Source organism: Pseudomonas citrullilanati, assembly GCF_030580855.1.
In the GTDB taxonomy this organism is placed as follows: domain Bacteria; phylum Pseudomonadota; class Gammaproteobacteria; order Pseudomonadales; family Pseudomonadaceae; genus Aquipseudomonas; species Aquipseudomonas citrulli.
On the sequence record NZ_JAUQOP010000009.1, the window covers coordinates 1 to 55944 of the forward strand.

Genomic DNA, 55944 nt, shown 5'->3' on the forward strand with positions numbered 1-55944 from the left:
GGGGGGCTGTGCAGCCCAACGGGAGCAAGCTCCCTCGCCACGGCGTGAGTCCTATGGATCGCTACACCCATTGTGGCGAGGGGATTCATCCCCGCTGGGGCGCGCAGCGGCCCTGAAACCAGGCACTGCGGTTTGGCCGTTGGAACTCGATCAGCTTTGGATGGGGCTGCTGCGCAGCCCAACGGGGATAAATCCCCTCGCCACAGGGTCGGGGGGTGGCGTGACAGGTCAATATCCACAGTCCCGTGGCGAGGGAGCTTGCTCCCGCTGGGGCGCGCAGCGGCCCTGAAACCAGGCACCGTGGTTTGGCCGTTGGAATTCGGTCAGCTTGGATGGGGGTTGCTTGAACAGGAGGAATCGCCTGTGGGCTGATCTCCCCACCCTTCTGGGCCATCAGCCATGAAGCCCCTGGCGGGCCACTGCCGCGCCGGCTTGCAGGGCTCGGCCGAGGTGTTCTTCGAAGCGGCTGTCGATCATCGATTGCAGCGCCGCAGCCGTGACGCCGCGATAGGCCACCAGGGCCTCGATCATCTCCTGGGCCTCGTGGTTCTGCAGGAGCTGGCTGCTGTTGACCACGACGTTTCTCGCAGCCAGATGCGCAATATCGGCGGGCAGGCCAGCGGCCATGGCCTGGTTGGCCAGCGCGGTCATCAGCAAGGCCGGAAAGGCCGGGCCGGTGCCCGACAGTGCAGACAGGTAGTCGATAAAGCCCTCCTCCTGAACCTGCGCCGCCGTGCCCACGGATTCGAACAGTCGCTGCACCAAATCCCGCGTCGGCGCATCCACCGCCCCCGAACAGAACCAGGGCGTAAAGGACTGCCGAATCTCCACCGCCGCATTGGGCATCGCCCGCACGACCGCCGAAGCCGAGGTTTGCGTGGCGATCGCCTGCGCCGTGACCCCAGCCATCAGCGAAACGATGACCTTGCCTGTGGCATCGATACCCAGGCCGGAGAACTGCTCGGGGCGCACGGCGATAATCACCACATCGCTGCGCGCCACCAGCGCCTGGTTGTCCGTGACCAGGCAAACACCCTGATCGGCCAGGGGATGGCTGCCCGAGCGGTTGGAAATCACCAGGTTCGCCGCCGGCACCAGTGCCGTGGCCAGCAGCGCATTGGCAATCGCCCCGCCCAGCCATCCCGTTCCGCCGATAATCCCCAGGGTTTCATTGATCATCGGCGGTGCCCTCCTCGAACGTGTCCGTCAACGGAACGAAAACCCCGGGCTCTTTCTCGGCATAGCCGAATTTCCCATAGAAACGGTCCAGCTCGCGCTGCTTGGGCACCTTGCCGGTGAAAATGCTCACGTAGTGTGGAATACGTTCGAAGCGCGTGGTGATCAGTTCCGTGGTGTTCATGCTGATGTAGCCGATCTGGGTCAGGTAGATCGTCCGGGCCCGGGTATCGGCGCCCTGGCTGTCATAGCCAAAACGCCTGAACATGCTCGCCAGCGCGCCGATGCGCTGCTCATCCACGGTGGCGACCTCCTGGGCCACCTCCGCCGACTGCAGCGCCCAGCTGCGCACCGCGAACTCGAATTGCGAGTCGAACAGGTGCGGGTTGAGCCAGCACTCGAACACATTCAGGATCGCTTCGGAAATGCTCTCCGCGTAACTTTCGGTCTGGCGTATCAGCCCTCCGGTGTTGGTCTCCCGCCAACGGGACAGCAACGCTGCCAACAGCTGTTCACGATCCTCGAAAAACCAATAGAAGCTGGTTCGCGACAACCCAAGGCGCTTGGCGAGTGGCATGACGCGAACGGCATCGATCCCCGATTCCTTCAAGGCATCGTAGGCGGCCTCCAGCCAACCTTCCGGCGACCCGCGCCAACCGCTGTCCTGGGCCTTGCCACGCGCCTTTCCCAACTGGGACATCTCGTTTCACCTTGTTCAAAAACGTGAATCGAATGTACCTTGCTGAATGAAGAATGTACATGTGAGTACATTTTATTGACCGGGATAGAGGAAAATGGACAGGCTCGAACCGGATTGCTGCCGAAGAGAATCCCTGGTTCCCCGGTTTTTACTTTGATCGCCAAGGGCTGGTGGTTTTGTGCAAGTTTTGCGCGGGTTTTGCGCAGGCACAAAAAAGCCGATCCATCTGATCGGCTTAAGTGTCTGATTTTACTCAGGAATAATGGTCGGGACGGAGTGATTCGAACACTCGACCCCTAGCACCCCATGCTAGTGCGCTACCGGACTGCGCTACGCCCCGACTAGGCGTGAATCTTGTTTCGCTTCTCAGCGGAACGATCAGGAATATATCGCAAGCTTTTGAAAACTGGAAGTATTTAAAACAGAAATTTATTTCTTGAGCACCACCAGCACATCTTCAAGCTCGGCGATCATCTGGCGGATCATCTGTTTGTACTGGGTCGTGTCGTCCTTGGCCTCGTCACCCGACAGGCGCAGGCGCGCGCCGCCGATGGTGAACCCCTGGTCGTAGAGCAGCGCGCGGATCTGCCGGATCATCAGCACGTCTTGTCGCTGATAGTACCGGCGGTTTCCGCGGCGCTTGACCGGGTTGAGTTGAGGAAACTCCTGCTCCCAATAGCGCAGCACGTGCGGTTTTACCGCACACAGCTCGCTGACTTCACCAATGGTGAAGTAGCGTTTGCCGGGGATGACGGGTAGTTCGTCGTTATGACTTGGTTCCAGCATAAGCCTCAACTCGGGCCTTCAACTTCTGCCCTGGACGAAAGGTGACCACACGGCGAGCCGTGATCGGGATTTCTTCTCCCGTTTTTGGATTGCGGCCAGGCCGCTGGCGTTTGTCCCGCAGGTCGAAATTGCCGAAACCGGACAACTTGACCTGTTCGTTGTCTTCCAGAGCGTGCCTGATTTCTTCGAAAAACAGTTCGACCAATTCTTTGGCTTCCCGTTTATTCAGGCCCAGCTCCTCATACAGACGTTCCGCCATCTCAGCTTTCGTCAGAGCCCCCATACGTCACTTCCTTAACGTGGCGTTCAACCTGGTTTCGAGCGAGGTGAGGATGTTCTGCGTTGCGGTATTCACCTCATCGTCATTAAGAGTGCGCGATGGATGCTGCCAGGTCAAGCCGACTGCAAGGCTTTTTCTATGCGGATCAATGCCTTTACCCTGATACACGTCAAATAGCCTGAGGTCCGTCAGCCACTCGCCTGCATTTTCACGGATTACGTCCAGTACGGCACTGGCCGCCACTTCGCGATCGGCCAGCAACGCCAGGTCACGACGCACTTCAGGAAAGCGCGATAACTCCTCGAATTTCGGCATTTTTCCCAGCGCCACTTCGGCCAGGATCAGCTCGAAGACGAACACCGGACGATCAAGCCCCAGGGTTTTCGACAGTTCAGGGTGAATGGCGCCGACATAGCCGACTTCACGTCCGTCACGCTCGATGCGTGCGGTCTGCCCCGGATGCAGGGCGGGATGCTTGCCCGGCACGAAGGTGAACGCGTCGAGCGCACCGGCGAAGCCGAGCACCGCTTCCACGTCGGCCTTGATGTCGAAGAAGTCGACGACGTCGCGCCCTTGCGCCCAGCCTTCCGGCAGGCGGCTGCCGCAGACGACACCGGCCAGCATCGGTTCCTGCTTCAGGCCGTCCAGCTGGCCGACAAAACGCAGGCCGCTTTCGAACAGGCGCACGCGGTCCTGCTGGCGATTGAGGTTGTGTTGCAGCGACTTGACCAGGCCCGGCCACAGGGACGAGCGCATGGCCGCCATGTCGTTGGAGATCGGGTTGGCCAGCAACAGCGGCTCGACGCCCGGGCTGAACAGCTCGAACTGGCGCGGATCGATGAAGCTGTAGGTGATCGCTTCCTGGTACCCACGGGCCACCAGCAGGCGACGCAGCTCCGGCAGGTCGCTGCGGGCTTCTGCCTTGGCCTGTGGGGCCAGGCGGGCTTGCGGGTAGCGAACCGGCAGGCGGTTGTAGCCGTACAGGCGGGCCAGCTCTTCGATCAGGTCGACTTCCAGGCTGATATCGAAGCGATGGCTTGGCACGTCGACACGCCACTGCCCCGCTCCATCGGCACGGATGCCCAGGCCGAGGCCGGTGAGCAGGCGCTCGACTTCGCCGGCGTCCATCTCCATCCCCAGCATCTGGGCGATGCGCTGGGCACGCAGGGTGACCGGGGCGATCTTGGGCAGGTGCTGTTCGCTGACGGTTTCGACGATCGGGCCGGCTTCGCCGCCGGTGATCTCCAGCAACAGGCCAGTGGCGCGCTCCATCGCTTCACGGGCCAGTTGCCAGTCCACGCCACGCTCGTAACGGTGCGAGGCGTCGGTGTGCAAGCCGTAGGAACGCGCCTTGCCAGCGACCGCGATCTGGTCGAAGAACGCGCTTTCGAGGAACACATCGCGGGTCGTCGTGGAGACGCCGCTGTGCTCGCCACCCATCACGCCGGCAATCGCCAGGGCGCGGGAGTGATCGGCAATCACCAGGGTATCGCTGCGCAGGGACACTTCCTGGCCGTCGAGCAGGACCAGCTTCTCGCCTTCCTCGGCCATGCGCACGCGGATCCCGCCATTGATTTCGGCGAGGTCGAACGCATGCAGCGGTTGACCCAGTTCCAGCATCACGTAGTTGGTGATGTCGACGGCGGCGTCGATGCTACGCACGTCGGCACGGCGCAGGCGCTCGACCATCCACAGCGGCGTGGGCTTGGACAGGTCGACGTTACGGATCACACGACCCAGGTAACGCGGGCACGCCGAGGGTGCCAATACTTCGATCGAACGCACCTCGTCATGCACCGCCGGCACGGCCGCGACCACTGGACGCGTCACGGGCGCGGCATACAACGCGCCAACTTCGCGAGCCAGGCCGGCCAGGGACAGGCAGTCGCCACGGTTGGGCGTGAGGTCGACCTCGATGCTTGCATCGTCCAGGCTCAGGTATTCACGGATGTCCTGGCCGACCGGCGCATCGGCCGCCAGCTCCATCAGGCCATCGTTGCCTTCGCCGATCTGCAGTTCGGCCTGGGAGCACAACATGCCGTTGGACTCGACGCCGCGCAGCTTGGCTTTCTTGATCTTGAAGTCGCCCGGCAGTTCGGCACCGATCATGGCGAACGGGATCTTCAGGCCCGGGCGCACATTTGGCGCGCCGCAGACGACCTGGAAGGTCTCCGTGCCATTGCTGACCTGGCACACTCGCAATTTGTCCGCGTCCGGGTGCTGCTCGGTGCCCAGCACCTCGCCCACCACCACGCCACTGAACGCGCCAGCGACCGGCGCCACGCTATCGACCTCAAGGCCGGCCATCGACAGGCGAGCAACCAGCTCGTCCCGGCTTACCTGCGGGCTTACCCAGCCGCGCAGCCATTGTTCACTGAATTTCATCCTGCTCTCCTAATAGATTCGTTACGGGCCGGCGACCTAGCGAAATTGCGCAAGGAACCGCAAATCGTTGTCGAAGAACAGGCGCAAGTCATTCACACCGTAACGCAGCATGGCCAGGCGCTCGACGCCCATGCCGAAAGCAAAACCCGAGAATTCTTCCGGATCGATCCCGGACATGCGCAGCACGTTCGGATGAACCATGCCGCAGCCCATCACTTCCAGCCAGCCGGTCTGCTTGCAGACACGGCAACCTTTGCCGCTGCACATCACGCATTCCATATCGACTTCGGCGGATGGCTCGGTGAACGGGAAGTACGAAGGACGGAAACGCACCGCCAGCTCTTTTTCGAAGAACACCCGCAGGAACTCTTCGATGGTGCCTTTGAGGTCGGCGAAATTGATGTCGCGATCGACCAGCAGGCCTTCGACCTGGTGGAACATCGGCGAGTGAGTGATATCGGAGTCGCTGCGGTACACACGGCCTGGGCAGACGATGCGGATCGGCGGCTGCTGCGATTCCATGGTGCGGACCTGTACCGGCGAGGTATGGGTGCGCAACAGCATGTTCGCATTGAAATAGAAAGTGTCATGCATCGACCGGGCCGGGTGGTGGCCTGGGATGTTGAGCGCTTCGAAGTTGTGGTAGTCGTCTTCGACCTCGGGGCCTTCGGCGATGCCGTAGCCGATGCGGGTGAAGAACTGCTCGATGCGTTCCAGGGTCCGGGTCACCGGGTGCAGGCCGCCGGAGGTCTGGCCACGGCCAGGCAGCGTCACGTCGATGGACTCGGCGGCGAGCTTGGCGGCCAGGTCCGCTTCTTCGAACAACGCCTTGCGCGCATTGAGGACTTCTGTGACACGTTCCTTGGCGACGTTGATCAGCGCACCGACTTGCGGACGCTCTTCGGCCGGCAGGTTCCCCAGGGTCTTCATCACCTGGGTCAACTCGCCCTTCTTGCCAAGGTAGTGAACCCGGATTTGCTCCAGGGCATTGATATCTTCAGCGCTTTGCACAGCCTCTAGTGCTTGAGAGACCAGCGCATCCAGGTTTTCCATGTACAGACTCCAGATACAAAATAGGGGAAGAGCTTTAAGGCTCTTCCCCTATTTATGACGTTTAACACCCGGGCCCACAGAGGTGGACCCCGGTGACTGCCGGGGGTACTTAAGCCAAGGTGGCTTTAGCTTTCTCGACAATCGCAGCAAACGCCGCTTTTTCGTTCACTGCCAGATCAGCCAGAACCTTACGGTCGATCTCGATGGACGCCTTTTTCAGGCCAGCGATCAAACGGCTGTAGGACAGACCGTTGGTACGAGCACCAGCGTTGATACGAGCGATCCACAGAGCGCGGAACTGACGTTTTTTCTGACGACGGTCACGGTAGGCGTATTGGCCTGCCTTGATTACGGCTTGCTTGGCAACACGGAATACGCGGGAACGCGCACCGTAGTAGCCTTTAGCAAGTTTCATAATTTTCTTGTGACGCTTACGGGCAATGACGCCACGCTTTACACGAGCCATGAGTTACTTCCTCTATTCTTGATCCAAAAATTAACGAAGGCGCAGCATGCGCTCGACTTTTGCCACGTCAGACGGATGCAGCAAGCTGCTACCGCGCAGTTGACGCTTACGCTTGGTCGACATTTTGGTCAGGATGTGGCTCTTGAAAGCGTGCTTGTGCTTGATACCGTTAGCAGTTTTCAGAAACCGCTTAGCAGCACCACTTTTGGTCTTCATCTTTGGCATGTTCGGATACTCCGCATTCAGTTGATAAACATAATCGCAAGGCCTGCCGTGCCCTGGTGATTACTTCTTCTTTTTCGGGGCGATGACCATGATCAGCTGGCGTCCTTCCATCTTAGGATGCTGTTCGACCGAACCGTACTCGAGCAGGTCTTGTTCAACCCGCTTGAGGAGTTCCATCCCCAGCTCCTGGTGGGCCATCTCACGGCCGCGGAATCGCAAGGATACCTTGGCCCTGTCCCCGTCACTCAGGAAACGTACCAGGTTGCGCAGTTTTACCTGGTAATCCCCTTCCTCCGTCCCTGGACGAAACTTGATTTCTTTTACCTGAATCTGCTTCTGGTTCTTCTTCGCCGCGGCAATCTGCTTCTTCTTCTCGAAGATCGACTTGCCGTAGTCCATCACCCGGCATACGGGCGGGACTGCGTCTGCGGAGATTTCTACCAGATCAAGCTTGGCTTCTTCAGCAATTCGAAGCGCTTCATCAATCGAGACGATGCCAATCTGCTCGCCGTCAGCGCCAATTAACCGAACCTCGCGTGCCGAGATATTCTCGTTGATCGGGGCTTTCGGTGCAGCTCGTTTATCTTGTCTCATATCACGCTTAATAATAATTACTCCGAATCTGGGCGACCACGCCGGGAAACCGCTTGCGCGAGAAACTCGGCGAATTGGGCGACGGGCATCGAGCCCAGGTCAGCACCTTCACGAGTACGCACAGCGACAGTCTGCATCTCGACCTCCCGATCTCCGATAACCAAGAGAAAGGGAACCTTGAGCAAAGTATGCTCGCGGATTTTAAAGCCGATCTTTTCATTTCTCAAGTCGGACTTGGCACGAAATCCGCTTTGGTTGAGAGTTTTTTCGACCTCGGCGGCAAAATCTGCCTGTTTATCAGTGATATTCATGATCACTGCCTGGGTCGGCGCCAGCCACGCGGGGAACGCGCCCTCGTAATGCTCGATCAGGATCCCGACGAAACGCTCGAAGGAACCGAGGATCGCGCGGTGAAGCATGACCGGGTGCTTGCGGCTGTTGTCTTCGGACACGTATTCGGCGCCCAGACGGATCGGCAGGTTGAAATCGAGCTGCAAGGTACCACATTGCCAGACGCGACCTAAGCAATCTTTCAGCGAGAATTCGATCTTGGGGCCATAGAAAGCGCCCTCGCCTGGCTGCAGGTCGTACGCCAGGCCCGCGCTGTCGAGGGCGGCAGCCAGGGCGGCCTCGGCGCGATCCCACAGCTCGTCGGAACCGACGCGTTTTTCCGGACGAGTGGACAGCTTCATCTCGACTTCGGTAAAGCCGAAGTCACGGTAGACATCCATGGTCAGCTTGATGAACGCGGCGGATTCGGCCTGCATCTGCTCTTCGGTGCAGAAGATGTGCGCATCGTCCTGGGTGAAGGCGCGCACGCGCATGATGCCGTGCAACGCACCCGACGGCTCGTTGCGGTGGCAGGCACCGAACTCGGCCAGGCGCATCGGCAGCTCGCGGTAGCTTTTCAGCCCCTGGTTGAACACCTGCACGTGGCACGGGCAGTTCATCGGCTTGATCGCGTAGTCGCGGTTTTCCGACTGGGTGGTGAACATGTTGTCGGCGTAGTTGGCCCAGTGCCCGGATTTCTCCCACAGGCTGCGGTCCACCACTTGCGGCGTCTTGATCTCCAGGTAGCCGTTTTCACGCTGGACCTGGCGCATGTACTGCTCCAGCACCTGGTACAGGGTCCAACCGTTCGGGTGCCAGAACACCATGCCCGGCGATTCTTCCTGGGTGTGGAACAGGCCCAGGCGCTTGCCGATCTTGCGGTGATCGCGCTTCTCGGCTTCCTCGATGCGCTGGATGTAGGCCGCCAGTTGCTTCTTGTCGGCCCAGGCCGTGCCATAGACGCGCTGCAACTGCTCGTTCTTCGCATCGCCACGCCAGTAGGCGCCGGACAGCTTGGTCAGCTTGAAGGACTTCAGGAACCGGGTATTCGGCACGTGCGGGCCACGGCACATGTCGACGTATTCTTCGTGGTAGTAAAGGCCCATGGCCTGCTCGTCCGGCATGTCTTCCACCAGGCGCAGCTTGTAGTCCTCGCCACGGGCCTTGAACACCTCGATGACTTCGGCGCGCGGGGTGACTTTCTTGATGACGTCGTAGTCCTTCTCGATCAGCTGTTGCATGCGCTGTTCGATGGCAGCCAGGTCTTCCGGCGTGAAGGGGCGCTCGAAGGCGATGTCGTAATAGAAGCCTTCGTCGATGACCGGCCCGATGACCATCTTCGCGCTCGGGTACAGTTGCTTGACCGCATGGCCGACCAGGTGCGCGCAAGAGTGGCGAATGATCTCCAGCCCCTCTTCATCCTTGGGCGTGATGATTTGCAGCGTCGCGTCGCTGTCGATGACGTCACTGGCGTCGACCAGCTTGCCGTTGACCTTGCCGGCCAGGGTGGCCTTGGCCAGGCCCGCGCCGATGGATGCGGCGACCTCGGCTACGGAAACCGGGTGGTCGAATGAACGTTGACTGCCGTCGGGAAGAGTAATAGTTGGCATGGCGCCTCCTCTCCTAGTGGTGACCCCTACCAAAGGTCACGTGGGTTGGGATGAGCCAGTACAAGATCCAGTCCAGGCCATTCAATGACGAACGCCTGCCTTACAGCGGCAGGAGCCTTGCGGCCAACCGTGGAAACCGAACCAGAGTGACTGGGATTCAAATCAGGGTTAAGTCGGACATTTGCCGCCGCCGGGACCTGTTGTCATCCGAGGCCTGAAAATACCCGAGCCCGGCATGCTAGCACAGATGAACGGTCATCGCCGCGCTCGTATCGCCGCAGGCGTAAATCCAGCGTTTTTGTGCCAGAGTGCTGAACTGAAACGAGCGCAACGCCTCAGATAACAAGACATTGACCCGAAAGGAGCATCTTCGCATGCGTCTGAATACACTGTTCGCAGTCGTCGCCCCCCTCGCCCTGTTGCTGCCGCTGTCCGCCCACGCCGATTGGCCCAAGGGCGAGCGCGACAAATACATGGCCCAGTGCACGCAAGCGGCCACGCCACAGATCGGCGCGGCGGCGGCCAAATCCCACTGCGCGTGCGGCGCCGATGCGATCAAGTCCTACCCGGCCGCCGATATCCAGGCGCTGATGGACAACAAGGCACCCGAGGCACTGCAACGCAAAGCCCTCGGGGAAATCGCCAAATGCAAGGCCCAGGCACCGGCGAAAAAGTGAGCGAAGCAGGCGTCCGAGAGGGTTCTGAATCGATGAAATCCGCCGATCAGGGCCTTTTTCCGACGATTTATGCAGGTTTTACAGCTTTTTTTATCGCCTTTACTTTCGGCTGAAAGCCTTTGAAACCGGGGCTTTCAGCCTGTTTTGACGGTAAAGAAAACACGACTGATTGGCAAACAGCGCCTGCGGGGGGCTCCCAAATCGAACATTTCGACTATGATACCCGGGTGTGCCCAGTTGGCCTGAGCAGCACAGTACACTGAAAATATATGTTTCTTGGAGATACACCATGTCTAATCGCCAAACCGGCACCGTTAAATGGTTCAACGATGAAAAAGGCTTCGGCTTCATCACTCCTCAAGGTGGCGGTGACGACCTGTTCGTACACTTCAAAGCTATCGAAAGCGACGGTTTCAAAAGCCTGAAAGAAGGCCAGACCGTTTCCTTCGTGGCTGAGAAAGGCCAAAAGGGTATGCAAGCTGCACAAGTTCGCCCAGAGTAATTTCTCGGCGCGCTAAAAAAACCCCGTCCATGTGACGGGGTTTTTTATGGGCGATGGTAAATCCGACGCTTAGCCGCAGTTCACCCGATTGACCACCAGCTTGGCATCGGTCGTGAGGTTCAAGCGGTCAGAGCGGTACTCGAGTGTCACCAGGTCATTGGGCTTGAGAATGCGGGCGTTCTGCGCGCCGGCACGGGTACGCGCCTGCTCAAGCAATTGCGGCGAGGCCTGCTTGCCAATGGCGAATTCAGCACCTTTTGCGTCACAGCGGCCATCACCGGCCTCGGCGGCCACCGGGTCGGGCGTCGACTCGGACGTGCTGCTGCAACCGCCCAAGAGTGCGACGACCAGCAAAGTACTCAATGACGCGAGCTTCCAAGGCATGAAGCCTCCTTTCTTGATAAATAAACAGAGAACGTGCGACAGCCTAAACGGCGCTTTGGTTTCAACACCGGCCCTATCGGCCTGCCCACCTTCGGAAAACCGGCAGTTTGCCTGAGCCGGACGCGCCGTTCAGCGCTCAATCGTGACTGAATATGAACGCAGCTCAATAAACGTCGATGTAGTCGTAGGGTGGATTCGGCCAGTTGTCTTTCAGCGCATTGTAGATCTGCATCACCCAGACCTCGTCACTGGCAGCGACCCGCCCGACGTACCCGGAGCCCTTCGCCCAGGTTTCGAGGCGAAACAGCAGGCCACCGATATCGGTGCCACCGACCACACCCGACGACAGGTAGGCAATGCCGGCCTTGGTCACCCGCAGTTGGGTATGTTCGTCGTCACTGGCTGACGCCAGCAATTGGCGGACCGCCTCCAAGGTCAGGCCACCCGGCGCGTTCAAATCGATCTGCACTGCGACTCTCCCTGAAAAAAATCAAAGCACGAGTGTCGCACAGCCCTGCCCTGATGCCTAAGTCGCAGTGCCAAACCCGGGGTAAAAATGCTTAACTCAGCCCATGACCGTCCAACGCGAGCCTCACCATGAGTACCCTCAGCATCGAAGCCACCATCAAGGCCAAATGGTCCGAGGGCCACAGCGCCTATAGCCCGAGCAGCCCGGAAGAACTGGCAATCATCGGCATAGAACTGCTGGTGAAGGAACTGGGCACGGAAGTCGCCCGTCATTTCATTCAACAGGCGTTCGAGCGGTACCCGAGCATTATTGACGCGGGGGATTGAGGCGGCCTGTGAGGGGCGAGCTTGTTTGCGACGGCGGTGGGTTAGCCAGTATGGGTTGGCTGGCATGGCCCTATCGCGAGCAGGCTCGCCCCCACAAGGGGATTGGAGTGGCGCAGGAGCTGGGTCGGCTGTCAGGCCGCTGTCGCGAGCAAGCTCGCTCCCGCAGCCCGCAGCCCGCAGCCCGCAGCCCGCAGCCCCACAATTCTGACGCCGGTTACTTGAGCCGCGCCAGGCGCTCGGTCAGCAGGTCGAAGAATCCTTGGGCGTCGCCGTTCTCCACCCAGAAGGCGTTCTTCGGCGCTTTCAGGCCGTCGTACCAATCGACGATGGTCTGGCCGAAAGTCGGCCCCTCGCGGCTGTCGACGACGACGTTGACCGAACGACCGGTGAACAACTGCGGCTTGAGCAGATAGGCAATCACCGTCGCATCGTGCACCGGGCCGCCGGTCAGGCCGTAATGCTCCATGTCGCCCTTGATGTATTCGTTGAGGATGTCGCCGACGAGTTTGCTGGCATGGTTGTTGACCGCCGCGATCTGCTTCAGGCGCGCTTCGCTGGTGAGCATCTTGTGGGTCACGTCCAGCGGCAGGTAGGTCAGTTTCACACCACTCTTGGCGACCACTTCGGCCGCCTGGGGATCGGCGAACAGATTGAATTCAGCCACCGGCGTGATGTTGCCGCCGTTGAAGTGCGCACCGCCCATGATCACCACTTCCTTGATGCCTTGCACAATCTCAGGCTCCTGGACCAGCGCCAGCGCCAGGTTGGTCTGCGGGCCGAGCATGGCGATGGTGATGCTGTGGGGCTTGGCGGCCTTGAGCGTGTCGATCAGGTAGTTGACGGCATTGCCCTTGGCCAGGCCTTTCTTCGGCTCGTGCACGGTGACACCCGACAGGCCTTCCTTGCCATGGATGTTCTCGGCGTAGATTGGCGTGCGCATCAGCGGCTTCGGCGCCCCGGCGTAGACCGGCACTTCTTCGCGCCCCGCCCATTCCCGGGCCAGGCGAGCGTTGCGCGAGGTCTTGTCCAGGCGCACGTTGCCGGCGACGGTGGTCAGGGCACGGATGTTCAGTTCCTCCGGCGACGCCAGGGCGAACAGCAGCGCCACCACGTCATCGGCCCCGGGGTCGGTGTCGATGATCAGGTCGATTTTTTCCGCCGCATGGGCGCTCGTAGCGGTGATCAGGGACAAAAGCAGCAGGCTCCGGAACAGTTGATGCATTTTCTGGGCATAGCGGTGCATGGCGCACTCCTTGTGCAGGGTTGGGAGAACTCGATAACGACAGCTTAGAACGTGACCCCGGCGACCAGCACAATGTTGCAGTACGGCGAACATTCTCCTGTGCGGATGATCGCCCGGGCCTGCCGGCTAAGGACCTTGAACTGTTCATGACTGACCAGCGCCCTGGCACCCAGCGCCCCATCGGCTTGCAGGGCATCCAGCGTCGCCAGGGCCGATGGGCGCTTCTCGAGGATTTCCTCGGCCAGGACATGGCTTTCCACCTGCATTTCGCTGAGCACCACGTTCAGGGTGCTGGCGAAATCCGGAGTGCCATGGGTCAGGGCCAGGTCGATCAACTCGACGCCCGGCGGCACCGGCAGGCCCGCATCACCGATGACCACTTTGTCGCCATGGCCAAGCGAGGCAATCAATCGTGACAGTGCCACATTCAACAACGGAGTCTTTTTCATGCCTTGAACGCCTGTACTTCCTGCAAGGTGGGGATGGAGGGTTGTGCGCCCGGGCGAGTGACCGACAGGGCCGCGGCAACCTGGCCGAAACGAATCGCCTCGACCTCGCTCTGGCCGTTCGCCAGGGCGGCGGCGAACCCGCCGACAAAGGTGTCGCCCGCCGCCGTGGTATCCACCGCCTTGACCCGTGGCGCCGGGAAATGCTCGAAGCTGCTGCCGTTGGCGAACATCAAGCCCTGGGCGCCGAGCGTCACGATCACTTTGCCGGCCCCCGCGCCCATCAACTGCGTCGCGGCGGCTTCGGCAGTGTCCAGGGAGTCCACCGCCAGCCCGCTGAGGACCGCGGCTTCGCTTTCGTTGGGGATCAGGTAATCGACGTAGGCGTACCAGTGCGCCGGCAGCGCATGGGAGGCCGGTGCCGGGTTGAGAATGACGATCTTGCCCAACTCGCGGCCACGCTTGAGGGCATGCCCCACGGTGGCGTCCGGCACTTCCAGCTGGCAGACGATCACGTCGGCGCCTTGCAGCACCTCATCGAGCCCGTCCAGGACCGCCGGGGTCAGCGCGCCGTTGGCACCGGCCACGATCACGATCGCATTCTGGCTGCTGTCGTCGACGACGATCAGGGCCACGCCACTGGAGCCGTCGACCACGCCGACCGCCCGGCAATCGATCCCTTCGTCCAGCAGCGCCCCGCGCAATTGCTCGCCGTAGGCATCGCTGCCGACGCAGCCGACCATGGCCACCTGCGCGCCCAAGCGCGCGGCAGCCACCGCCTGGTTGGCGCCCTTGCCACCGGGGATGGTGGCAAACGACTCGCCGATCAGCGTTTCACCGCCACGGGGCAAGCGCGGCGCCCGGGTCACCAGGTCCATGTTCAGGCTGCCTATTACCACTACTTTTGCTGGCATACATCATTACTCATCAATTCGGTTCAGCGGTATTGGGCGAATGCACCGGACAACGGCGCAGTCGACTCTCGCAGGACAATGCTGGGCGTCACGATCCGCTGGTCGGTGGCAAGGCCTGGCGTCGCAATGCGGCGCAGCAGCACCTCGGCGGCCATTTCGCCCAGTTGCAGGATCGACTGCCCGACAGTGGTCAATGCCGGGTAGACGTAGCGACTCATCTGGATGTCATCGAAACCGATCACCGACAGTTCACTGGGCACGCGCACATTGCGTTCGGCGGCGGCGCGCAATACGCCGATGCCGATCATGTCGTTGGCCGCAAAGATCGCGCTGGGCGGTTGCCGGTCCAGCAACTCGGCCGCCGCACGGTAGCCGCCAGTGCTGGTGAAATCGCTTTCAAGCATGCGCTCGACGGGCCGTTCGATCCCCGCCTCTTCCAGCGCCCGGCAGTAACCCGCCAGGCGCATCTGCGCCACGCTGGTGTCGGCCGGCCCACCGATGAAGGCGATGTCGCGGTGACCCAGGTCGAGCAGGTGGCGGGTCGCCAGGTAGGCGCCGTGCTCGTGATCGATGCGCACCAGGTCGGCATCGATGCCATCGAGCCCGCGGTCGACGATCACCATGGGCGTGCGCACCCCGGTCAGGCCCTCGACCAGGCCGACATCGCCGCCGGCCGAGGCGACGATCAGGCCGTCGATGCGTTTCTCCAGCAGCACCCGCAGGTAGCTGCGCTGCTTGTCCGGGTTGTCGTCGGAATTGCACAGGATCACGCAATAGCCATTGCGCTCGCAGTAATCCTCGATACCCCTGGCCAGTTCGGCGAAATAAGGGTTGAGGCTGTTGGGCACCAGCAGGCCGATGGTCGCCGTGGTCTTGGCCTTGAGCGAACGGGCCACCGCGCTGGGCACGTAGTCCAGGCGCTCGATGGCCGCCTCGACCTTGCGCCGCACCTCGTCACTGACCGGCCGCGTCTTGTTCACCACGTGGGACACGGTCGTGTAGGAAATCCCCGCGAGCGCCGCCACATCCTTGATCGTCGCCATGCTTCAGCCCCGCCGACTGGCGCGATGGCTGCGATAGGTGTCGAGCACGACCGCCACCACGATCACCGCACCGGTGATGATGCGTTTGGTCGGCTCGGTGGCGCCGATCTGCGCCAGGCCCGCCGCAAGCACGGAGATGATCAGCACGCCAAAGAACGTGCTGATCACCGAGCCACGCCCGCCCATCAGGCTGGTGCCGCCAATCACCACGGCCGCGATCACCTGCAGTTCGAGCCCCGATCCGGCGTTCGGGTCGGCGGCCTCCAGGCGCGAAATCTGGAACAGCGCGGCGACACCCGCCAGCAGGCCCATGAGGCTGAACACCAGGATCTTGTAGGGCTTCGGATTGATGCCCGCCAGGCGCACGGCTTCTTCATTGGTGCCGATCCCAATCAAGTAGCGACCGAACACCGTGCGGGTCAGCACGGCCTGGGCCATGAAGATCACCAGCAAGGCGATGATGAACGAAGGCGAAATGCCGAAGGCGATCGGGTTGGACAACCAGGCGAAGGAATCGCCGATGTAGGCGGTCCGTGAGCCGGTCATCTGGTACGCCAGGCCGCGGGCCATTTCCAGCACGCCGAGGGAGACGATGAACGACGGGATCCGCCACGCCACGGTGATCGAGCCGGTGACCGTGCCCGCCAGCGCCGCCACGGCCATGCCGAGGAGGGCCGATGGCCAGACGCTCCAGCCCCAGCCGAGGACGGCCACGCTGACCGTCGAGGCCGCCAGCGCCAGCACCGACCCTACCGACAGGTCGATGCCGCCGATGATCAGGATGAACGTCATGCCCACCGCCAGCACCATGAGGTCCGGGATCTGGTTCGCCAGTGTGCTGAAGGTGTCATAGGACAGGAAATGGCTGCTGAGGGTCGAGAACAGCGCGACCATTGCCAGCAACGCGCCGGCCAGGCCCAGGTAGGTGCCCAGGCCATAGAAATTGCCACTCGATTTACCGACGGCGGATACGGTTTTCATGAGAGATCCCTAGGCGCTGCCTCGTTGAGCAACGCATCACGTTTCTGGTAGCCGGCGAACGCGGCCGCCAGCAAGTCATCCTGGGTCCAGCTGTCGCGCTCGAAGGTGTCGATCAGGCGTCCGGCGGAGAGCACGCCGATCCGGTCACAGATCAGCATCAACTCGCGCAGGTCACTGGACACCACGACCAGCGCCTTGCCCTGGCGAGTCAGCTCGCCGAGCAGCGCATAAATGTCGAACTTGGCGCCGACGTCGATGCCACGGGTCGGCTCGTCGAACAGCAGCACCGAACAATCGCGTTCCAGCCAGCGGCCGATCACGACCTTCTGCTGGTTGCCGCCCGACAGCTCGGACACCAGCTGCGTCGGGCTGGAACTGCGGATGCGCATGGCATCGATCTGCCGCTGCGCCAGGCCCAGTTCCTGATGGCCATTGACGATGCCGGCGCTGGAGATCTCCGGCATGTTGCCCAGGGCAATGTTGGCGGCGATGGATTGGGTCAGCAGCAGGCCTTCGCCCTTGCGGTCCTCGGTAATCAGCGCAATGCCATGGGCCACGGCATCGGCCGGGGAGCGAATGCTCGCGACCTTGGCCGGCGAACCCAGCGCCACGCTGCCGCTGTCGGCGGCATCGGCGCCGAAGATCAACCGCAACAGTTCGGTGCGCCCTGCCCCGATCAGGCCGGAGATGCCGAAGATCTCGCCGCTGCGCACTTCGAAGGACACATCGCGGACCTTGTCGGAACGGCTCAGCCCCTTGACCGTCAGCGCCGGCGCGCCGATCTGGCGTGGACCCAGGTCGATGTGTTCGCCCAGCTCCCGGCCGACCATCAGGGTCACCAGTTGCTCGCTGTTGTAGTTGGCCATCGGCTCGACGCAGACCAGGTTGCCGTCGCGCAATACCGCGATGCGCTGGGCCACCCGCGCCAGTTCTTCGAGGCGATGGGAAATGTAGATGATCGACACGCCCCGGGCCTGCAGTCGGGTGATCTGTTCGAACAGCATTTCGACTTCGCGGGCCGTCAGCATGGCGGTCGGCTCGTCGAGAATCAGAACGCGGCAATCGCCGATCAGGTTGCGGGCGATCTCCACCATCTGCTGGTGACCGATACCCAGCTCACCGACCGGCGTGTCGGGATCGATCGCATCGAGCCCCACCTGGGCCATGGCCTCGATGGCCGCCTTGCGCAATTGCTTGCGGCTGATCCAGCCACCGCAACTGGGCAAGTTGTCGAGGAACAGGTTCTCCGCCACCGAAAGGGTCGGCAGGAGGTTGAGCTCCTGCATCACCATGCGCACGCCCAGTTCTTCGGCCTGGGTACGGCTGCCGGGACGATAGTCCTGCCCCATGAATTGCATCTGCCCGGTCGTCGGCGTCACCAACCCACCGATGATCTTGGACAAGGTGCTTTTGCCGGCGCCATTTTCACCGGTCAGCGCCAACACTTCACCGCGCATCAACGTCAGGTCGATGCCAGTCAGTACCGGCTGGGCATAGGTTTTACCGATGCCGCTGACAGACAGCACAGCGTTCGGGTCAAAAACGGACATAAAGACTCTCCATGCGCTCGCCCGGACGGGCGAGCACCACTACATCGCCAGGATGATTACTTCGTAACCAGCTCGACCGGCGTTTCGATCACACCGTTGGCACCGCTGTCGACTTTCTCGCCCTTGAGCATCTTCAAGGCCGTCTCAATGCCGAACACCGCCTGCTTGGCGGCGAACTGGTCGGCCGTGGCCAGGACGCGACCGTCCTTGAGCATCGGCTTGATGGCATTGATGTTGTCGTAGCCGACCACCTGGACCTTGCCCGCCTTGCCTGCCGCGCGCACGGCCGACACCGCGCCGACCGCCATGCTGTCGTTACCGGCCAGCAGCGCCTTGAGGTTGGGGTATTCGCTGAGCATCGAAGCGGCGACCTGGTTGCCCTTGTTGATTTCCCAGTCGCCCGATTGCAGGGACACGACCTTGACCTGGGCCGCTTCCATCGCATCCTTGAAGCCGGCGGTGCGCGCCTGGGCGTTGGTGGTGGTGGAGACACCTTCGATGATGCCGACTTCGTCACCGGCCTTGAGCTGCTTGGCCAGGTATTCGCCGACCAGGCGCGCGCCCTTGCGGTTGTCCGGGCCTACGAACGGCACGTTGATGTTCTTGCTCTTGACCACGGCCGGATCGAGCTGGTTGTCGATGTTGATGACCGTGATGCCGGCGTCGACGGCTTTCTTGATCACCGGCACCATCGCCTTGGAATCGGCGGGCGCGATGACCAGCGCATCGACCTTGGAGACGATCATCTGCTCGACGATGCGAATCTGGTTGGCGGTGTCGGTTTCATCCTTGATCCCGTTGGAGATCAAGTCGAAATCGGCGGAGTGTTCCTTCTGATAAGCCTTGGCGCCGTCTTCCATGGTCAGGAAGAATTCGTTGGCCAGGGATTTCATGACCAGGGCGACCTTGGGTTTTTCAGCGGTCTGGGCGAATGCCGAGGAGAGAGGCAGCGTAGCGGATGCGGCCGCGAGCATGGCGACAGCGAGTAGGCGTCCAGCGAATGGCAACTTCATGGGTTCACTCCGATCTTATGATTATTGTGGGCAAATCATCGCACGGAACGCCGCGCAAACGTTTGCGTGAAGTGAACTATGGTAAGGCTTCGCCGATTTGTCAACGTCGCGGTCGCCGGCGATCACGCCGCTGTATCCAAGGCGCCCGTTGAAGGTACAGCGCCCAGCCTTTTCTGTCGCGACGGTAAATAAAGATTTTTTTCCTACATCAAAACACCAAAAGCGCTGTCAGACGATTTTCTTGAATTTTAAGTAGTTGCGTAAATGCCTACGGTTAAATACTGTATGCACGTACAGCTTAATAAGGATAATCCTGTGGCCCCGCCCTCCGCTGCAACTTCCCCTTTGGACGCCTACGCACGACTCGCCCTTCGCGTCTCGAAAATCATCAACGGCCCCACCGCACAGAAAGCCAAGGCCGCCCTGATCTTCCGCCTTCCCGATGAACCGATGGACGAGTGGGAGCGCCTGCTGGAAGAAATCGACGAGAACGACAACGTCACCCTCGCCTATCGCGACGATGGCGGTGTGCAGGTTTTCTGGGTTGTGCCGAAGGAAGATTGAGCGTGATGAGTGTTCGCTGTTTAGCTTTATTGCTGGCGTTTGCCGCCGTGGGCGCGCAGGCCGCTGCGCCGCGTACCTTCAACGAGGCCAAGAAGGTCGCCTGGAAACTCTATGCGCCGCAATCCACCGAGTTCTACTGCGGCTGCAAGTACACCGGCAACCGAGTGAACCTGGCGGCTTGCGGCTACGTGCCGCGCAAGAATGCCAGCCGCGCCGCACGCATCGAGTGGGAGCATATTGTCCCGGCATGGCAGATCGGCCATCAGCGCCAGTGCTGGCAGGAAGGCGGCCGCAAGCAATGCACCCGCTACGACCCGGTCTACCAGCGGGCCGAGGCCGACCTGCACAACCTGGTGCCGAGCATTGGCGAAGTGAATGGCGACCGGAACAATTTCAGTTTCGGCTGGCTGCCCGTGCAGAAGGGCCAGTACGGTTCATGCCTGACCCAGGTGGACTTCAAGGCCAAGAAGGTCATGCCCCGCCCGTCCATCCGCGGCATGATCGCACGCACTTATTTCTACATGAGCAAGCAGTACGGCCTGCGCCTTTCCAAGCAGGACCGACGCCTGTATGAAGCCTGGGACAAGACCTACCCGGTCGAAAGCTGGGAGCGCCAACGCAACCAGAGCGTGGCGTGCGTGATGGGCCACGGGAACGAATTCGTCGGGCCGGTGGACCTGAAGGCCTGCGGCTGACCCCATATTTGTGAACAGCACAAAACCCACAGTGGGAGCGGGCTTGCTCGCGAAGGCGGTGTGTCAGGTGACATCATCTTGGCAGATACACCGCTATCGCGAGCAGGCTCGCTCCCACAGGTTTTGTGGCTTGACTGACTTGTTTGCGCTACCCGATCACTGGGCCGCCGGGTAATCGACGACCTGGGTCTCGATGTTGCGTTTCTTCGCCCGCACCAGCGCCGCCGTGATCTGTTCCTGCTTGGCCTCGGCTTCGGCCTGGGAAGCCAGGGGCCCCACCAACACCCGCTCCTTGCCATTTTCCCGCACCACGGTCGACATGAAGCTGTGCTCGATGAGCCATCCGGTCAGGTCGCTGATCGCTTGCGGGGTCTCGCCTCGCACCTCGACGGCCCATTGCGGCGCGGCAGCGGCGGCCGGTACGGAAGTCGCGGCCGGTTTCGGCTTCGGTGTCTCGGCGTCACGCCCTTCACCGCACCCAGCCAGCATCAATACCGCGATAACCCAAGCCAATTTGCGCACAACGTTTCCCCTGGAAGACATGAGGCGTGGATTTTAACACTCACATCCGCCAAGAACCCCGCGAACGACGCTCAAAACACGAGAATCCTGCCCGACGTCTCTGTATAGTCGCACCCTGGGAATTCGCTCTGGGAATTAATGCTACGTCTGCACGTCAGAAAGAGGCACCCACAGTGTGACACTTAGCACTAATCTATAAGCAGTACCGACATCTGCACTGTCTGAATCAGGTGCCCTATAAAGCAATCAAGGAGAACACCATGCTGATACTCACCCGCAAAGTCGGTGAAAGCATAAACATTGGTGACGACATCACGATCACCATTCTGGGCGTTAGCGGCCAACAGGTCCGGATCGGCATCAACGCCCCGAAGAACGTCGCGGTGCACCGCGAAGAGATCTACCAGCGTATCCAGGCAGGCCTGACCGCCCCCGACAAGCCGCAAACGCCCTGAGCCTTGCAGCAGTCCGTAGCCAGCCCGTTTGCATCGCCGCAATGGCTGGCTAAAGATTCCGGCCGATCGAGCCTGCCCTGCGTCACCCCCGCCCTTTGATTGTCATCCAGCCCGTGAACCGATACTAATGGCATGGCTTGCAGCATGGCTGTCAGACGTTTCGTTTTAATGGCGGTGAAGCAGGCGCCCTTCAGCCCAGGCCTACGCCCCGCGCCATGCCGGTGGCCGCGACCACCATCAACACCAGCAGCAAGGCTTCGATGTGGCTGATCCGGGCAAACCGGCCGGCCCGCGAAGAATCGACGGCCGCGCCCTTGCCCAGGGCCATCCGCCACTTGACCAGGGTGATCATTGGCGCGATTTCCAGTAACAGGATCAGCAGCAACAGCGTCATCTTCAGGTGAAACAGCGGTTGGTGCAGGTAGTAGTCCGTCCCTTTTTCGAACCCCGCGAACGCCCGCATCCCGCCCGTCACCAGCAACACCAGCGCGGACAGGCCCCAGACGTTATCCGCCACCAGCACATTGCGAACCGCATCGGCGCCGCCCGCCACACGGCGCAGTGCCGTGCCACGGGCCAGCACCGCCCAGAAGCCCAGTGCGAAGGCCAGCAGATGAATGGCCGCGAGAGACCAATGAGCCAACATGGCGAGGTACCTGTCAGTGAACGTCGGATCGACCTGACAGTACTAGCTCATAAAACAATGATTGCCAGGCGGGCCACAAAAAAATGTGGGAGCGGGCTTGCTCGCGAATGCGGTGTGCCAGTCAATGATTAATCACTGACACGCCGCTTCGCAAGCAAGCCCGCTCCCACGGGGATTGCGCGCTCCGAGAGATCTCAGTCCGCCAATCGCCAGGTCGTCCCGCCCTTCCCGTCTTCCAGCACCACGCCCATGGCGGTGAGCTGGTCGCGGATGCGGTCGGATTCGGCCCAGTCCTTGTTGGCCCGCGCGGTGAGGCGCGCCTGGATCAATGCCTCGACCTCGGCAGCGTCCACGCGGCCTTCGGCACCGGCCTGGAGGAAGTCGTCGGCTTCGAGCTGCAACACGCCCAGCACGCTGGCCAGTTCCTTCAGGCGTGCCGCGAGGCCCGCCGCCGCATCGAGATCGCTCTCACGCAGGCGGTTGATCTCGCGCACCATCTCGAACAGCACCGCGCAGGCTTCCGGCGTGCCGAAGTCGTCGTTCATGACTTCGGTGAACCGCGCCACGAACGCTTCGCCACCGGCGGCAGGCACGCTCGGCAGGCCTTTCAACGCATGGTAGAAACGCTCCAGGGCGCCCTTGGCGTCCTTGAGGTTGTCTTCCGAATAGTTGATGGCGCTGCGGTAGTGGCTCGACACCAGCAGGTAACGCACGACCTCGGGGTGGTACTTGTCGAGCACGTCGCGGATGGTGAAGAAGTTGTTCAAGGACTTGGACATCTTCTCGCCGTTGATCCGGATCATGCCGCAATGCATCCACGCGTTGGCGTAGGTCTTGCCGGTGGCCGCTTCGCTCTGGGCGATCTCGTTCTCGTGGTGCGGGAACTCCAGGTCACTGCCGCCACCATGGATATCGAAGGTCTCGCCCAGGCAGCAGGTGGACATCACCGAGCATTCGATGTGCCAGCCCGGACGACCCTTGCCCCAGGGCGAATCCCAGTTCGGCTCGCCCGGCTTGGCGGCTTTCCACAGCACGAAGTCCAGCGGGTCCTGTTTCGACTCGTCGACCTCGATGCGCGCGCCGATGCGCAGGTCTTCGATCTTCTTGCGCGACAACTTGCCGTAGCCCATGAACTTGGCGACGCGGTAGTACACGTCACCATTGCTCGCCGCGTACGCATACCCCTTGTCGATCAAGGCCTGGATCATGTCCAGCATGCCCGGGATGTAGTCCGTGGCCCGCGGCTCCAGGTCCGGCTTGAGGATATTGAGGCGCGCCTCGTCCTCGTGCATGGCCTTGATCATGCGCTCGGTCAGCGCGTCGTAGGGCTCGCCGTTCTCGCGGGCACGGTTGATGATCTTGTCTTCGATGTCGGTGATGTTGCGCACGTAGGTCAGGTCATAACCGCTGTAGCGCAGCCAGCGGGTCACCAGGTCGAAGGCGACCATGCTGCGGCCGTGCCCGAGGTGGCAGTAGTCGTACACAGTCATCCCGCAGACGTACATGCGCACCTTGTTGCCATCCAGCGGCTTGAAGACTTCTTTGCTCTTGGTGAGCGTGTTGTAGATCGTTAGCACAGGGTTTCCCTTAAGACTTGATCACTGACCCCAGGAATCACGCAAGGTCACGGTACGGTTGAATACCGGAGCACCGGGTTTCGAGTCCTTGATATCCGCGCAGAAGTAGCCTTCGCGCTCGAACTGGAAACGGTCTTCCGGCTGTGCGTTGCCCAGCGAGGGTTCGGCACGACAACCTGTGAGGACTTGCAGGGAGTCAGGGTTGATGTTGTCCAGGAAACTGGCGCTGTCTTCGGCCTTCTCCGGGTTCGGCGAACGGAACAGGCGATCGTACAGGCGCACTTCGCACTCGACGCTGGCGGCGGCCGGCACCCAGTGGATCACGCCCTTGACCTTGCGCCCTTCCGGGTTCTTGCCCAGGGTCTCGGGATCGTACGAGCAACGCAGCTCGACGATGTTGCCCTCGGCGTCCTTGATGGCTTCGTCGGCGCGGATCACGTAGCTGCCGCGCAGGCGCACTTCACCGGCTGGCTCCAGGCGCTTGTAGCCTTTTGGCGGCGCTTCCATGAAGTCGTCGCGGTCGATGTAGATCTCCCGGGCGAACGGCAGGACGCGCACGCCCATGTCTTCCTTCGGGTGGCATGGCAGCTCGAGGTTCTCGACCTGGCCTTCCGGGTAATTGGTGATCACGACCTTCAGCGGACGCAACACGCACATGGCACGCGGGGCGCTGTGGTCGAGGTCGTCACGGATGCTGAACTCCAGCATGCCGAAGTCCACCACGCCGTCGGAACGGTTGGTGCCGACCATCTCGCAGAAATTGCGGATCGATTTCGGCGTGTAGCCACGCCGGCGGAAGCCCGACAGGGTCGACATGCGCGGGTCGTCCCAGCCGTTGACGTGCTTCTCGTCCACCAGTTGCTTGAGCTTGCGCTTGCTGGTGATCGTGTAGTTCAGGTTCAGGCGGCTGAACTCGTACTGGCGTGGATTGGCCGGCACGGGCAGGTGCTCGAGGAACCACTCGTACAGCGGACGGTGGCTTTCGAACTCCAGGGTGCAGATCGAATGGGTGATCCCTTCGATGGCGTCCGACTGGCCGTGGGTGAAGTCATAGTTGGGGTAGATGCACCACTTGTCACCGGTCTGGTGGTGATGGGCGTGGCGGATGCGGTACATGATCGGGTCGCGCAGGTTCATGTTCGGCGAGGCCATGTCGATCTTGGCGCGCAGCACCCGTGCGCCGTCCGGGAACTCACCGGCGCGCATGCGGGCGAACAGGTCGAGGTTCTCCTCGACGCTGCGATCGCGGAACGGGCTGTTCCTGCCCGGCTCGGTCAGGCTGCCACGGTATTCCTTGGCCTGCTCGGGGGTCAGGTCGCAGACGTAGGCGTTGCCGGCCTTGATCAGCTCCACCGCCCAGTCGTGCAACTGGTCGAAATACTGGGAGGCGTAGCGCACTTCACCGGACCACTGGAAACCCAGCCACTTGACGTCGCTTTCGATCGCGTCGATGTATTCCTGGTCTTCCTTGGCCGGGTTGGTGTCGTCGAAACGCAGGTGCGTGACGCCACCGAACTCCTCGGCCAGGCCGAAGTTCACGCAGATCGACTTGGCGTGGCCGATGTGCAGGTAGCCGTTGGGCTCCGGCGGGAAACGGGTGACGATCTGTGTGTGCTTACCCGAATCCAGGTCCGCCTGGATGATCGGGCGCAGGAAATTGACCGGCACGGCCGGGCCGGTCTTGGAATTCGAGGTAGGGTCGACAGTGGGCTTGCTCATAGGATCCTTGAACAGACAAGTGCGCGGCCGGGTGCGGCCTGATAAATCAAAGCCCGTATCATAGCCGATGCTGTCAAGCACCTGACAGGCCAGGCCGGCAAACGATTGAATTTAATCGACGACCCGATGAAAAACAGCCTCGAAATTCGTGCCCGGCGCGCTAAACTGCCCAGCCTGGCCGATCATGGCCGGACCGGTTGCGGGCCCCACAGCCCCGAAACCCACGAATTCCTAGAAAGAGTAGCGATCATGAGCAAAGTCAAACTGACCACCAACCACGGTGACATCGTTCTGCAACTGAACGCCGAGAAGGCGCCGGTTACCGTTGCCAATTTTGTTGAGTACGTCAAAGCCGGCCACTACGAAAACACGGTTTTCCACCGTGTCATCGGCAACTTCATGATCCAGGGCGGTGGTTTCGAGCCAGGCATGAAGGAAAAGAAGGACAAGCGCCCGAGTATCAAGAACGAAGCCGACAACGGCCTGCCGAACAAGAAGTACAGCGTCGCCATGGCCCGCACCATGGAGCCGCATTCGGCCTCCGCGCAATTCTTCATCAACGTGGCTGACAACAGCTTCCTGAACCACAGCGCCCCGACGGTACAGGGCTGGGGCTATGCCGTGTTCGGCGAAGTGATCGAAGGCACCGACGTGGTCGACAGCATCAAGGGCGTTTCCACCACGTCCAAGGCTGGCCACCAGGACGTCCCGGCCGAAGACGTGATCATCGAGAAAGCCGAGATCATTGAGTGATATTGCTGATTTCAGATTTGCATCTGGAAGAGGAGCGCCCGGACATCACCCGGGCGTTTCTGGATTTACTCGCGACACGCGCCCGCTCGGCGCAGGCGTTGTACATCCTGGGCGACTTCTTCGAAGCCTGGATCGGCGACGATGCCATGACGCCCTTCCAACGTTCCATCTGCCAGGCCCTGCGCGAACTGAGCGACAGCGGCACGGCCATCTTCCTGATGCACGGCAATCGCGACTTCATGCTGGGGCAGGCCTTCTGCAAGGCGGCCGGCTGCACCCTGATCAAGGACCCGAGTGTCGTGCAGTTCAACGGCGAGCCGGTGCTGCTGATGCACGGCGACAGCCTCTGCACCCGCGACGAAGGCTACATGAAGCTGCGTCGCTGGCTGCGCAACCCGGTCACGCTGTTCATCCTGCGCCACCTGCCCCTGGGCAGCCGGCAAAAACTGGCGCGCAAGCTGCGCAGCGAAAGCCGCGCGCAAACGCGGATGAAAGCCAACGACATCGTCGATGTCACGCCCGACGAAATCCCGCGGATCATGCAGCAGTATGGCGTGCAAACCCTGATCCACGGCCACACCCATCGTCCCGCCATCCACAAGCTGCAACTCGGCGAACAAGCGGCCAGGCGCATCGTGCTGGGGGACTGGGACAAGCAAGGCTGGGCGTTGCAGGTGGACGAGCAGGGCTTTGCGCTGGCGCCATTTGATTTTGGTCATGCGCAATTGGCGCTGCCAGGGACTTAGAGCATACGCAGGTCCCGCGGGAGCGAGCCTGTGGGAGCAAAGCTTGCTCGCGACGAACGATGACACGGTCTTGCATTTGAAACCGTGTCGCCTGCATCGCGAGCAAGCTTTGCTCCCACAGGCTTGCTCCCACAGGCTCGCTTCCACAGGGACTGCGCTCGAATCAATGACCGCTGGCGGCAGGCCCCGCCTTCGCCGCAAACGGCGGCTTCGCCAGCCACACCAACACAATCAGCCCCATGAACGCCCAGCCCAACAGCGTGAAGTAATCCACGGTGGACAGCATGTACGCCTGGCTGGTGAGGATATGGTCCAACTGCGCGTAAGCCGGTGCGCTCGCACCGCCCAACTGGTCGAGGGCCGCGCGGGTGCTTGGCTCGAACGTGCTGATGTGCTCACTCAGGTAGGCATGATGCAGGTCGGCCCGGCGGATCCAGATCCAGGTGGTCAGCGACGCCGCGAAGCTGCCGCCCAACGTCCGCAGGAACGTCGCCAGCCCGGCACCGTCGGCAATCTGGTGCGGCGGCAGGTCCGACATCAGGATGCTCAGCGTCGGCATGAAGAACAGCGCCACGCCGATGCCCATGAACAACTGCACGAGGGCGATGTGCTGGAAGTCCACTTCGTTGTTGAACCCGGCCCGCATGAAGCAACTCAGGCCAATGGCCAGGAACGCCAGCCCGGCCAGCACGCGCAGGTCGAACCGGTGGGCGTACTTGCCGACGAAGGGTGACATCAATACCGGCAGGATACCGATGGGCGCCACCGCCAGCCCGGCCCAGGTGGCGGTGTAGCCCATCTGGGTCTGGAGCCATTGCGGCAAGATCAGGTTGATGCCGAAGAACCCGGCGTAGCCACCCACCAGCACGATGGTGCCGATGCGAAAGTTGCGATAGGCGAACAGCCGCAGGTTGACCACCGGATGACTGTCGGTCATCTCCCAGATCACGAACACCGCCAGGGCGATCACCGATATCAACGCGCCGATGATGATGAAGTTCGATTCGAACCAGTCCAGGTCGTTACCCTTGTCGAGGATCACCTGGAGTGCGCCGACACCGATGATCAGCGTGATCAACCCGACGTAGTCCATCGGCTGGCGGCTGATGACCACGGGACGTTCCTTGAGCTGTTGGCGCACCACCATCGCCGCGAAGACACCGATGGGCACGTTGATGAAGAAGATCCACGGCCAGCTGTAGCTGTCGGTGATCCAGCCGCCCAGGATCGGCCCGGCGATGGGCGCCACCACCGTGACCATCGCCAGCAACGCCAGGGCCATCCCGCGCCTGGCCGGCGGGTACACGGCGATCAGCAAGGTCTGGGTCATCGGGTACAACGGCCCGGCCACCAGGCCCTGGAGCACGCGAAAACCGATCAGCTCGGGCATCGAGGTGGAGATACCGCACAGGAAAGACGCGAGCACGAACAGCATCGTCGCCCACAGGAACAGCTTCACTTCGCCAAACCGCCGGCTCAGCCAGCCGGTCAGCGGCAGCGCGATGGCGTTGCTCACCGCGAACGAAGTGATCACCCAGGTGCCCTGCTCCGAGCTCACCCCCAGGTTGCCGGAAATGGTCGGCAAGGCGACGTTGGCGATGGTGGTGTCGAGCACCTGCATGAACGTCGCCAGCGACAGCCCGATGGTACTGAGCAACAGGCTGGGCGGTGTGAAGGACGCGTTATTGCTCATTGCGAAATCCTATGAAGCGAAGGTGGCGAAATCCCTCAGGACAAGCCCCTGTGGGAGCGGGCTTGCTCGCGAAGACGATTCCACAATCAACATCTGCGTTGGCTGATCCTGCGCATTCGCGAGCAAGCCCGCTCCCACAGGGTTCGGCACCCTCCTGCAAATGCACAGATCCTGCGGACAGCGTTCAGCGCTGCACCGTCTTGCTCGCCGCGGCGCTGTTTTCGTGGATCAACCGGGCGATCATCGCGTCGGCGTCGGCCAGTTGCCGGTCGTAGACCTGGGTGCTGAAGGTGGCCTTCTGCGGGGGCTGCTGGGCCAGGACCGGGCCACTCTGGTCGTGCAGGTTGACGTTGACCACGGTCGACAGGCCGATCCGCAGCGGATGGTCGGCCAGTTCCTGGGCATTGACATGGATCCGCACCGGCACCCGCTGGACGATCTTGATCCAGTTACCCGTGGCGTTCTGCGCCGGCAGCAGGGCAAACGCGCTGCCGGTGCCGGCGCCAAGGCTGTCGATCGTGCCGCTGTACTTCACGTCGCTGCCGTAAAGGTCGGTCTCGATCTCCACGGGTTGGCCAATGCGCATGTCGCGCAGCTGGGTCTCCTTGAAGTTGGCGTCGATCCACAACTGGTCCAGCGGGATCACCGCCATCAACGCCGTCCCCGGCTGCACCCGTTGGCCCAGTTGCACGGTGCGCTTGGCGACGTAGCCGGTGACCGGCGCGATCAGGGTGCTGCGGGCATTGGCGAGGAACGCCTGGCGCAGTTGCGCGGCGGCCGATTGCACGTCGGGATGGGACGACACCACGGTGTCATCCACCAGGGCGCTGGTGGTCTTGAGCTGCTGCCGGGCGTTGGCCAGGGCATTTTGCGCCGAGGTCAGGTCATCGCGGGCGTGGGACAGTTCTTCCTGGGAGATCGCCCCGCCGGCCGCCAGGTTGCGACGCCGGTTGTAGTTCTCCTGGGCCTTCTGCACCTCGGCCTCCTGGGCGTTGACCTGCGCCCGCATGCCGTCGACGTTGCTGTACAAGCCCCGCACCTGGCGCACGGTGCGGGCCAGGTTGGCCTGGGCACTTTGCAGCCCGACTTCGGCATCGTTCGGGTCGAATTGCACCAGTATCTGGCCTTCGCGTACCAGGTCCCCGTCGTCGGCACCGATGCTCACCACGGTGCCGGTGACCTGCGGCGTGATTTCCACCACGTTGCCGTTCACATAGGCATCGTCGGTGCTTTCATTCCAGCGCCCGTACAGTTCGTGCCAGGCCCAGACGCCCAGGCCGCACAGTACGACGATGGCCGCGACGGCCAGCAGCATGACCTTGCGCTTGCGCGGGTTACCGCTGTCCTGCGGGTTTTGGGAGGGTTGCGTAGTGTCGGCAGTGGCCATGACAAATACCTCGAATCAGTTGTTCGGCGCAGTGGAGGCCGGGGTGGCCGCAGCCAGGGCCTGGGGTTCGAAACCGCCGCCCAGGGCTTGCATCAGCTGGATCGACAAGTCGATCTGCTCGGCATTCAGGTTCGCCAGTTGGCGCTGGGCCTGGAGCAATTGCTGCTCGATGCTCAGCACGTCCAGGTAATTCCCGATGCCCGAGCCGTAGCGCTGGACCACGGTGTCGTAGGAGCTTTGGGCGATATCGGTGGCATGTTGCTGGGCACCGATCTGGCGGGCGATGTCACGCAACTGGTTGATGGTGTCGCTGACATCCCCCAAGGCCTTGACCAGGCTTTTGTTGTACTGCGCCACCGCCAGGTCGTAGTCGGCATCCCGGGCATCCAGGTCGGCGCGCAAGCGTCCGCCGTCGAAGATCGGCAGCGACACCGTCGGCGCCACGTTGAAGAAGCGGCTGGGCGAGCCGAACATCGCATCGCCCAACAGCGACCGGACTCCCGCCGCCGCGCTCAGGTTGAGGTTGGGGTAGAAGTTGGTCTTGCCGGCCTCGATGTCCTTGCTCGCGGCCTCGACCCGCCAACGGGCGGCCACCAGGTCGGGGCGACGGCCCAGCAACTCGGCCGGCAGGTTCGACGGCAAGGCGACCGCGCTCGATTGCAGCACGTTGGGCCGGGCGATTTCATTGCCCCGGTCCGGGCCCTTGCCCAGCAGTACCGCCAGGGCGATCTTGGCGCTTTGCAGGCGTTTCTCGGCGTCGATCAAGGTGGCATCGGCGCTGGCTTCCAGGCTTTCGGTCTGCTGGAACTGGTATTCGCTGTCGATCCCGGCGCTGAGCCGGCGTTTGCTCAGGTCGAGCATCTGCCGGGTACGCTTGAGGTCTTCCGCCGCCAGGTCATGAATGATGTGGGCCTGGCCGAGGTCGCTGTAGGCCCGGGCCACGTCGGCGGCCAGGGTCAGTTGCGCGGCCTGGCGATCGATCTCGGCGGCACGGGCCTGGCCCAGGGCGGCTTCCCAGGCAGCCCGCTGGCCGCCCCAGAGGTCGAAGTTGTAGTTGAAGTCCACGCCCAGGGTGCGCAAGGTGCTGTAGGCACCGCCCTCGCCTGTTGGGTCTTCGTCGCGGGACAGGCGCGAACGGCTGACGCTGCCGCTGGCATCCAGGGTCGGCAGGCGCGCCGCGTTGGCCGCGTAGGCGGCGGCACTGGCCTGATGCACCCGGGCGCTGGCGATCTGCATGTCCGGGCTGTCGCGCAGGGCTTCACGGATCAGGCCGTCGAGTTGCGGGTCGCCGAGGCTGGTCCACCAATCGCTTTTTGGCCACGCGGCCGGCGACAACCTGACACCGTTCAGCGATTGCCCGGCCTTGAGGCTCTGGGCCTCGAGGCTGACACCCTCGGTCTTCAGGCCACTGTAGCTGGCGCAGCCGGCCAGGCTCATGGCGAGCAGCACCAGGCTCAGGCGGGTACGCAAGGTCTTACGCTTCATTGGGCCCCCAATCGCAACACGGTGATGGGATCACCGGCGGCAAGCAGAATTTTCTTGAGAATTCGTTCGAGGGTTTCCAGCTCCTCGCGGCTGATGGCGCTGGCCAACTGGTTCATCGCGTCGGCACCGATCACCGGCAGGCGATCCGCCAACGCCCGGCCGGCGTCGGTCAGGACCAGCAGCACCTGCCGCCGGTCGTCCACCGAGCGCTGGCGAGCGAGGAAACCTTTCTGTTGCAGGCGGTCGAGCATGCGGGTCATCGAACCGCTGTCCAGGGACAGGTAGCGACACAGCTCGGCCGGCGTGTCGATACCGTGCTGGGCCATGATGATCAACACCTTGAACTGCGCCGCCGTGATGCCGACCGGTTCCATGTGGGTATCGATGATCCGGTCCTTGAGCAGCGCGGCACGCCCGAGCAGCAAGCCGAGATGACACTTGTGGAATTCGTCTGGGGTGAAATGCTTCATCTGGACACCGTTTGCTGCCTAGGCAGTTAATGTATGTCGAGATATTACTGCTTAGGCAGCAAATGTCAACAAAATAGTTAGCTTGCTATACATGCCCAGACAGAGGCGCAAAAATGTGGGAGCGGGCTTGCTCGCGAACGCGGGGTGTCAGTCAGCAAATCGCCAACTGATACACCGCGTTCGCGAGCAAGCCCGCTCCCACAAGTGCCTTGGAGAAGGGTTAGAAATCGCGCTTGTAGAAGATGTCCAGGGAACTGGCGACGCCGCTGGCGGCTTCGAGGTAGACCTTCTTGCTGAGCTTGTAGCGCAGGGCGATGGTGTTGGCCGGTTCGAACACGCCGACGCCGTAGCGCAGGCTGAGTTTTTCCGAGAGATTGCCGCTGGCGACCACGCTGGTGGTGTCGCCGCTGCCCTGGGTGTCGAGCTGGAAGTCGCTGATGCCCAGGTTGTTGGCCAGGCTGGTGGTCACCCCGGAACTGCCCATCAGGCCCAAGCCCAGCGCCGCCTGGGCGAGCATGTTGTTGTCCTCGCCCGTGGTGCTCAGCGGCCGGCCCAGCACCAGGTAGGACAGCGCCTGCTCCTGGCTCATGGCCGGCTCCGAGAAGATCTGCGTGGTCGGCTGCTCGGCACTGCCGCTCAAGCGAATGCCGGCGATCACGTCATCGGTCTGGCGGATCGCCTCGATGTCCAGGTAAGGCTGGTCGATCGGCCCGGCGAACAGCAGCCGCGCGCGCCGTACCGTCAGCCGTTGGCCATAGGCCCGGTAGCGGCCATCGTTGAGCCAGAGTTCGCCGCGGGTGTCCAGGTTGTCGCCGATGTGCACCTGGCCCTGGACGTTGGCGGTCAGGCCAAAGCCGGAAAACGCGAGTTTGTCCTGGCCGACGATCACATCGATGTCCATCGCCATGGCGATCGGCGGCTTGCCCTCCTCGGTCTGGTGGCCGACGATCACCGTGTCATCCGAGACCTTGACGGTGGACGGCGGCAGCTCGCGAACGGTGATCTCGCCCTTGGGCACCAGGACCTTGCCGGCAATGGCCAGGCGCTCGCCATGCAGGGTGATGTCGAGGTCCGGCGCCACGTCCAGCACCGCATACGGTTCGACCGTGACCGGCAAGTGCGAGCCCTTGAGCGCCAGGTTCATGCTCAAGGCCTGGCCCCAGCCGATTTCCCCGGTTAGGCTGCCCTGCCCGTCCTTGCCGCTTTTCCAGTCGCCCTCGAGCCGCACCGTTTCGCCGGCAATCATCGCGCGCAGCCGCAGGGCTTCGAGGCTGACCGGCAGTTCGGGCCCGGACACTTCGCCATCGCTGAGCACCAGGTTGCCGTTGACCTGGGGCGCCAGCAAGCCGCCGGACAACGTCCCGCTGCCGTTCAGGTGCCCGGTGAGGGTTTCCACCATCGGCACGAACGGCCGGGCCACGGACAGGTCCAGGCCGGTCAGGCGGAACGAGCCGCTCAGGGGTTTGCTGGCCGGCAGCGGATTGATCTGTGCCTGGACCATCAGCTCGCCCAGCCGCGCGCCGACGAAGTTCAGCTGGGTGTCGATGCGCTTGGGGGTCAGGCGACTATCGAGGGTCAGGGTCTGGTAGGGGAAGTCCAGCCACGGCGCCTGGTCGCGGTCCTTGTCGCGGATCCGTAACGTGCCGCCACTGGCGTCCACCAGGATCCGCCCGTTCGGGCCGCTGGCCGGCAGGTCCAGTTGCAGGTCGGCATTGAGCTGGCCCTGCCAGGCGAAATCCTTGGGCATCCACTGGGCCAGGCTTTCGATGGGGAACTGCTTGAGGCGATAGCGCAGCTTCGGCTCCGGCATCAGCCGCTGGTCTTCGCCACACAGGCTGGCCGGGCCGGAGCGCCAGCAATGGGCGCCGACATTGAGCGTGCCGTTGGCCAGGCGCTCCAGTTTCGCCGGGGCTTGCAGGCGCCAGGCCTGGCCACCGGCCTGGACCGCGCCGCTGGCCAGGCGTCCGCGCCAGTTGCCCTGGTCGAGTGCGCCATCCAGTGCCAACGTCGTGTCGAGTTGCGGCCCTTGCAAGTCCAGGGTGAGTGTCTGTTGCTTGATATCGCCCTGCCCGCTGACGGTCAGCACGCCCAGCGCCGTGTCGCCGGCATGGATGCCGCTGGCCTTGAGGTCGACCTTGCCCCGCTGCGTGCGGTCAAGGGTGGCGTCCAGGTTCAGGCTTTGCAGGCGGTTGTCCTGGAACGCCAGTTGGGTGCCTTGCAGGCCGAGCTTGCCCTGGGGCGCCTTGAGCGTCCCGGCGACGTCGACGCGACCCATGACCTGGCCACGTAATTGCGGCCAGAGCTGGGCCAGGCGCGAGAGCCTGATATCAATCTGGCCGGTGAGCGCCTGTTGCAGGCTGCCAGTGCCGTTGATGCGGTTATCCCCCAGGCGGATGTCCAGCGCGCTGAGTGTCCACTGTTCGCCAGCGCCGCTGGCCCGGGCCTGGAGCAGCGCCGGCTGGCCCCGCAGCTTGCCCTTGAGGTCCAGGTCCGCGTCGAGGTCGAGGCGGCCGTTGTTGATCGATCCCTTGCTGCGCAAGGGGCCCGCCAGGGTGCCAGGCAGTTCGCCGAGCCAGTACGCCGGGTTGATGGCCGACAGTGCCAGGGCAGTGTCCCAGGCGATGCCCTCGGCAAATTGCAGGTCCAGGTGCCCTTCGGCCTTGCCCTGGCCGGCGATGAGTTGAAGTTGCGGCAGATGGATTTGCTTCAGGTCGCCGCTGAACGGGCTGGCCAGGCTGAAGGCTCCGGCCGGTCCGTCCAGCGCGGCCTGGAAGTGACCGAGGTAGCTGCCGTCGGTGTACGAGACTTCGCCGTCGAAGCGGCGCACGCTCACTTGCGGCTCATCGATCAGCGGATAAAGCCGATGCCAGGGAAAATCCACCCAGGCGACCTTGGCGTCTGCGCTCAGGCCTTTGCGCCAATCCACCTGGCCGCTGAGCTTGAGGCTGTGCTGCTCATCAGCCGCCAGGTCCAGGGCGGCGATCTGCGCGCCGTTGGCGTCCACCGTGCCTTGCAGCAACAACGCCACGGGACCTTTCTCGGCGGGCAGGGTCGCCTTGCCGAGCAGTCGATAACCGTTTTCCAGATCGCCCTCGCCGGTCAGTTCGACCTGGTTGAGCAACAGGGTATCCGGCAGCCCGGCGCTGGCCTTGAAGCCGTCGGCGGTGACCCGCACCTTGGCCGGCAGGTGGTCGGCCAGCGGCTGCAACTCGCCGACCAGGCGACCTTGCAGGTAGCCGCGGCTGTCGGCGCTGAGGTTGAGGGTCTTGAGCAGCTCGCCGTCGACGTTCAGGTCCAGGGTCCATGGCATGTCCCCCGGAGCGGGCAAGGTCAACTGGCCGGCGGCCTTCAGCGGCCAGTCACCGCCGGGTTTCAGCAGGCCGGAAAGCTGCAGGCTCAGTTCGTCGCGCTGCAATTGCACCGAGTCGATCTGCAAGCCGGCGGCCGTCCAGTGGGCGACCAACTGCAACCCCTTGAATTGCTCGCTGCCATTGAAGTCCAGGCGCCCGACCTGCACGTCCCCCAGCTCGATGGCCACCGGCAGGTCCAGGTCCGGCAAGCTGATCGGGCCGCTGCTCGGTTCATCGATGGACGGCGGCAGTTGCAGGCTGATCCGGTCGGCCTTGAGCTGCTCGATACACAGGGTCAGGCGCGTGAGGCACAGCGGCGACCAGGCGAAGACCAGCCCATCGATCTCCAGCCGACGGCTGTCCTGTTGCCACAGCAGATGATCGGCGCTCCATTGCCCACCCAGCCGCCCCTGGAAATGCTCCACATCCAACCCCGGCACCAGGCCCAGGGCCCAGCGACTGCCGAACGCGCTGCCCAGGATGATGCCCAGCGCCAATACCACCACCGCCAGCAGCGTACCCAGCGCCAGCAGCGTTATTTTCACACCACGACTCACAACTCAGGCCCCATGGAAAAGTGCAATCGAATGCCGCCTTCGTCGTCCAGCGCATGGGCCAGGTCGAGGCGGATCGGGCCCACCGGCGACACCCAGCGCACGCCAATGCCCACGCCGGTCTTGAGGCTCGGCAACTCAAGGTTGTTGAACGAATTGCCCTGGTCGACGAAGGTCGCCACCCGCCATTTCTGCGCAACCGAATACTGGTATTCGAGACTGCCGGCCACCATGTAGCGGCCACCGATGCGATCGCCCTCGGCGTTCTCCGGCGACAAGCTCTGGTAATCGTAGCCGCGCACGCTCTGGTCGCCGCCGGCGAAGAAGCGCAGGGACGGCGGGACGGATTTGTAGCCATTGGTGGCGCTGCCACCGACCTGGGCGCGGGCCAGCAGGCGATGTTTGTCGAACACGGTGGTCAGGCCCTTGACCATCGCGGTGCCGTAGACGAGGTTGTTGTCCGAACCCAGCCCCTCCTTGGCGACCTTGGTCTCGAACTGCAAGCGGTAGCCGTTGTGCGGGTCGATGCGGTTGTCGCTGCGCAGGTAGGAATAGCTGACGCCCGGCATCAACAGCGTGCTCAAGCCCGAATCGTCGCCCAGGCGGTATTCTTCGCGTTGCCATTTGAGCGACACCACCCGCTGCCAACCACTGGGCAACTTGCTGTGCCATTCCGGGCCGAGGGTCAGCAACTTGCTGAGGGTGTCGGTGCCGGCCAGTTCTTCATATTGATAGCCGCCGGCGTAGCGCAGCTTGTCGGTCAGCGGCGGGTCCAGCGGCACGTCGTACCACAGGCCGACGTTCTGCCGAGGCGCCGAGACCTCGGCCTCCCAGCCATAACTGTGACCTTGGGGGTTGACCCAGTGACGCGTCCAGTTGGCCTTGGCCCGCGGGCCGACGTCGGTGGAAAAGCCCAGGCCCAGGCCCATGGTGCGTGGCCTGCGGGTGTCGAGCCTGACGGCCACCGGGATCACGTTATCGGTGGCGGCGGTAGGCGCCGCGTCGACCCGCACGCCTTCGAAATAGCCGCTCGATTGCAGGGCCTGGTTGAGTTCGGCAATGAGTTCGGAGTCGTAGGGCGTGCCCGCCTTGAACGGCACCATGCGTCGCAGCAGGTCCTCGTCGAACGGCGTGTCGCCTTCGAAACTCACCGGCCCCAAGGCGTAGCGCGGGCCGCTGTCGTAGACCAGCTCGATGTCGGCGACACCGGCCTGGGGGTCCACCGACAATTGTTGGCGGGTAAAGCGCCCACTGAAAAAACCGTAGCGCGAAGCCTGGTTCTGGATCAGGCGCTTGGCGTCTTCGTAGCGACCGTGGTTGAGCACCGCCCCGGGCTTGAGGCCGGGGTTGTCCGGCAGGCGAAAGCCCTTGAGGGATGCCGCCGGGCCATCGATGCGCAGGGTCACGTTGCGCAGGTGCACCGGCTCGCCGGGATCGATGCTCAGGACCAGGCGCGGATCCTTGCCACCCTTGACCTCGCTGTCGATCCGCGGCTGGTAGTAGCCCAACGCCTGGGCGGCCTTGCGGGCCTGCTCCTCGGCACCGCGACTGAAGCGCAGCAGCGCGTCCTCGTCACGATCGCCCACGCCGCCGATATAACCTTCTACGTTGGCCTTGAGTGCGTCGTTGGCCGGCTTGACCCGTACCTCCAACTCACTGTTTGCCAGCGCCGCGCAGCTGAGGGACAGCATGAGCACGCCGCTGGTCATTCTTCCTGAAACATTCATGGCGCGGATGCTATCACGGGCTTGGGAGCCTGATAGAGCCAGACTCGTCCTGAAAGTTCGTCCGATCAAGCCGTTGCGCTATGCAGGACCTGCGGATTGGCGTGGAAAAACACGTGCTCGCGGATCGGTCCGACGGCGATCTCGCCGATTTCCTCATAGCCCTGGCGCTTATAGAACGCCAGGTAACGCGGGTTGCCGGTGTCCAGCACGACGCCTTGGGAATGCTCGTCCACCGCGCACCAATTGTGCACGGCCGTGAGCAACTGTTCGCCATAATGCTGGCCCTGGAACTGGGGGTGAATGCCCAGCAACGGCAACACATGGACCGCGTCCGACGGCAGGCAGGCCGTCACCGCCGCGTGGTACTCGAGGTAGCGCCGGGTGCAGCGAAATCCCGTGCTCAACACCATGCGCAAACGCCAGGCCCAGCTTTCGGTGATGCCCAGGCGCCGCTGGGGCGGTGCGATCAAGGCGATGCCGATCAGCCGATCGTTGACCAGCAAGCCGATGGCCGGCAGGTCCTGGAGGAAATGCTGCTTCACCAACTCCCGCACCGTCGCCCGCACCCGCTGTTCATAGCCGGGACGCTCGGATTCGAACAGGAAACTGAAGGTCGGCTCGTGGCGATAGGCCTGGTACAGCAACGAACGGGCTTCGCGGGAATAACCACTGTCGAGCATATGGATGTCGGCGATGGCGGTTTCAGGCATGGCGTTGGATCTCCTCTGGGCTCGGTGAGGCCCAGCGCTTATGAGTACGAACCTGATAGGGTCGTGATCGTTCCTACCTGCAAAGGACATTAGCAGTGCATTTGTCCTACTGCCACGCTGGCCCCCGTCCTACATGTCAGCTAGCATCGCAGTTTTGCCAGGACAGCCGACCATGAAGATCGTCTCCTTCAACATCAACGGGCTGCGGGCCCGTCCTCATCAGCTGGCGGCGCTGATCGACAAGCACCAACCGGACGTGATCGGCCTGCAGGAAACCAAGGTTCACGACGAACAATTCCCCCTGGCCGAGATCCAGGCCCTGGGTTACCACGTGCATTACCACGGGCAGAAGGGCCACTACGGCGTCGCCCTGCTCTCCCGCCAGCCGCCACTGAGCCTGTACAAAGGGTTCGAGGGCGACGACGAAGACGCCCAGCGGCGCTTCATCTGGGGCACCTTCGCCGACGCCAACGGCGTGCCGGTGACGATCATGAACGGCTATTTCCCCCAGGGTGAAAGCCGCGACCACCCGACCAAATTCCCCGCCAAGGCACGGTTCTACAGCGACCTGCAGCAACTGCTGGAAAGCCGCTTTCGCAACGACCAGCCGGTGGTGGTGATGGGCGACGTGAACATCTCCCCGGAAGACTGCGACATCGGCATCGGCCCGGACAACATGAAGCGTTGGCTGAAAGCCGGTAAATGCAGCTTCCTGCCGGAAGAACGCGAGTGGATGGCCCGGCTGAAGAATTGGGGCCTGGTGGACAGCTTCCGGCACCTGAACCCGGCCGTCACCGACCGATTCAGCTGGTTCGACTACCGCAGCCGCGGCTTCGAGGACGAACCCAAGCGCGGCCTGCGCATCGACCTGATCCTCACCTCCCACGGCCTGCTGCCACGGGTCAAGGATGCCGGCGTCGACTATGAACTGCGGGGCATGGAAAAGCCGTCGGATCATGCACCGATCTGGCTGCAGTTGAGCTGAATCCAACGCATCCACACAAACCCTGTGGGAGCAAAGCTTGCTCGCGATACAGACGCCCCGATTTAACGGCGGGATCGTGTCATCGTTCATCGCGAGCAAGCTTTGCTCCCACAATACACTGCTCCCGCATCACTCTGCTGCGCCTGGCAAGTCGCAACCCTGTCACCTTTCAGTAACCTGACTGACTTAATCTTCCGGCACTTCCTCGGCTTCAGAAGGTGCCGGCATGCGGCTGCGCGTTGTCTTTTTCATCGGCTTCTGGCTGCCGTTCCTGGCATCGGCCGACAGTTTGCCCATACCCGAACAGGGCCCGGCCCTGCGCCTCCAAGGCTCCAATACCATCGGCGCGGCGTTGGGGCCGGCATTGGTCAAGGGCTTGATGGAGGATCAGGGCCTGCTCAAGGTCAGCGCCGAAATCACCGGCCGGGACAACGAGCAGCGAATCGTCGGCCAGACCGCCGACGGCCAGCGAGTGGAAATCGACATCGCCGCCCACGGCTCCAGCACCGGGTTTGCCGCCCTCAAGCAGGGCAACGCCGAGCTGGCCGCCTCGTCCCGTCCCATCAAGGACAGCGAATTGAAGGAACTGTCGTCCCTCGGCGACCTGAAAGGTCCCGCCGCCGAGCAGGTCATTGCCATTGATGGCCTGGCGATCATTCTCCATCCGCAAAACCCGCTGCGTCAGCTCGATACCCTGCAACTGGCGCGGATATTCAGCGGCGAGGCGAAGACCTGGGAAGCGGTGGGCGTCACTGGCGGGCCGATTCATTTGTATGCCCGGGATGAACAGTCCGGCACCTACGACACCTTCAAGGACCTGGTCCTCAGCCGTCAGGGAAAACGACTGGATCCTTCAGCCCGGCGCTTCGAGTCCAGCGAACAGTTGTCGGATGCGGTCAGCCAGGATCCGCTAGGCATCGGCTTCATCGGTTTGCCCTACATACGCCAGGCCAAGGCGCTGGCGATCGTCGACGGCGACTCGCAACCCATGTTGCCGTTGAACCACCTGATCGCTACCGAAGACTATCCCTTGTCCCGTCGGCTGTTTTTCTATTTGCCTCCTCGGGATACCAACCCGTGGGCCACGGCACTGGTTGAGTTCGCCCAAAGCGACCAGGGCCAGGCCATCGTCGCGGCCAACGGATTCATCGCCCAGACCGTCCAGGCCATGGCCGTCACACCCAACGCCCTGATGCCCGAGGGCTACCAGGCCCTGAGTCGCCATGCCCAACGCCTGACCGTGAATTTTCGCTTCGAAGAAGGCAGCGCCAACCTGGACAACAAGGCCCATCAAGATCTGGGCCGAGTGCTCGACTACATCCAGAAGCACGGCAAGACCGAACGCCGCGTGACCCTGGTGGGTTTTGGCGATGCCAAGGACGACCCGGCGCGGGCCGACCTCTTATCCAAACTGCGGGCCATGGCGGTGCGGCGCGAACTGGTCAAGTACGGCGTGACCCTGCGCGAGGTACGCGGCTTCGGCGCGCTGATGCCGGTGGCGGCCAACAGCGAGGATGGGGGGCGGATCAGGAACCGGCGGGTGGAGGTCTGGGTTTACTGAACCTGGTCAAGCGGCGCAACACAAATTCCTGTGGGAGCAAAGCTTGCTCGCGATGCAGGCACCTCGGTTCGCCAGGAGACCGCGTCATCTTCATCGCGGGCAAGCTTTGCTCCCACAGCGTGGACTGACCTCAAAAGCCTGGATGTTTACCTCATTATTCTTGATGTAGGACCGAACGCCCTCACCTTGCGCCATTGCCTACAACTACGCCAGAATCCGCCGGCTTGTGCGCCTGGAGGCCCGGCTCTATCGTTTTCCGGTCGCTGACGAATCAGCGATCGGGTTTGGTAGCCCGGGTAAAACTAAGGCGCACGGCTTCGGCATATTTATTATGGCGGCTGTGCGCGGGGCGCCCTCGTGGCGCGCTGGGTTTGCCTTGGTACCCGGTCTACCAACCTGCGTACAGCCGCCACCCAATGTTTGGTAGCAAAAGGTTGCGGCTCCAATAACCAAGGAGTTTCATCCATGTTCAAGCCAACACCGAATCCACCGGATACCGATCCAACATCAAAAGCGTTCGACAAAGCCGCCGACCGCGCCCTCGACTACTACCTCAAGCCCAAAGCCACCCAAACCGAGGCTGATCCCGGCCAACTCTTCACGATTGTCAACGGTGTCGACACCGAATCCCTGCTCGCCAACCTCAGCGAAACCCTGGCCTCGGCCAATGCCATGCTTAGCGATCTGGCTTTCGATCTGGAAGGCTCAAGGCGCCACATCGCGCTGGGTATCCACCAATTGATCGAGTTGAGTGGGCAGATGGCAAACCGCGTTCTGGACAACGTCGAAGCGCGCTAGGTGGCTCACCCAAATAACTTGTGGCGAGGGAGCTTGCTCCCTCGCCACAAGAGCCTGCGTATCCTTAAAGAATGGGGCTGCGCGTTACCGCCCCGCCAACTCCATGATCATCCGCGACAACAGATAAACCCGCGGCACCACGCTTTCCACTTCGGCGTATTCCTCCGGGGTGTGGATGTTGCCGCCGACGATGCCAAACCCGTCCAGCGTCGGCGTGCCGACCCCGGCCGAAAGGCTGGCATCCGCCGCGCCGCCGCTGCCCTCTTCGGTGAGCTTGCGTCCCAGTTCGCCATAGATGCCCTGGGCCATGGCCATCAACCGGTCCGACTCCGCCGTCTGTGGCATCGGTGGCAGGCCGCGCTTGAGGCTGGTGGTGACCTCGGTGTCGGCGATCAACTTGTCCTGCGACACCCGCGCCAGGTCTTTTTCGATGCGGTCGAATTCTTCCGGCACCGCCGCCCGCACGTCGGCCTTGGCGCTGGCGTGGTCGGGAATCACGTTGGTCCGATCGCCAGCGTCGAGCACGGTGAAGTTGATGGTGGTTTTCTTTTCCGCATCGCCAAGCTTGCCCAGTTGCAGGACCTGGTGCGCCGCTTCCATTGCCGCGTTGCGCCCCAGCTCCGGCGCCACCCCGGCGTGGGACGCCTTGCCCTTGACCTCCAGCAACGCCGTGGCACTGCCCTTGCGCCACACCACCAGGCCATCCGCCGGGCGGCCCGGTTCCAGGTTGAGGGTCACGTCATGGGCCTTGGCGGTTTTCTTGATCAGGTCGGTGGCGGCGTCCGAACCGGTTTCCTCGCTGGCATCGAGCAGGAAGGTGATCTGCGCGTAGTTCTTGAAATCGAGGTCCTTGAGGATCTTCAAGGCGTAGACCCCGGCGACGATGCCGCCCTTGTCGTCCATCACCCCCGGCCCGTAGGCCCGCCCATCCTTGATATGGAAAGGACGCTCGGCGGCCGAGCCTTCCTTGAACACCGTGTCCATGTGGGCCATCAGCAGAATCCTGGCCTTGCCGCTGCCCTTGAGTGTGGCGAGGATGTGCTGGGTGCCGTCCGAGTTCGGCACTTTCTCGATGGTGGCGCCCAACTTCTTCAGCTCCTCGACGGTGATATCGCCGACCTGGGTCAGGCCCGGCACATACCCGGAACCGGAGTCGATATTGACCAGCCGTTCCAGCAGTTTCAGGGCCTCGCCCTTGTACTGTTCGGCGTGGGCCAGGACCTGCTGCTGGGGCTGCGCGAGGGCGACGGGCGACAGGGCGCCAAGGGCCAGGCTCAGGCCGAGGCTGACGGCCAGGCGGGTGCGAAGAGCGGTCATCGTCATGATTTCATCCTTGTTCCGTAGCGAAAGGTGCACGGGCACCCTACCCGACTCTGGCCCGAGGCTCCAGTGACCCGCGCCCCAGGGGCCGGCCCCCGCCCAAGGGCGCCAGGTTTTTTTATTCGTCTCGAATACTGGGTAAGCCGCCGATTTTGGCTATACATGACAAGGGTCCGGCATATTCCGAGGAAGGAGGCCCATGCGCAGTTACCAGGTGTTGATCATCGGCAGTGGGTTTGGAGGCCAGTGCGCGGCGGTCAATTTGCTGAAAGAGGGAATCGAGGATTTCCTGATACTCGAGCGCCGGGACTTTTTCGGTGGCACCTGGTGCCAGAACACCTACCCCGGCGCGGCGGTGGACGTTCCCTCGCCCCTGTATTCCCTGTCCTTCGCCGCCTATGACTGGCGGCAGATGTTCGCCGGGCAGGACGAATTGCAGCGCTACACCCAGGACGTGATCGAGCGCTTCAAGCTGCGGGATAAAGTACAGCTGGGAACGAATGTCGAGCGAGTGACATGGGACGACGACGCCCGGCAATGGGTGGTCCAGACCCATCGCCAGGTCTATCGCGCGCAGTTCCTGATCAATGCCACGGGGCCCCTCAGCCAACCGGTGATCCCGGCGTTCGAAGGCCGGGAGCGCTTCCAGGGCAAGGCCTTTCATACCAACCATTGGGACCACGCCTACGACCATCGCCACAAACGCGTGGCCATTGTCGGCAGCGGCGCCAGCGCCGCCCAGGTGATTCCGGCCATCGCCCCGCAGGTCGAGCACCTGCACGTGTTCCAGCGCACGCCCCATTGGGTGCTGCCGCGTCCCGACCGCACGTTCAATCGCTTCGAGCGTTGGCTACTGGGCCTGGCGCCGATGCGCACGCTGTTGCGCTGGTCGATCTACTGGCAATTCGAGACCCGGGTGATCGCCTTCAAATATTCACGGCTGGCGGTGCGCATGGTCCAGCGCAAGGCATTGAAGCGACTGCATCGCCAAGTGCCGGACCCGCACCTGCGCCAGCGCTTGACCCCGGACTACCTGATCGGCTGCAAGCGCGTGATCCTCTCCAATACACTTTACCCGGCCCTGTGCCGGCCCAACGTCAGCGTGCACGGTCGCGAGCAAGGCATCGCCGCCCTCGACGAGACCGGCATCATCATGCGGGACGGCCAGCACATCGAGCTGGACCTGATCGTCTGGTCGACCGGCTATGACGCCACCGACGGGGTGATTTCCTACCCCGTGACCGGCAAGAACGCCACCGAGCTGCGCACCGTATGGGACCCGTATCCCCGCGCCTACCTGGGCACCAGCCTGCCGGGCTTTCCCAACCTGTTCATCGTGACCGGGCCCAACACCGGCATCGGCCACACCTCGGCGCTGTTCATCATCGAAGCGCAGATGAACTACATCCTCGACTGCATCCGCACGCTGAAGCGGCAAAACCTGCGCAGCGTCGAAGTGCGGCCGGACGCGGAACGACGCTACACCGAGATGATCCACCGGGAAATGCAGCGCACCGTGTGGAAATCCGGTGGCTGTCACAGCTGGTATCAAAGCAAAAGCGGTCATGTGATCGCGATGTTCCCGGGTTTCAGCTTCACTTATTACTGGTTGACCCGTCGCCTGAAGCCGGCGGATCACATCCTGTCGTAACCCATGGAGGGCGTGACATGCTGGTGTTGTGGGTAGTCCTTGCCGTGTTTATCGCCTGGAGCTGGTTGACGTATCCGGGCATTGGCCATGTGCTGTATGACATGAGCATGGCCCTGGAGGCGCGACTCTACCGGTTGCACAAGATCACCGTGCCCATCAGCGAGATGACCGTGTCGACCTGGCAGGGCGGGCCCTATGAAGCCTCCGGGAGCATCCTGATGCTGCATGGCTACAGCGCCGACAAGAATCTGTGGCTGCGCTTCGCCCGGCATTTCGTCGGTGACTACCGGGTGGTGATCCCCGACCTCGCCGGCCATGGCGAGACCGGCTTCAAGGCCGGCGGCGGCTACGACATCCCGACCCAGGCCCGGCGCGCGATCGAGCTGCTCGATGCCTGCGGCCTGGACAAGGTCCATGTGATCGGCAACTCCATGGGCGGCCACCTCGCCGCATGGCTGGCGGCCACCTACCCCGAGCGCGTCTCGACCCTGGCGCTGATCGACCCCGCCGGCGTCACCGCCCCCGAGCCCAGCGACATGGAGCGTCACCTGGCCGCCGGGCACAACCCGTTCCTCGTGCACTCGCGGGATGAATTCGCGCCGTTCTACGCCATGACCATGGCCTCGCCGCCCTGGGTGCCGAGCGTGGTGCTGGCGGCATTGGCGCAACGCTACGAGCAGCGCCGGGATGAACTGGCGGAGATCTTCGTCGACTTTCGCGCCAGCCCGCCGATGGAGCCGCACCTGAGCGACATCCGCGCACCGTCGCTGTTGCTCTGGGGGCGCAAGGACCGGCTGATCGACGTCAGCAGCGTGCCGGTGTGGAGCAAGGGCATCGCCGACCTGCGGGTGGAAATCTGGGACGGCGTCGGCCACATGCCCATGGTCGAGAAACCGGGAAAAACCGCGGCGTTGTACCGGGCATTCCTCAAGGGCCTGGGACAGTAGCGGCGCCACGGGATCAGTCCCTGGCAGAATGAAGTCCTGAAGATTCTTCGTTTGTCGGCACCGACGAAGGCTGCGATCTTTCGTGCAACTTCTCTCCCGATTGCCATAGCCAGGAACGCCCACCATGAGCTTCGTCAGCCCCGACCTGATCCGTCAACGCTTCTCCCGGGCGATGTCCGACATGTACCGCGACGAGGTGCCGTTGTATGGCGCGTTGATGAAGCTGGTGGAGCACACCAACGCCCAGGTCCTGGCGGAAGATCCCGCCCTGGCCGCTCACCTGCGCAGCACCGGCGAACTGCAACGCCTGGACTTGGAACGTCACGGCGCGATCCGCGTCGGCACCGCGGCGGAGCTGGCGACCCTGGGGCGACTGTTCGCGGTCATGGGCATGCAGCCGGTGGGCTACTACGACCTCACGCCCGCCGGGGTGCCGGTGCATTCCACCGCGTTCCGCGCCGTGCATGAACGTGCGTTGCAAGTCAGCCCGTTCAGGGTATTCACCTCCCTCCTGCGCCTGGAACTGATCGAGAACGCCGGGCTGCGGGCGTTTGCCGAGTCGGTATTGGCCAAGCGGCAGATCTTCACCCCCGGCGCCCTGGAACTCATCGCCCTGGCCGAGCGCGAGGGGGGCCTGACCGAGCCTCAGGCGGACGACTTTGTCCGGCAGGCCCTGGAAACTTTTCGCTGGCACCCCAGCGCCACCGTGACGGCGGACCAATACCGGCAGTTGAGCGCGCAACATCGGCTGATCGCCGACGTGGTCGCGTTCAAGGGCCCGCACATCAACCACCTGACCCCACGGACCCTGGACATCGATATCGTCCAGGCCCAGATGCCCGTGCACGGCATCACCCCCAAGGCGGTGATCGAAGGCCCGCCCCGTCGCCAGTGCCCGATCCTGCTGCGCCAGACCAGCTTCAAGGCCCTCGACGAACCTGTCGCCTTCACTGACCAACCCGAGGCCCAAGGCAGCCACAGCGCCCGCTTCGGTGAAATCGAACAACGCGGTGCCGCCCTCACGCCCAAGGGCCGAGCCCTCTACGATCAATTGCTGAACGCGGCCCGCGATGCGCTGGGGGAGTTTCCCAACGAAGCCAACGCCCAGCGCCACGACGCATTGATGAGCGAACATTTCGCGGCCTTCCCGGACGACCACGAGCAACTGCGCCGCCAGGCCCTGGCCTACTTCCGCTACTTCGTGACACCGGAAGGCCTCGCCGCCAAGGGTACCCTCCAAACGCCGGCCTCCCTGGAGCGCTTGCTGGAACTGCGCTACCTGCGCGCCGAGCCCCTCGTATACGAGGACTTCCTGCCGGTCAGTGCGGCGGGCATCTTCCAGTCGAACCTGGGTGACGCCGCCCAGAGCCACTACGCCGGACAATCCAACCGCCAGGCTTTCGAAGAGGCCCTGGGACGCTCGACCATCGACGAGCTGGGTCTGTATGCGCAGACGCAGCAGCGCTCCATCGATGAGTGCATGGTTGCGCTGGGTGTATAGGAAAAGTAGCTCGGCAGGAATTTGCGTTGAACCAGGCAAGCCTTGATGCGTTTTTCCTGCCGGAATGGCATGGCGATACCGGTTAAATTACTCAATATATTGATTTGTATGAGTTTTTTCGAGGTGGCACAGCTCTTGATATCCGTCGGGTCCCTGGAACGACTTCCGTCCCAGGCTATCCAGGAAGGAGAACATCCTTGGCTACCCCCGCGTATATGGTTATCGAAGGCTATAAGCAAGGTCTGATCACTGCCGGTGCCTTTTCGGCCCAATCGGTCGGCAACATCTATCAAGAGGGCCATGAAGACCAGATCCTGGTGCAGGGTTTCCAGCACCACATTACCGTCCCGCGAGATCCCCAGTCCGGTCAACCAACAGGCCAGCGCGTGCATCATCCTCTCGTCATCACAAAGGTGTTCGACAAGGCCACCCCTTTGCTGCAGGCAGCACTTACAAGCGGCGAACGCCTGGAAAAGGTAGAAATTCAGTGGATGCGGACTTCAGCAGAGGGCACTCAGGAGCACTATTTCACTACGACGATGTTTGACGCAGTCATCGTCGAGATCAAGGACTACATGTTCAACTGCCAGGATCCAACAAACGCACACTTTACCCATCTGGAGGATGTGCATTTCTCGTATCGCAAGATCACCTGGAATCATGAAGTCTGCGGCACGATGGGCGTTGATGATTGGCGCGCGCCCGTGGCGGGCTAGAAAAAATGCCCGTGCCTTCATCAAAAACCCACCGGACGATGTGCGCTGAATTAGGAAAGTACTGACTCCAAGGGTGTTCGCCCAGTGCGATGGCCTCGGCATTCCATGCACTGGTAAAGAGCCTGACACTGGGCGAACGGGCACAATAATAGTGGAAGTTGCAGGGTGTGTCCGCCGTTCTCGTTTAAATAATTGTTTATGTGCAACACAATGTTTAAAACCGATGCGTTACATCACCGGATGAAAACGCCACGACCTACTTTGTTAAAGTACAAAGTTATACAAACAGTTTTACAAATATTAAATCCAGTACAAAAACTTCCATGCCCAAGGGCGGCCTGGCTCGAAAGTCAGACCGTCAGGGCCACCACGCATCAACCCCGCCGCCCAGTCTTCTGCGCATCGGTCTCCCCCGCTTGCTCATCGCCGCCTTGCTGCTTGCGCTTGGCCGGGTCGTTGGGGCGCAGGGCGTCGTTGTCGCGCTCCACCTCACCGGGCATCGCGGGGTCGTCAGGGTTGTGCTGGGTGGATTCGGTGGAATGTTTCATGGCGGTTTCCTCAAGTCTTTACAAGCGTGGAATCAGGCGTCGGGGTCGGCGACTTCTTCCGCGACGTTGGCATCGGGCGAGCGTTGATGCAGTTGCTCGGCCTGGGCTTTCAACGCTTGCCACTGCGCCAGGTCGATGGCGCCTTGGCCGAACAGGTCATTGGCCACCTGCATCAGTTCGGTGAAATGAGCATCGGGCGACTGCTGCCAGTAGGCCTTGTCGTCGAACAGCCGCTGCCAATCGGCCAGCGACGGAGGGGTGAGGTCATCGCTCATGGCGGGCTCCTGCGAGGCGTTCATAAGCTATGAGGGCCGACGCTCCCGGGGAGTTCCGGCGATTATCAGTAGCCGGTCATTTCCAGGTAGCCGATACCGCCGTGGCTGCCGCTCAACCGCACCGGCCCTTCCCAGTATGGAATGCGCAGGTTCATCCAGGCGGCGGGGTTCAAGGCCTCGGTGGTGATATCCAGATGCTTGCCCGGCACCTTGATGGACCAGCGCACCGGCATCGCGCGGCCAGCGACCCGGGCGGTATCGCCTGGCGCCAATTCGATATCGCCAGCCCGGAGCGTTTGCGAACGACCCTGGGCATCGATCCAGGTGCCGGTGAGGTACGGCGCGCCGTCCTTGTGGCGCATGCGGTACAGCATCAGGTGTTCACCGCTGTCCAGGTGCAGGGAGAACCAGTCCCACCCGGTCTGGTTCGCCGTCAGCGGTTGGCTGCTCCACTCGCGATCCAGCCAGGCCGGGCCGCTGACCGTGTAGCGCTGGCCGTCGATTTCCAACTGGCCGCTGGCCTGGAAGAACGGCTGGCTGTAGTAGTACGAGGCCTGGCCCTGCTCGGACTTCTGGCTGAAACCGTTGTCTCCTTGCAACACCAACGGCCGGGTCGAGGTGAGCCGCAAGGCATAGCTGAACCGAGGGTCGCGGGCCTTCAGCTGCATATCCGCCAATGGATCGGCGCCTGACGCCTGGGTGCTGAACTGCCAGTCATCGATCCAGGCCTCGAAGGGCGTCGCCTGTACCCCGGCCTGCCCTACGCCGCCACGGGCGTAGCGCTCGGCGGCATGGTGCACGGTGGCCGAGGTGACCGCCGCGTGACCGAGCCAGATCGTCTGGTTACGCCAGCCCGCGGCCGGCGGCGCGGCGTTCAAGGCGTTGCGAAACAGGGTCCACTGCACGCCAAAATCGCGACCCTGGGCGTCCTTCAGATTGGCGGTGACGTACCACCACTCGATACGGTAACCCTCGTGGACGCCGTGGTCGGCCGGGAAACCGAAGACCCGTCCCGGCACCACCGGCATGAACGCGACCGCCTGGTCGCCAAGGCCGGCAAAGCCCTTTTCTGGCGCTTGCGGGTTGTCGCAGCCAGCGAGCAACGCCAACAGCAGCAGGCCAATCCTGAACTTCATGGGCGGTCTTCCTGGGCGAAATGCCGGAGCAAATCCGATGGCTGGGTACGGTACAGCGTGTACAGCGGCCAGGCCGATGCCAACAGCGTGGCGAACATCGCCAGCGCCAGCAACTGCGCCAGTTGCAACGGGAAGATCTGCAACGGCAGGCGCCAGCCGAAGGCCTGGACGTTGATCACCGTGTCCAGGCACCAGGCCAGGGCAATGCCCAGCGGCAAGGCGAGCACCAGGGTCAACAAGGCCAGCAGCCAGGTCTGGCCGAGGTTGAGCAGCATCAATTGTCGGCGGGTCACCCCCAGCGCCCACAAGGGGGCCAACTGGCCGAGGCGGCTCTGGCTCTGGGTCAGCAGGCTGATGAACAGCGCCACGCCAGCGACCGCCAGAGTCAGGCTGTTGAGGGCCGCGGTGGCGGCAAAGGTGCGCTCGAACACTTGGGTCGACCAGCCTTTGAGCCGGGCCTGATCGACGATATGGCTGTCGTCCAGGTCGAACCGACTTTGCAGCGCGGCCAGCAGCGCCGGGATCGCGGCCGGCTCGATCCGCAGGTTGAAGCGATACGGCGTCAGTTGCGGCCAGTGCGCCAGCAGGTGATCGGCGTTGATCAGCACGTGGCCCTTGGGGTTGCCGTAGTCGGCGTAGATCCCGACGATCCGGGGCGTCCACGGTCCCTGGGGGGTCGGCAAGGTCAACCGGTCGCCGATCTTCACCTTGAGGCGCCGCGCCAGTTGTTCGCTGAGCATCAGGGTATCGGCGCTGGCCAGTTGTTCCCACGGCGGATCAGCGGACGCCTCCAGCAGCGGCCAATGCTGGCGATAGGCAGGGTGATCGATGATGCCGAAGATATCCGTCGGCCATCCTTGCAAGGCAACGGCGACCTGCCAGTTGGGCAGCACCGCGGTAATGGCCGGCTGCTGCTTGAGCCAGGCCTGCAGCTCGGCGGCCTGGGCCGGGGTCTGCGGGCTGACGTACAACTCCGAGGTCAAGCGTTGTTCGAGCCAATGGTTGAACGTCTGGCGGAAACCCGACGTCATGCTGCCCGCACCGATGTTGGCCGCCAACGCCAGCAGCAAAGCCATCAGCGCCAGGCTCAGCGTCGGCAGTTGCTGGCGACAGTCGGCCAGGAACCACTGCCCGAGCACCGAGCGGCTGCGCCGCAGCAACAGGTCCAGCACGCCGTTGAGCAGCACCGGCAAGGCCAGGGCGGCACCCAGTAACAACGCGGTCATCAGGACAAAGCCGCTGGCCAGGCTGTCCCCCCGGATCAACGCCCAGAAACCGATCGATGCGGCCAGCGCCACCACCCACCCCTGGCGTCGCAACCGGCGCGCATGGGCCTGATGCCAGGCTTGGGGATTGGCCAGCGCCAGCAATGGCAAGCGGGCCGCCCGCAAGAGGCTGTCGGCGCCGGCCAGCAGCGCCCCCAAGAGGCTCAGGCCAATCCCGCTGAGCCACCACCACGGGCTGAGATTCAGGTGCCCGGCCACTTCGGCGCCATACAACCCGCGCAGGCTCGCGGCGACATCGGGCAACAACAGGCTCGCCAGCCAATACCCGCTGAGCACCCCGGCGATGCCGCCGATCAAGGCCAGCGCCCCCAGTTCGACGGCCAGGCTGGTGACCAGCCGCCGCGCACTGACCCCACAGGCCCGCAGGGTTCGCAACAGGCTGCGACGCTGCTCCAGCGCCAGGCCGATGGCCGCGTGGGCGATGAACAACCCCACCACGAACGACAGGAACCCCAGGGCATCGAGGTTCAGGTGAAAGCTTTCGGTAAGGCGCGACAGGTTGTTTTCTTCATCGGCGCGCTTGAATTGCAAACGGCCGCCGAACCCTTGCGGCAGGGTCGCGTTGAACGTCGCGGGCAGCAGCAAGCGCGACAGCTGGTCCGGCAGCCCGAGGGCTTGCTGGGCAAAACCGATGTCCACCAACAGCACGCCCGGGGCCATGTCCGGCTGGAGGTGCAAGGGTGGCAGGGACCGCCCTTCGACGGTCCGGGGCTGGTCGCCCTCGCGCAGCCCCAACGCCTGCAAGGTTTGCGGGGCGATCCAGGTGCGGCCAGGGTCGCTGAAAAACCCCACCACCTCGCTGATGTCCCGCGCTTGCCCCGCCAATGCCGCGCCAGGCGGCAACGACACCGGGTCGATGCCCATCAATTGCAAGCGCTGGTCGACATGCCCTTCGAGGGTGACCCGCGCCTGCAACAACGGCGACACCGGCCAGCCCTGGCGCCGCAGGTCGACGAACCATTGTTGGGGGAACGTGCCGCCACCGGGGGCGCTGAGGCTGGCTTGCGGTTCGCCGCCGATGAGCTGACTGGCGCGGGCGTAGCTGTCCCGGGCCTGGCTGTTCAACGCCAGCACACCGGTGAGCAGGCCGGTGGCGAGCCACAGTCCGGTGAGCACGCTGAAAAACTGCACCGGGTGCTGGCGCCAGTGGCTGAGCAAGGCCTTGAGGGTCTGGCGAAAGATCATCACCCTTGGGCCACCTGCGCGAGACGACCGCCGTGCAACACCACGCGCTGGGCCAGGCGGGCGGCCACCCGAGGACTGTGGGTCACCATCAGCAGGCTGGTGGGGCTGTCGGCCAGCAGCTCCAGCAGCAACTGCAACACGTCGTCACTGGTGCCTTCGTCGAGGCTGCCGGTGGGTTCGTCGGCCAGCAACAGCGGCGGCCGCGACGCCAGTGCCCGCCCCAGCGCCACCCGCTGCTGCTGGCCGCCGGACAGTTGCTCGGGATAACGTCGCAGCAAATCCGCGAGGCCCAGCCGCTGCACCAGGTGGGCCTGCCAGGTCGGGTCATGGCGACCGCACAGCCGCGCCTGGAACGCCAGGTTGTCCGCCACCGACAAACTGCTGATGAGATTGAACTGCTGGAAGACCAGGCCGATTTCCGTCCGCCGCCAGTTGGCCAACTGGCTTTCGCTCATGCCATCTAGCCGGTACTCGCCGCTGCGGATGCTGCCGCGATCGACCTTGTCCAGCCCGGCGACCAGGTGCAACAAGGTGCTCTTGCCACTGCCGGACTCCCCCATCAGCGCCAGGCTGCTGCCCGGCGACAGCGTCAGGTCGACGCCCTGCAACACCGGCAACGGGCCCTGGGGCGTGGCGTAGCTTTTGAAAACGTCGCGGACTTCCAGCATGGGCAGACTCTGATGGGAAAACGTGACGCTCAGGATAGCGGAGTTGAACGCCGGGCCCTATCCACCGCAAAGGCTGGATTCGTCCCAACCGTTTGTCAGGGTATGGATCCACCCCCTTGTCCAGCGTCAATTTTCAGCTATCAATCAATCAGTAATGCACGCCGTTTAAAGAGCATCAGGATGACCGTCATGAATATGACGAACCTGGCCGACTTCCTTTTTCAAGGATGCCCATCGACATGCCCCACACCCACTACCGTCGCGATATCGATGGGCTTCGCGCCGTTGCCGTCATTGCCGTACTGATCCATCACCTCAACACCAGGCTGCTCCCGGGCGGATTCGAGGGGGTGGACATTTTCTTCGTCATCTCGGGTTTTCTCATCACCTCCCAAGTGTTTGCCGAGATCAAGCACCACGCCTTTTCCATCGAGCGTTTTTATCAACGACGCATCAACCGCATCGTCCCGGCGCTGGCGACGGTGTTGCTGGCCAGTGTGGTCGCCGGAGTCGTCATCCTTTCCCCGGCCGACCTGACCCGGCTCAACGTCAGCGCGCTGCTCTCCCTGCTCGGGGTGTCGAACATCTACATCTGGATGAAGTACGGCAACTATTTCGCGGCGGACGCCAGCGAAGCGCCGCTGCTGCACACCTGGTCGCTGGGTATCGAGGAACAGTTCTACGTGATCTGGCCGCTGCTGCTCCTGGCGCTCTACCGGCTGGCGCCCCGCTACATGCTGGCCGTGCTGGCGGTCGGCGTGGTCGCGGCCATCGGCCTGTCGGAGTACGCCACCCATGTCTTCGTCACCGCGTCCTACTACCTGTTGCCCACGCGCTTTTTCGAGTTGATGGTGGGCGGCGCGCTGGGTATCTATCTCTATCGACCCCGGGCGCTCGGCCGCCGCGCCGCCGTGGGCTGCGCGTTGGCGGGGGCCGGGTTGATCGGCGTTTCCCTGTTCACCCTGAGCCCCGAATCGCCCTTCCCCGGCCTCAATGCCCTGATGCCCTGCCTGGGCGCGGCGCTGCTGATCCTGGCCGGCGCCCAGACCCAATCCCGCCTGCTGGACAACCGTCCCATGGTGTTCATCGGCCTGATTTCCTACTCGCTTTACCTGTGGCACTGGCCATTGATCGCCTACCTCCATTACCTCGGCATTGCCATGACGCTGCCGGTGGGAATCTCGCTGCTGGCGGTGTCGGTCGCGTTGTCCTGGTGGTCCTGGCGTTATGTCGAGGTGCCGTTTCGACGCAGCGGCGCACAGTTGCCGTTTTCCCGCGTACTCGGCCTTCGCTTCATCATGCCGGCTGCGGCACTCGCCGTGGTGGCGACGCTGAGCCTGCAATGGAACGGCTTCCCCCAGCGTTTCGTGCCGCAAGTGGCGACACTCGAGGCCATGACCCTGGTGGAGCCGAACAAGCTTCGCAGCGACTGCCACAAGCCCAATGCGCACTACGACGCCGAGCCCAACCCCCAATGTCGGCTGGGCGCGCGCAAGGCGTCGCTCGACGGGATCATGGTCGGTGACTCGTTCGCCAATCACTTCACCGGCATGGTCGACATCCTGGCCAAACCCAACGGTATCGGGTTGATGGACTACACCCTGGATGGCTGCCCGCCGATCTTCGCCTACACCGCCCAGGCCCCGACCGTGTATATCGCCCATTGCATGGAGCGCAACGCGCACGTGCTCGGGCTGATCGAGCAGCACCACTACCCTTACGTCGTGCTGGCCGGGGCCTGGCCAAGGGACGCTGCGGCCGGGGAGATGATCGAAGCGAGCATCAAGCGGGTCGCGGACAACAGCGGCCAGGTCATCGTCATCCTCGGCAACCAGCACATCGACAAGGCCGCGACCTGCCCGGTACGCCGCTTGATGTTCGGCACCGACCGCCTCTGCTCGACGCCGCAGGACGCCCCGCCGCCGTACTGGGCCGGGATACGCGCCAGGCTGCCGCAGGTGCACTTCATCGACCCGAACCCGGTGATCTGTCCGGCGGGGCTGTGCAGCCCGATCATCGACGGGCTGTTGCTGTACCGCGATGACGCGCACCTGAACGATGTGGGCTCGCGCTTCATTGGCCGCACATTGCGCGACCGGGGCTTCTCCCTGCTCTACGACCCCGCCCGTCCCGCCACGATCGCCACCACAAGGTAAGGGGGTAGGCCTTGCTGCCGCTTTCGCGAGCGGGCTCGCTCCCACAAAAGACCGGTGGCGTACACACATCCCGAGCCACCCCCAAAACACCTGTGGGAGCGAGCCTGCTCGCGAAGACGACGGCGCAGCCAGCCTCACCGCTACTGATCCTCCACCTTCGCTCCCGCGGAGCGCGCGGTAATCAGTGCCCCGCCGCCATTTCCGCCTGGGCCGGTGCCGGGGTGACAATGTGGCCCAGGTCGATGTGCCGCCAGGCGGGCTTGGCGCCCAGGCGCGCATTGAAGCGGTAGTTGAAGGTGAAGTCGTCATCGGTGGGTTGGTCGAGGGACCTTCCATAGACCGCCTCGACCCCGGCAGGGTCGTAGCCCATCAACTGCAGCAGGGTCGGGAAGATGTTGTAGTGGCTCGAACGGTCCTTGTTCTGCGCCAAGGCATCGCGCCAATCGAGGGTGTGCAAGGACTTGCCCTGGATGACCACCAGCGGCACCAATCCCTCCTCCGCCACCGGGTCGCCGCCGCAGTGGGTGTTCAGGCCCGGGTTGCCGCGCTCGTGCAAGTCCTGGCCATGGTCGGAGGTGTAGATCACCACGGCATTGTCCAGGTCGGCCTGCTGGAAGATGCGCTTGAAGAATTCGCCGACGTTCCACAGCACGGTGTTCTGGTAGGCATTGCGGTACAGCAGCCAATCGTCCTTCTGGCCATTGAAACCGTCGCGCTGGCCCGTATCGGCCACATCCTGGTAGTGCCCACGCGGCAGCGCCGGTCGATAGCTCATGAACTCGTCGGGGTACTTGTCGTGGACCGGGAAGTGCGCACCCATCTTGTTGATCACCACCAGTTCGGCCTGGTCGTCGTTCAGCAATTCGACCAACTTCGCCGCGACCGCCATGTCGCGGTCGCGCACACGGACCTGGTCGAATTGGACGAAGGTGTCGATGTCCTGTTTTTCCAGGTCGGTCATCAGGTTCTGCAGGTTGCCGCCAGTGCGCTGGGCGTCGATGTAGA

At 63.0% G+C, this 55944-nt stretch carries 53 protein-coding genes and 1 tRNA gene (1 of these 54 only partly in view); 16 read left to right on the forward strand and 38 right to left on the reverse strand.

Annotated elements, in window-relative coordinates; all coding sequences use genetic code 11:
* Nucleotides 1-393 precede the first annotated feature (393 nt).
* The 11 genes from Q6A48_RS08770 to thrS form a co-directional block, all read right to left on the reverse strand.
* Nucleotides 394-1179: a pyrroline-5-carboxylate reductase family protein gene (locus Q6A48_RS08770; protein WP_304553599.1), complete on the reverse strand. Its 786-nt coding sequence runs from the start codon at nucleotides 1177-1179 to the stop codon at nucleotides 394-396.
* The gene (locus tag Q6A48_RS08775) at nucleotides 1169-1876 is read right to left on the reverse strand and encodes a TetR/AcrR family transcriptional regulator (protein ID WP_304553600.1); all 708 of its coding nucleotides are present in this window, start codon (nucleotides 1874-1876) and stop codon (nucleotides 1169-1171) included. Before Q6A48_RS08775 ends, Q6A48_RS08770 begins: the two co-directional genes overlap by 11 nt.
* A 263-nt stretch (nucleotides 1877-2139) precedes the next feature.
* A tRNA-Pro gene (locus Q6A48_RS08780) sits at nucleotides 2140-2216 on the reverse strand.
* A gap of 89 nt (nucleotides 2217-2305) precedes the next feature.
* On the reverse strand, nucleotides 2306-2662 hold the full coding sequence (locus Q6A48_RS08785; protein ID WP_003179985.1) for a MerR family transcriptional regulator: 357 nt from the start codon (nucleotides 2660-2662) through the stop codon (nucleotides 2306-2308).
* On the reverse strand, nucleotides 2643-2945 hold the full coding sequence (ihfA, locus tag Q6A48_RS08790; RefSeq protein ID WP_002553164.1) for an integration host factor subunit alpha: 303 nt from the start codon (nucleotides 2943-2945) through the stop codon (nucleotides 2643-2645). Before ihfA ends, Q6A48_RS08785 begins: the two co-directional genes overlap by 20 nt.
* 3 nt (nucleotides 2946-2948) lie before the next feature.
* Entirely contained in the window at nucleotides 2949-5327 is a 2379-nt protein-coding gene (gene pheT, locus Q6A48_RS08795) for a phenylalanine--tRNA ligase subunit beta (RefSeq protein WP_304553605.1), read from the reverse strand.
* Between the two features lie 36 nt (nucleotides 5328-5363).
* Nucleotides 5364-6380 (reverse strand): phenylalanine--tRNA ligase subunit alpha, encoded by a 1017-nt coding sequence (gene pheS, locus Q6A48_RS08800; protein ID WP_304553607.1) that lies wholly within the window; start codon nucleotides 6378-6380, stop codon nucleotides 5364-5366.
* Nucleotides 6381-6489: 109 nt separating this feature from the next.
* Nucleotides 6490-6846, reverse strand: coding sequence for a 50S ribosomal protein L20 (gene rplT / locus Q6A48_RS08805; protein WP_024779372.1), 357 nt, complete (start codon nucleotides 6844-6846; stop codon nucleotides 6490-6492).
* A 30-nt stretch (nucleotides 6847-6876) separates the two neighbouring features.
* Nucleotides 6877-7071 carry a 50S ribosomal protein L35 gene (rpmI, locus tag Q6A48_RS08810; RefSeq protein ID WP_002553160.1) on the reverse strand — a complete coding sequence of 65 codons (195 nt, stop codon included), beginning with the start codon at nucleotides 7069-7071 and terminating at the stop codon, nucleotides 6877-6879.
* Nucleotides 7072-7131: 60 nt separating this feature from the next.
* Nucleotides 7132-7683: a translation initiation factor IF-3 gene (gene infC, locus Q6A48_RS08815; protein ID WP_172679675.1), complete on the reverse strand. Its 552-nt coding sequence runs from the start codon at nucleotides 7681-7683 to the stop codon at nucleotides 7132-7134.
* Nucleotides 7683-9605 carry a threonine--tRNA ligase gene (gene thrS / locus Q6A48_RS08820; protein WP_304553627.1) on the reverse strand — a complete coding sequence of 641 codons (1923 nt, stop codon included), beginning with the start codon at nucleotides 9603-9605 and terminating at the stop codon, nucleotides 7683-7685. The genes infC and thrS overlap by 1 nt, the downstream gene beginning before the upstream one ends.
* A 374-nt stretch (nucleotides 9606-9979) precedes the next feature.
* On the opposite strand from thrS, the gene Q6A48_RS08825 reads away from it, so the two are divergent.
* Nucleotides 9980-10282, forward strand: coding sequence for a hypothetical protein (locus Q6A48_RS08825; RefSeq protein ID WP_304553628.1), 303 nt, complete (start codon nucleotides 9980-9982; stop codon nucleotides 10280-10282).
* A gap of 289 nt (nucleotides 10283-10571) precedes the next feature.
* Nucleotides 10572-10784: a cold-shock protein gene (locus Q6A48_RS08830; protein ID WP_003179963.1), complete on the forward strand. Its 213-nt coding sequence runs from the start codon at nucleotides 10572-10574 to the stop codon at nucleotides 10782-10784.
* Between the two features lie 69 nt (nucleotides 10785-10853).
* On the opposite strand, the gene Q6A48_RS08835 is transcribed toward Q6A48_RS08830, so the two are convergent.
* Together Q6A48_RS08835 and Q6A48_RS08840 are read right to left on the reverse strand one after the other, a co-directional pair.
* Nucleotides 10854-11168 carry an I78 family peptidase inhibitor gene (locus tag Q6A48_RS08835; protein WP_304553629.1) on the reverse strand — a complete coding sequence of 105 codons (315 nt, stop codon included), beginning with the start codon at nucleotides 11166-11168 and terminating at the stop codon, nucleotides 10854-10856.
* A gap of 163 nt (nucleotides 11169-11331) precedes the next feature.
* A complete protein-coding gene (locus Q6A48_RS08840) occupies nucleotides 11332-11637 on the reverse strand; it encodes a hypothetical protein (RefSeq protein ID WP_304553630.1) in 306 nt (101 codons plus the stop codon).
* A 128-nt stretch (nucleotides 11638-11765) separates the two neighbouring features.
* Between Q6A48_RS08840 and Q6A48_RS08845 the strand changes: the two genes are divergently transcribed.
* On the forward strand, nucleotides 11766-11963 hold the full coding sequence (locus Q6A48_RS08845) for a hypothetical protein (protein ID WP_304553631.1): 198 nt from the start codon (nucleotides 11766-11768) through the stop codon (nucleotides 11961-11963).
* A gap of 214 nt (nucleotides 11964-12177) precedes the next feature.
* On the opposite strand, the gene Q6A48_RS08850 is transcribed toward Q6A48_RS08845, so the two are convergent.
* Genes Q6A48_RS08850 through Q6A48_RS08880 form a run of 7 tightly spaced genes read right to left on the reverse strand, consistent with a single transcriptional unit; the run spans nucleotide 12178 to nucleotide 19153 of the window.
* Nucleotides 12178-13206, reverse strand: coding sequence for a nucleoside hydrolase (locus Q6A48_RS08850; protein ID WP_304553632.1), 1029 nt, complete (start codon nucleotides 13204-13206; stop codon nucleotides 12178-12180).
* A gap of 44 nt (nucleotides 13207-13250) precedes the next feature.
* Entirely contained in the window at nucleotides 13251-13655 is a 405-nt protein-coding gene (gene rbsD / locus Q6A48_RS08855; protein WP_304553633.1) for a D-ribose pyranase, read from the reverse strand.
* Nucleotides 13652-14566 (reverse strand): ribokinase, encoded by a 915-nt coding sequence (gene rbsK, locus Q6A48_RS08860; RefSeq protein WP_304553634.1) that lies wholly within the window; start codon nucleotides 14564-14566, stop codon nucleotides 13652-13654. Before rbsK ends, rbsD begins: the two co-directional genes overlap by 4 nt.
* 23 nt (nucleotides 14567-14589) lie before the next feature.
* Nucleotides 14590-15609 (reverse strand): LacI family DNA-binding transcriptional regulator, encoded by a 1020-nt coding sequence (locus Q6A48_RS08865; protein ID WP_304553636.1) that lies wholly within the window; start codon nucleotides 15607-15609, stop codon nucleotides 14590-14592.
* A gap of 3 nt (nucleotides 15610-15612) precedes the next feature.
* On the reverse strand, nucleotides 15613-16590 hold the full coding sequence (locus Q6A48_RS08870; protein WP_304553637.1) for an ABC transporter permease: 978 nt from the start codon (nucleotides 16588-16590) through the stop codon (nucleotides 15613-15615).
* Nucleotides 16587-18140, reverse strand: a complete 1554-nt coding sequence (locus Q6A48_RS08875) for a sugar ABC transporter ATP-binding protein (RefSeq protein ID WP_304553638.1) — start codon at nucleotides 18138-18140, stop codon at nucleotides 16587-16589. Before Q6A48_RS08875 ends, Q6A48_RS08870 begins: the two co-directional genes overlap by 4 nt.
* Nucleotides 18141-18196: 56 nt before the next feature.
* A complete protein-coding gene (locus Q6A48_RS08880) occupies nucleotides 18197-19153 on the reverse strand; it encodes a sugar ABC transporter substrate-binding protein (protein WP_304553641.1) in 957 nt (318 codons plus the stop codon).
* 285 nt (nucleotides 19154-19438) lie between these two features.
* Between Q6A48_RS08880 and Q6A48_RS08885 the strand changes: the two genes are divergently transcribed.
* Nucleotides 19439-19717: a DUF1654 domain-containing protein gene (locus tag Q6A48_RS08885; protein WP_304553643.1), complete on the forward strand. Its 279-nt coding sequence runs from the start codon at nucleotides 19439-19441 to the stop codon at nucleotides 19715-19717.
* A gap of 5 nt (nucleotides 19718-19722) precedes the next feature.
* The gene (locus tag Q6A48_RS08890) at nucleotides 19723-20412 is read left to right on the forward strand and encodes an endonuclease (RefSeq protein WP_304553644.1); all 690 of its coding nucleotides are present in this window, start codon (nucleotides 19723-19725) and stop codon (nucleotides 20410-20412) included.
* 156 nt (nucleotides 20413-20568) lie between these two features.
* Here the strand turns inward: Q6A48_RS08890 and Q6A48_RS08895 are convergent, their stop codons facing one another.
* Nucleotides 20569-20934: an SPOR domain-containing protein gene (locus tag Q6A48_RS08895; RefSeq protein ID WP_304553645.1), complete on the reverse strand. Its 366-nt coding sequence runs from the start codon at nucleotides 20932-20934 to the stop codon at nucleotides 20569-20571.
* A gap of 260 nt (nucleotides 20935-21194) precedes the next feature.
* On the opposite strand from Q6A48_RS08895, the gene csrA reads away from it, so the two are divergent.
* A complete protein-coding gene (gene csrA / locus Q6A48_RS08900) occupies nucleotides 21195-21389 on the forward strand; it encodes a carbon storage regulator CsrA (RefSeq protein WP_003179932.1) in 195 nt (64 codons plus the stop codon).
* Nucleotides 21390-21579: 190 nt separating this feature from the next.
* Here the strand turns inward: csrA and Q6A48_RS08905 are convergent, their stop codons facing one another.
* The 3 genes from Q6A48_RS08905 to Q6A48_RS08915 all read right to left on the reverse strand — a co-directional run bounded on the left by Q6A48_RS08905 (nucleotide 21580) and on the right by Q6A48_RS08915 (nucleotide 25331).
* Nucleotides 21580-22035, reverse strand: coding sequence for a DUF2214 family protein (locus Q6A48_RS08905; RefSeq protein ID WP_304553655.1), 456 nt, complete (start codon nucleotides 22033-22035; stop codon nucleotides 21580-21582).
* A 194-nt stretch (nucleotides 22036-22229) separates the two neighbouring features.
* Nucleotides 22230-23612, reverse strand: coding sequence for a cysteine--tRNA ligase (gene cysS / locus Q6A48_RS08910; protein ID WP_304553657.1), 1383 nt, complete (start codon nucleotides 23610-23612; stop codon nucleotides 22230-22232).
* Between the two features lie 21 nt (nucleotides 23613-23633).
* Nucleotides 23634-25331, reverse strand: a complete 1698-nt coding sequence (locus tag Q6A48_RS08915; RefSeq protein WP_304553659.1) for a glutamine--tRNA ligase/YqeY domain fusion protein — start codon at nucleotides 25329-25331, stop codon at nucleotides 23634-23636.
* A gap of 249 nt (nucleotides 25332-25580) precedes the next feature.
* On the opposite strand from Q6A48_RS08915, the gene Q6A48_RS08920 reads away from it, so the two are divergent.
* Both Q6A48_RS08920 and Q6A48_RS08925 read left to right on the forward strand, forming a co-directional pair.
* Nucleotides 25581-26084: a peptidylprolyl isomerase gene (locus tag Q6A48_RS08920; RefSeq protein ID WP_304553660.1), complete on the forward strand. Its 504-nt coding sequence runs from the start codon at nucleotides 25581-25583 to the stop codon at nucleotides 26082-26084.
* A complete protein-coding gene (locus Q6A48_RS08925) occupies nucleotides 26081-26830 on the forward strand; it encodes a UDP-2,3-diacylglucosamine diphosphatase (RefSeq protein ID WP_304553661.1) in 750 nt (249 codons plus the stop codon). The genes Q6A48_RS08920 and Q6A48_RS08925 overlap by 4 nt, the downstream gene beginning before the upstream one ends.
* Nucleotides 26831-26993: 163 nt before the next feature.
* Here the strand turns inward: Q6A48_RS08925 and Q6A48_RS08930 are convergent, their stop codons facing one another.
* The 7 genes from Q6A48_RS08930 to Q6A48_RS08960 all read right to left on the reverse strand — a co-directional run bounded on the left by Q6A48_RS08930 (nucleotide 26994) and on the right by Q6A48_RS08960 (nucleotide 38206).
* Complete coding sequence (locus Q6A48_RS08930; protein WP_304553662.1) at nucleotides 26994-28523, reverse strand: DHA2 family efflux MFS transporter permease subunit; 1530 nt, start codon at nucleotides 28521-28523, stop codon at nucleotides 26994-26996.
* Between the two features lie 184 nt (nucleotides 28524-28707).
* The gene (locus Q6A48_RS08935) at nucleotides 28708-29910 is read right to left on the reverse strand and encodes an HlyD family secretion protein (RefSeq protein ID WP_304553663.1); all 1203 of its coding nucleotides are present in this window, start codon (nucleotides 29908-29910) and stop codon (nucleotides 28708-28710) included.
* A gap of 15 nt (nucleotides 29911-29925) precedes the next feature.
* On the reverse strand, nucleotides 29926-31395 hold the full coding sequence (locus tag Q6A48_RS08940; protein ID WP_304553664.1) for an efflux transporter outer membrane subunit: 1470 nt from the start codon (nucleotides 31393-31395) through the stop codon (nucleotides 29926-29928).
* Nucleotides 31392-31865: a MarR family winged helix-turn-helix transcriptional regulator gene (locus tag Q6A48_RS08945; RefSeq protein ID WP_304553665.1), complete on the reverse strand. Its 474-nt coding sequence runs from the start codon at nucleotides 31863-31865 to the stop codon at nucleotides 31392-31394. The genes Q6A48_RS08940 and Q6A48_RS08945 overlap by 4 nt, the downstream gene beginning before the upstream one ends.
* 220 nt (nucleotides 31866-32085) lie before the next feature.
* Nucleotides 32086-35772 (reverse strand): translocation/assembly module TamB domain-containing protein, encoded by a 3687-nt coding sequence (locus Q6A48_RS08950; RefSeq protein ID WP_304553666.1) that lies wholly within the window; start codon nucleotides 35770-35772, stop codon nucleotides 32086-32088.
* On the reverse strand, nucleotides 35769-37496 hold the full coding sequence (locus Q6A48_RS08955; protein ID WP_304553668.1) for an autotransporter assembly complex protein TamA: 1728 nt from the start codon (nucleotides 37494-37496) through the stop codon (nucleotides 35769-35771). Before Q6A48_RS08955 ends, Q6A48_RS08950 begins: the two co-directional genes overlap by 4 nt.
* 65 nt (nucleotides 37497-37561) lie before the next feature.
* Nucleotides 37562-38206: a GNAT family N-acetyltransferase gene (locus Q6A48_RS08960; RefSeq protein WP_304553669.1), complete on the reverse strand. Its 645-nt coding sequence runs from the start codon at nucleotides 38204-38206 to the stop codon at nucleotides 37562-37564.
* Between the two features lie 172 nt (nucleotides 38207-38378).
* On the opposite strand from Q6A48_RS08960, the gene xthA reads away from it, so the two are divergent.
* The 3 genes from xthA (at nucleotide 38379) to Q6A48_RS08975 (ending at nucleotide 41550) form a co-directional block, all read left to right on the forward strand.
* Nucleotides 38379-39191, forward strand: coding sequence for an exodeoxyribonuclease III (gene xthA, locus Q6A48_RS08965; protein WP_304553670.1), 813 nt, complete (start codon nucleotides 38379-38381; stop codon nucleotides 39189-39191).
* A 226-nt stretch (nucleotides 39192-39417) separates the two neighbouring features.
* Nucleotides 39418-40752 (forward strand): substrate-binding domain-containing protein, encoded by a 1335-nt coding sequence (locus Q6A48_RS08970; protein WP_304553671.1) that lies wholly within the window; start codon nucleotides 39418-39420, stop codon nucleotides 40750-40752.
* 465 nt (nucleotides 40753-41217) lie between these two features.
* Nucleotides 41218-41550, forward strand: a complete 333-nt coding sequence (locus Q6A48_RS08975) for a DUF6124 family protein (RefSeq protein WP_304553672.1) — start codon at nucleotides 41218-41220, stop codon at nucleotides 41548-41550.
* A gap of 84 nt (nucleotides 41551-41634) precedes the next feature.
* Here the strand turns inward: Q6A48_RS08975 and Q6A48_RS08980 are convergent, their stop codons facing one another.
* A complete protein-coding gene (locus Q6A48_RS08980) occupies nucleotides 41635-42873 on the reverse strand; it encodes a M20/M25/M40 family metallo-hydrolase (protein WP_304553673.1) in 1239 nt (412 codons plus the stop codon).
* Between the two features lie 196 nt (nucleotides 42874-43069).
* On the opposite strand from Q6A48_RS08980, the gene Q6A48_RS08985 reads away from it, so the two are divergent.
* From Q6A48_RS08985 to Q6A48_RS09000, 4 genes are all read left to right on the forward strand, one after another.
* Nucleotides 43070-44521, forward strand: coding sequence for a flavin-containing monooxygenase (locus tag Q6A48_RS08985; RefSeq protein WP_304553675.1), 1452 nt, complete (start codon nucleotides 43070-43072; stop codon nucleotides 44519-44521).
* A gap of 17 nt (nucleotides 44522-44538) precedes the next feature.
* On the forward strand, nucleotides 44539-45468 hold the full coding sequence (locus Q6A48_RS08990) for an alpha/beta fold hydrolase (protein WP_304553677.1): 930 nt from the start codon (nucleotides 44539-44541) through the stop codon (nucleotides 45466-45468).
* A 124-nt stretch (nucleotides 45469-45592) separates the two neighbouring features.
* Nucleotides 45593-46969: a 2-oxoadipate dioxygenase/decarboxylase HglS gene (gene hglS, locus Q6A48_RS08995; RefSeq protein ID WP_304553679.1), complete on the forward strand. Its 1377-nt coding sequence runs from the start codon at nucleotides 45593-45595 to the stop codon at nucleotides 46967-46969.
* Between the two features lie 197 nt (nucleotides 46970-47166).
* Complete coding sequence (locus Q6A48_RS09000) at nucleotides 47167-47685, forward strand: Hcp family type VI secretion system effector (protein WP_304553680.1); 519 nt, start codon at nucleotides 47167-47169, stop codon at nucleotides 47683-47685.
* 374 nt (nucleotides 47686-48059) lie between these two features.
* On the opposite strand, the gene Q6A48_RS09005 is transcribed toward Q6A48_RS09000, so the two are convergent.
* The 5 genes from Q6A48_RS09005 to Q6A48_RS09025 form a co-directional block, all read right to left on the reverse strand.
* Nucleotides 48060-48233 (reverse strand): hypothetical protein, encoded by a 174-nt coding sequence (locus Q6A48_RS09005; protein ID WP_304553681.1) that lies wholly within the window; start codon nucleotides 48231-48233, stop codon nucleotides 48060-48062.
* Between the two features lie 32 nt (nucleotides 48234-48265).
* Nucleotides 48266-48508: a hypothetical protein gene (locus Q6A48_RS09010; protein ID WP_304553682.1), complete on the reverse strand. Its 243-nt coding sequence runs from the start codon at nucleotides 48506-48508 to the stop codon at nucleotides 48266-48268.
* Nucleotides 48509-48573: 65 nt separating this feature from the next.
* Nucleotides 48574-49644: a lipocalin-like domain-containing protein gene (locus Q6A48_RS09015; protein ID WP_304553683.1), complete on the reverse strand. Its 1071-nt coding sequence runs from the start codon at nucleotides 49642-49644 to the stop codon at nucleotides 48574-48576.
* Complete coding sequence (locus Q6A48_RS09020; RefSeq protein ID WP_304553684.1) at nucleotides 49641-52115, reverse strand: ABC transporter permease; 2475 nt, start codon at nucleotides 52113-52115, stop codon at nucleotides 49641-49643. The genes Q6A48_RS09015 and Q6A48_RS09020 overlap by 4 nt, the downstream gene beginning before the upstream one ends.
* On the reverse strand, nucleotides 52115-52783 hold the full coding sequence (locus Q6A48_RS09025; RefSeq protein WP_304553685.1) for an ABC transporter ATP-binding protein: 669 nt from the start codon (nucleotides 52781-52783) through the stop codon (nucleotides 52115-52117). The genes Q6A48_RS09020 and Q6A48_RS09025 overlap by 1 nt, the downstream gene beginning before the upstream one ends.
* Before the next feature lie 239 nt (nucleotides 52784-53022).
* Here Q6A48_RS09025 and Q6A48_RS09030 point away from each other — a divergent pair, with 239 nt between their 5' ends.
* Nucleotides 53023-54939 carry an acyltransferase family protein gene (locus tag Q6A48_RS09030; protein WP_304553686.1) on the forward strand — a complete coding sequence of 639 codons (1917 nt, stop codon included), beginning with the start codon at nucleotides 53023-53025 and terminating at the stop codon, nucleotides 54937-54939.
* A gap of 181 nt (nucleotides 54940-55120) precedes the next feature.
* Here the strand turns inward: Q6A48_RS09030 and Q6A48_RS09035 are convergent, their stop codons facing one another.
* Nucleotides 55121-55944, reverse strand: the 3' portion of a protein-coding gene (locus tag Q6A48_RS09035; RefSeq protein WP_304553805.1) for a sulfatase-like hydrolase/transferase. The gene runs 874 nt beyond the window's last position; 824 of the gene's 1698 nt are visible here — the last part of the coding sequence; the start codon falls outside the window, past its right edge; the stop codon is at nucleotides 55121-55123.

What these genes read in the sequence shown, in the direction of transcription:
- Q6A48_RS08830 (WP_003179963.1), top strand. Translation starts at nt 10,572, where the DNA reads ATGTCTAATCGCCAAACCGGCACCGTTAAATGGTTCAACGATGAAAAA.
- Q6A48_RS08945 (WP_304553665.1), bottom strand. Translation starts at nt 31,865, where the DNA reads ATGAAGCATTTCACCCCAGACGAATTCCACAAGTGTCATCTCGGCTTG.
- Q6A48_RS08955 (WP_304553668.1), bottom strand. Translation starts at nt 37,496, where the DNA reads ATGAATGTTTCAGGAAGAATGACCAGCGGCGTGCTCATGCTGTCCCTC.
- Q6A48_RS08785 (WP_003179985.1), bottom strand. Translation starts at nt 2,662, where the DNA reads ATGCTGGAACCAAGTCATAACGACGAACTACCCGTCATCCCCGGCAAA.
- Q6A48_RS08835 (WP_304553629.1), bottom strand. Translation starts at nt 11,168, where the DNA reads ATGCCTTGGAAGCTCGCGTCATTGAGTACTTTGCTGGTCGTCGCACTC.
- Q6A48_RS08935 (WP_304553663.1), bottom strand. Translation starts at nt 29,910, where the DNA reads ATGGCCACTGCCGACACTACGCAACCCTCCCAAAACCCGCAGGACAGC.
- Q6A48_RS08970 (WP_304553671.1), top strand. Translation starts at nt 39,418, where the DNA reads ATGCGGCTGCGCGTTGTCTTTTTCATCGGCTTCTGGCTGCCGTTCCTG.
- Q6A48_RS09010 (WP_304553682.1), bottom strand. Translation starts at nt 48,508, where the DNA reads ATGAGCGATGACCTCACCCCTCCGTCGCTGGCCGATTGGCAGCGGCTG.
- Q6A48_RS08980 (WP_304553673.1), bottom strand. Translation starts at nt 42,873, where the DNA reads ATGACGATGACCGCTCTTCGCACCCGCCTGGCCGTCAGCCTCGGCCTG.
- rbsK (WP_304553634.1), bottom strand. Translation starts at nt 14,566, where the DNA reads ATGCCAGCAAAAGTAGTGGTAATAGGCAGCCTGAACATGGACCTGGTG.
- Q6A48_RS08775 (WP_304553600.1), bottom strand. Translation starts at nt 1,876, where the DNA reads ATGTCCCAGTTGGGAAAGGCGCGTGGCAAGGCCCAGGACAGCGGTTGG.
- Q6A48_RS09030 (WP_304553686.1), top strand. Translation starts at nt 53,023, where the DNA reads ATGCCCCACACCCACTACCGTCGCGATATCGATGGGCTTCGCGCCGTT.
- Q6A48_RS08975 (WP_304553672.1), top strand. Translation starts at nt 41,218, where the DNA reads ATGTTCAAGCCAACACCGAATCCACCGGATACCGATCCAACATCAAAA.
- pheT (WP_304553605.1), bottom strand. Translation starts at nt 5,327, where the DNA reads ATGAAATTCAGTGAACAATGGCTGCGCGGCTGGGTAAGCCCGCAGGTA.
- Q6A48_RS08930 (WP_304553662.1), bottom strand. Translation starts at nt 28,523, where the DNA reads ATGAGCAATAACGCGTCCTTCACACCGCCCAGCCTGTTGCTCAGTACC.
- rplT (WP_024779372.1), bottom strand. Translation starts at nt 6,846, where the DNA reads ATGGCTCGTGTAAAGCGTGGCGTCATTGCCCGTAAGCGTCACAAGAAA.
- pheS (WP_304553607.1), bottom strand. Translation starts at nt 6,380, where the DNA reads ATGGAAAACCTGGATGCGCTGGTCTCTCAAGCACTAGAGGCTGTGCAA.
- Q6A48_RS09025 (WP_304553685.1), bottom strand. Translation starts at nt 52,783, where the DNA reads ATGCTGGAAGTCCGCGACGTTTTCAAAAGCTACGCCACGCCCCAGGGC.
- Q6A48_RS09005 (WP_304553681.1), bottom strand. Translation starts at nt 48,233, where the DNA reads ATGAAACATTCCACCGAATCCACCCAGCACAACCCTGACGACCCCGCG.
- rbsD (WP_304553633.1), bottom strand. Translation starts at nt 13,655, where the DNA reads ATGAAAAAGACTCCGTTGTTGAATGTGGCACTGTCACGATTGATTGCC.
- ihfA (WP_002553164.1), bottom strand. Translation starts at nt 2,945, where the DNA reads ATGGGGGCTCTGACGAAAGCTGAGATGGCGGAACGTCTGTATGAGGAG.
- hglS (WP_304553679.1), top strand. Translation starts at nt 45,593, where the DNA reads ATGAGCTTCGTCAGCCCCGACCTGATCCGTCAACGCTTCTCCCGGGCG.
- Q6A48_RS08875 (WP_304553638.1), bottom strand. Translation starts at nt 18,140, where the DNA reads ATGTCCGTTTTTGACCCGAACGCTGTGCTGTCTGTCAGCGGCATCGGT.
- Q6A48_RS08825 (WP_304553628.1), top strand. Translation starts at nt 9,980, where the DNA reads ATGCGTCTGAATACACTGTTCGCAGTCGTCGCCCCCCTCGCCCTGTTG.
- Q6A48_RS08920 (WP_304553660.1), top strand. Translation starts at nt 25,581, where the DNA reads ATGAGCAAAGTCAAACTGACCACCAACCACGGTGACATCGTTCTGCAA.
- rpmI (WP_002553160.1), bottom strand. Translation starts at nt 7,071, where the DNA reads ATGCCAAAGATGAAGACCAAAAGTGGTGCTGCTAAGCGGTTTCTGAAA.
- xthA (WP_304553670.1), top strand. Translation starts at nt 38,379, where the DNA reads ATGAAGATCGTCTCCTTCAACATCAACGGGCTGCGGGCCCGTCCTCAT.
- Q6A48_RS08845 (WP_304553631.1), top strand. Translation starts at nt 11,766, where the DNA reads ATGAGTACCCTCAGCATCGAAGCCACCATCAAGGCCAAATGGTCCGAG.
- Q6A48_RS08990 (WP_304553677.1), top strand. Translation starts at nt 44,539, where the DNA reads ATGCTGGTGTTGTGGGTAGTCCTTGCCGTGTTTATCGCCTGGAGCTGG.
- csrA (WP_003179932.1), top strand. Translation starts at nt 21,195, where the DNA reads ATGCTGATACTCACCCGCAAAGTCGGTGAAAGCATAAACATTGGTGAC.
- Q6A48_RS08885 (WP_304553643.1), top strand. Translation starts at nt 19,439, where the DNA reads ATGCACGTACAGCTTAATAAGGATAATCCTGTGGCCCCGCCCTCCGCT.
- Q6A48_RS08940 (WP_304553664.1), bottom strand. Translation starts at nt 31,395, where the DNA reads ATGAAGCGTAAGACCTTGCGTACCCGCCTGAGCCTGGTGCTGCTCGCC.
- Q6A48_RS08850 (WP_304553632.1), bottom strand. Translation starts at nt 13,206, where the DNA reads ATGCACCGCTATGCCCAGAAAATGCATCAACTGTTCCGGAGCCTGCTG.
- Q6A48_RS08915 (WP_304553659.1), bottom strand. Translation starts at nt 25,331, where the DNA reads ATGAGCAAGCCCACTGTCGACCCTACCTCGAATTCCAAGACCGGCCCG.
- Q6A48_RS08890 (WP_304553644.1), top strand. Translation starts at nt 19,723, where the DNA reads ATGAGTGTTCGCTGTTTAGCTTTATTGCTGGCGTTTGCCGCCGTGGGC.
- Q6A48_RS09015 (WP_304553683.1), bottom strand. Translation starts at nt 49,644, where the DNA reads ATGAAGTTCAGGATTGGCCTGCTGCTGTTGGCGTTGCTCGCTGGCTGC.
- Q6A48_RS08770 (WP_304553599.1), bottom strand. Translation starts at nt 1,179, where the DNA reads ATGATCAATGAAACCCTGGGGATTATCGGCGGAACGGGATGGCTGGGC.
- Q6A48_RS08865 (WP_304553636.1), bottom strand. Translation starts at nt 15,609, where the DNA reads ATGGCGACGATCAAGGATGTGGCGGCGCTCGCGGGGATTTCCTACACG.
- Q6A48_RS08880 (WP_304553641.1), bottom strand. Translation starts at nt 19,153, where the DNA reads ATGAAGTTGCCATTCGCTGGACGCCTACTCGCTGTCGCCATGCTCGCG.
- thrS (WP_304553627.1), bottom strand. Translation starts at nt 9,605, where the DNA reads ATGCCAACTATTACTCTTCCCGACGGCAGTCAACGTTCATTCGACCAC.
- Q6A48_RS08985 (WP_304553675.1), top strand. Translation starts at nt 43,070, where the DNA reads ATGCGCAGTTACCAGGTGTTGATCATCGGCAGTGGGTTTGGAGGCCAG.
- Q6A48_RS08870 (WP_304553637.1), bottom strand. Translation starts at nt 16,590, where the DNA reads ATGAAAACCGTATCCGCCGTCGGTAAATCGAGTGGCAATTTCTATGGC.
- Q6A48_RS09020 (WP_304553684.1), bottom strand. Translation starts at nt 52,115, where the DNA reads ATGATCTTTCGCCAGACCCTCAAGGCCTTGCTCAGCCACTGGCGCCAG.
- Q6A48_RS08905 (WP_304553655.1), bottom strand. Translation starts at nt 22,035, where the DNA reads ATGTTGGCTCATTGGTCTCTCGCGGCCATTCATCTGCTGGCCTTCGCA.
- Q6A48_RS08960 (WP_304553669.1), bottom strand. Translation starts at nt 38,206, where the DNA reads ATGCCTGAAACCGCCATCGCCGACATCCATATGCTCGACAGTGGTTAT.